The organism is Dyella sp., assembly GCF_035486915.1.
Lineage (GTDB): Bacteria > Pseudomonadota > Gammaproteobacteria > Xanthomonadales > Rhodanobacteraceae > Dyella_B.
Window position 1 is genome coordinate 1 of sequence record NZ_DATHMR010000159.1, and the last position, 54,050, is coordinate 54,050.

39 protein-coding genes are annotated in these 54,050 nt (G+C 58.5%); 17 read left to right on the plus strand and 22 right to left on the minus strand.

Annotation, left to right across the window (positions count from 1 at the left end; all coding sequences use genetic code 11):
- Positions 1-344: 344 nt before the first annotated feature.
- A complete protein-coding gene (locus VK725_RS12495) occupies positions 345-761 on the minus strand; it encodes a GFA family protein (RefSeq protein ID WP_325318383.1) in 417 nt (138 codons plus the stop codon).
- 161 nt (positions 762-922) lie between these two features.
- Here VK725_RS12495 and VK725_RS12500 point away from each other — a divergent pair, with 161 nt between their 5' ends.
- The 3 genes from VK725_RS12500 (at position 923) to VK725_RS12510 (ending at position 3,935) form a co-directional block, all read left to right on the plus strand.
- Positions 923-1,690: a TIGR00266 family protein gene (locus tag VK725_RS12500; RefSeq protein WP_325318384.1), complete on the plus strand. Its 768-nt coding sequence runs from the start codon at positions 923-925 to the stop codon at positions 1,688-1,690.
- A 484-nt stretch (positions 1,691-2,174) separates the two neighbouring features.
- Positions 2,175-3,311 carry an L-lactate dehydrogenase gene (locus VK725_RS12505; protein ID WP_325318385.1) on the plus strand — a complete coding sequence of 379 codons (1,137 nt, stop codon included), beginning with the start codon at positions 2,175-2,177 and terminating at the stop codon, positions 3,309-3,311.
- 225 nt (positions 3,312-3,536) lie between these two features.
- Entirely contained in the window at positions 3,537-3,935 is a 399-nt protein-coding gene (locus tag VK725_RS12510; protein ID WP_325318386.1) for a nuclear transport factor 2 family protein, read from the plus strand.
- Positions 3,936-4,030: 95 nt separating this feature from the next.
- On the opposite strand, the gene VK725_RS12515 is transcribed toward VK725_RS12510, so the two are convergent.
- The 3 genes from VK725_RS12515 to VK725_RS12525 all read right to left on the minus strand — a co-directional run bounded on the left by VK725_RS12515 (position 4,031) and on the right by VK725_RS12525 (position 5,963).
- The gene (locus tag VK725_RS12515) at positions 4,031-4,210 is read right to left on the minus strand and encodes a YodC family protein (RefSeq protein WP_325318387.1); all 180 of its coding nucleotides are present in this window, start codon (positions 4,208-4,210) and stop codon (positions 4,031-4,033) included.
- A 106-nt stretch (positions 4,211-4,316) separates the two neighbouring features.
- Entirely contained in the window at positions 4,317-5,000 is a 684-nt protein-coding gene (locus VK725_RS12520; RefSeq protein WP_325318388.1) for a 4'-phosphopantetheinyl transferase family protein, read from the minus strand.
- Positions 5,001-5,231: 231 nt separating this feature from the next.
- Positions 5,232-5,963 (minus strand): YdcF family protein, encoded by a 732-nt coding sequence (locus VK725_RS12525; RefSeq protein WP_325318389.1) that lies wholly within the window; start codon positions 5,961-5,963, stop codon positions 5,232-5,234.
- Positions 5,964-6,187: 224 nt separating this feature from the next.
- Here VK725_RS12525 and VK725_RS12530 point away from each other — a divergent pair, with 224 nt between their 5' ends.
- The 10 genes from VK725_RS12530 to VK725_RS12575 are packed head-to-tail and all read left to right on the plus strand — an operon-like array spanning position 6,188 to position 17,558.
- Positions 6,188-6,811, plus strand: a complete 624-nt coding sequence (locus VK725_RS12530; protein ID WP_325318390.1) for an XrtA/PEP-CTERM system exopolysaccharide export protein — start codon at positions 6,188-6,190, stop codon at positions 6,809-6,811.
- A 60-nt stretch (positions 6,812-6,871) separates the two neighbouring features.
- The gene (locus tag VK725_RS12535; RefSeq protein ID WP_325318391.1) at positions 6,872-8,416 is read left to right on the plus strand and encodes an XrtA system polysaccharide chain length determinant; all 1,545 of its coding nucleotides are present in this window, start codon (positions 6,872-6,874) and stop codon (positions 8,414-8,416) included.
- Between the two features lie 2 nt (positions 8,417-8,418).
- Positions 8,419-9,198 carry a polysaccharide biosynthesis protein gene (locus VK725_RS12540; RefSeq protein WP_325318392.1) on the plus strand — a complete coding sequence of 260 codons (780 nt, stop codon included), beginning with the start codon at positions 8,419-8,421 and terminating at the stop codon, positions 9,196-9,198.
- A gap of 59 nt (positions 9,199-9,257) precedes the next feature.
- Positions 9,258-10,628: an outer membrane beta-barrel protein gene (locus tag VK725_RS12545; RefSeq protein WP_325318393.1), complete on the plus strand. Its 1,371-nt coding sequence runs from the start codon at positions 9,258-9,260 to the stop codon at positions 10,626-10,628.
- The gene (locus tag VK725_RS12550) at positions 10,625-11,407 is read left to right on the plus strand and encodes a serine aminopeptidase domain-containing protein (RefSeq protein WP_325318394.1); all 783 of its coding nucleotides are present in this window, start codon (positions 10,625-10,627) and stop codon (positions 11,405-11,407) included. Before VK725_RS12545 ends, VK725_RS12550 begins: the two co-directional genes overlap by 4 nt.
- On the plus strand, positions 11,407-12,234 hold the full coding sequence (locus VK725_RS12555; protein WP_325318395.1) for an alpha/beta fold hydrolase: 828 nt from the start codon (positions 11,407-11,409) through the stop codon (positions 12,232-12,234). Before VK725_RS12550 ends, VK725_RS12555 begins: the two co-directional genes overlap by 1 nt.
- Positions 12,231-13,235 (plus strand): UDP-glucose 4-epimerase GalE, encoded by a 1,005-nt coding sequence (gene galE, locus VK725_RS12560; protein ID WP_325318396.1) that lies wholly within the window; start codon positions 12,231-12,233, stop codon positions 13,233-13,235. Before VK725_RS12555 ends, galE begins: the two co-directional genes overlap by 4 nt.
- A 60-nt stretch (positions 13,236-13,295) precedes the next feature.
- Complete coding sequence (locus VK725_RS12565) at positions 13,296-15,017, plus strand: hypothetical protein (protein ID WP_325318397.1); 1,722 nt, start codon at positions 13,296-13,298, stop codon at positions 15,015-15,017.
- Complete coding sequence (locus VK725_RS12570; RefSeq protein ID WP_325318398.1) at positions 15,014-16,561, plus strand: oligosaccharide flippase family protein; 1,548 nt, start codon at positions 15,014-15,016, stop codon at positions 16,559-16,561. The genes VK725_RS12565 and VK725_RS12570 overlap by 4 nt, the downstream gene beginning before the upstream one ends.
- Positions 16,562-16,595: 34 nt before the next feature.
- Complete coding sequence (locus VK725_RS12575; protein ID WP_325318399.1) at positions 16,596-17,558, plus strand: hypothetical protein; 963 nt, start codon at positions 16,596-16,598, stop codon at positions 17,556-17,558.
- A 55-nt stretch (positions 17,559-17,613) separates the two neighbouring features.
- Here VK725_RS12575 and VK725_RS12580 read toward each other — a convergent pair whose 3' ends face one another.
- The 13 genes from VK725_RS12580 to VK725_RS12640 all read right to left on the minus strand — a co-directional run bounded on the left by VK725_RS12580 (position 17,614) and on the right by VK725_RS12640 (position 43,230).
- Entirely contained in the window at positions 17,614-18,375 is a 762-nt protein-coding gene (locus VK725_RS12580) for a glycosyltransferase family 2 protein (protein ID WP_325318400.1), read from the minus strand.
- A gap of 9 nt (positions 18,376-18,384) precedes the next feature.
- A complete protein-coding gene (locus VK725_RS12585) occupies positions 18,385-19,569 on the minus strand; it encodes a hypothetical protein (RefSeq protein ID WP_325318401.1) in 1,185 nt (394 codons plus the stop codon).
- Positions 19,569-20,738, minus strand: a complete 1,170-nt coding sequence (locus VK725_RS12590) for a glycosyltransferase (protein ID WP_325318402.1) — start codon at positions 20,736-20,738, stop codon at positions 19,569-19,571. Before VK725_RS12590 ends, VK725_RS12585 begins: the two co-directional genes overlap by 1 nt.
- Complete coding sequence (locus tag VK725_RS12595; protein ID WP_325318403.1) at positions 20,735-21,373, minus strand: polysaccharide deacetylase family protein; 639 nt, start codon at positions 21,371-21,373, stop codon at positions 20,735-20,737. The genes VK725_RS12590 and VK725_RS12595 overlap by 4 nt, the downstream gene beginning before the upstream one ends.
- On the minus strand, positions 21,370-22,542 hold the full coding sequence (locus VK725_RS12600; protein ID WP_325318404.1) for a glycosyltransferase family 4 protein: 1,173 nt from the start codon (positions 22,540-22,542) through the stop codon (positions 21,370-21,372). The genes VK725_RS12595 and VK725_RS12600 overlap by 4 nt, the downstream gene beginning before the upstream one ends.
- Complete coding sequence (locus VK725_RS12605) at positions 22,539-23,660, minus strand: glycosyltransferase (protein ID WP_325318405.1); 1,122 nt, start codon at positions 23,658-23,660, stop codon at positions 22,539-22,541. The genes VK725_RS12600 and VK725_RS12605 overlap by 4 nt, the downstream gene beginning before the upstream one ends.
- Complete coding sequence (locus tag VK725_RS12610; protein WP_325318406.1) at positions 23,657-25,015, minus strand: phenylacetate--CoA ligase family protein; 1,359 nt, start codon at positions 25,013-25,015, stop codon at positions 23,657-23,659. The genes VK725_RS12605 and VK725_RS12610 overlap by 4 nt, the downstream gene beginning before the upstream one ends.
- Positions 25,016-25,085: 70 nt before the next feature.
- On the minus strand, positions 25,086-26,351 hold the full coding sequence (locus VK725_RS12615) for an O-antigen ligase family protein (protein ID WP_325318407.1): 1,266 nt from the start codon (positions 26,349-26,351) through the stop codon (positions 25,086-25,088).
- The gene (locus tag VK725_RS12620; RefSeq protein ID WP_325318408.1) at positions 26,351-27,451 is read right to left on the minus strand and encodes a polysaccharide deacetylase family protein; all 1,101 of its coding nucleotides are present in this window, start codon (positions 27,449-27,451) and stop codon (positions 26,351-26,353) included. The genes VK725_RS12615 and VK725_RS12620 overlap by 1 nt, the downstream gene beginning before the upstream one ends.
- 174 nt (positions 27,452-27,625) lie before the next feature.
- Entirely contained in the window at positions 27,626-34,060 is a 6,435-nt protein-coding gene (locus VK725_RS12625) for a non-ribosomal peptide synthetase (RefSeq protein ID WP_325318409.1), read from the minus strand.
- Between the two features lie 10 nt (positions 34,061-34,070).
- Positions 34,071-41,390 (minus strand): polyketide synthase, encoded by a 7,320-nt coding sequence (locus tag VK725_RS12630; RefSeq protein WP_325318410.1) that lies wholly within the window; start codon positions 41,388-41,390, stop codon positions 34,071-34,073.
- Between the two features lie 60 nt (positions 41,391-41,450).
- Positions 41,451-42,368 carry a cupin-like domain-containing protein gene (locus VK725_RS12635; protein WP_325318411.1) on the minus strand — a complete coding sequence of 306 codons (918 nt, stop codon included), beginning with the start codon at positions 42,366-42,368 and terminating at the stop codon, positions 41,451-41,453.
- Between the two features lie 232 nt (positions 42,369-42,600).
- A complete protein-coding gene (locus VK725_RS12640) occupies positions 42,601-43,230 on the minus strand; it encodes a hypothetical protein (RefSeq protein ID WP_325318412.1) in 630 nt (209 codons plus the stop codon).
- Between the two features lie 318 nt (positions 43,231-43,548).
- On the opposite strand from VK725_RS12640, the gene VK725_RS12645 reads away from it, so the two are divergent.
- Positions 43,549-44,205: a J domain-containing protein gene (locus VK725_RS12645; RefSeq protein ID WP_325318413.1), complete on the plus strand. Its 657-nt coding sequence runs from the start codon at positions 43,549-43,551 to the stop codon at positions 44,203-44,205.
- On the opposite strand, the gene VK725_RS12650 is transcribed toward VK725_RS12645, so the two are convergent.
- The 5 genes from VK725_RS12650 to VK725_RS12670 all read right to left on the minus strand — a co-directional run bounded on the left by VK725_RS12650 (position 44,206) and on the right by VK725_RS12670 (position 50,868).
- On the minus strand, positions 44,206-45,606 hold the full coding sequence (locus tag VK725_RS12650) for a TIGR03013 family XrtA/PEP-CTERM system glycosyltransferase (RefSeq protein WP_325318414.1): 1,401 nt from the start codon (positions 45,604-45,606) through the stop codon (positions 44,206-44,208).
- A 224-nt stretch (positions 45,607-45,830) separates the two neighbouring features.
- Positions 45,831-47,510 (minus strand): GMC oxidoreductase, encoded by a 1,680-nt coding sequence (locus VK725_RS12655; protein WP_325318415.1) that lies wholly within the window; start codon positions 47,508-47,510, stop codon positions 45,831-45,833.
- Between the two features lie 47 nt (positions 47,511-47,557).
- Positions 47,558-48,568, minus strand: a complete 1,011-nt coding sequence (locus VK725_RS12660; RefSeq protein WP_325318416.1) for an NAD-dependent epimerase — start codon at positions 48,566-48,568, stop codon at positions 47,558-47,560.
- A gap of 15 nt (positions 48,569-48,583) precedes the next feature.
- Positions 48,584-49,861, minus strand: coding sequence for a Vi polysaccharide biosynthesis UDP-N-acetylglucosamine C-6 dehydrogenase TviB (gene tviB, locus VK725_RS12665; RefSeq protein WP_325318417.1), 1,278 nt, complete (start codon positions 49,859-49,861; stop codon positions 48,584-48,586).
- A gap of 320 nt (positions 49,862-50,181) precedes the next feature.
- Positions 50,182-50,868 carry a class I SAM-dependent methyltransferase gene (locus VK725_RS12670; RefSeq protein ID WP_325318418.1) on the minus strand — a complete coding sequence of 229 codons (687 nt, stop codon included), beginning with the start codon at positions 50,866-50,868 and terminating at the stop codon, positions 50,182-50,184.
- Positions 50,869-50,969: 101 nt separating this feature from the next.
- Here VK725_RS12670 and VK725_RS12675 point away from each other — a divergent pair, with 101 nt between their 5' ends.
- The 3 genes from VK725_RS12675 to VK725_RS12685 all read left to right on the plus strand — a co-directional run.
- The gene (locus tag VK725_RS12675) at positions 50,970-51,167 is read left to right on the plus strand and encodes a hypothetical protein (protein ID WP_325318419.1); all 198 of its coding nucleotides are present in this window, start codon (positions 50,970-50,972) and stop codon (positions 51,165-51,167) included.
- A gap of 586 nt (positions 51,168-51,753) precedes the next feature.
- Positions 51,754-52,188, plus strand: coding sequence for a low molecular weight protein-tyrosine-phosphatase (locus VK725_RS12680; protein WP_325318420.1), 435 nt, complete (start codon positions 51,754-51,756; stop codon positions 52,186-52,188).
- A gap of 37 nt (positions 52,189-52,225) precedes the next feature.
- On the plus strand, positions 52,226-54,050 hold a 1,825-nt coding region (locus VK725_RS12685; RefSeq protein WP_325318421.1), incomplete at its 3' end, for a GNVR domain-containing protein.

Here is a 54,050-nt window from a genome sequence, read left to right on the forward strand (position 1 = left end):
GGCGGTGAAGCAGTAGAAAAAACGGCTTGGTGGGAACACGTATGCGCGTGCGTGCCGTATGATCGAGCGTAACCATGATCAACATCCTAGGTTGGTTGCGGCCAGCGTATCGTTTTGGGTTGCCGCCCAGGCGATCCGCGCTACTTCACTCATGTCGGGCGTGTCGGTGTCATCGGGCCGGATGGACACGCCCGACGGTCGCACCACCGCACAACGCAACAGGGTTTCTGTCAGCGGACGCAGATTTAGTGTCGGCGATAAAGCTGATACACCACAGTGCGAGGGATGTGCTGCAACATCGCAGCATGGGGCGCCGAGTATTCGCTAAAGGGTCGAGACTCTGCTCACGGTAACCCTTCGTGTTGAGGAAGATTGTCAGTAATCGTGTACCAGGGCGCTTTGGACCCGACGAAGATATGTGCCGTGGGGCGGATGGTTGGATCTTCCACAAGCGTTCCCATCGTGACGTGGACGAACTCACCATCACGGACTACCGAATACAGCAGCGAGCCGCAAGCCTTGCAGTGAGCATCGTGGCCGTCCTCATTGCCGAAGATCAAAAGGCTCTCTACGCCTTTTGTCACACTCAATTTGCCACGCTCGATACCCGCAAAGGGTTTGAAAGCCGATCCTGTCGTGCGGCGGCATTGGGAGCAGTGACAATTCAAGGCATAGAGAAACTCATCCGGCACTGCGTATTCGACACTGCCGCATAAGCAGCCGCCCGTAAGGGTGCGATGGGGCATCGTCTGATGGCTCACGATGGGGTCTCCTTTAACATCGAAAACGGGCCGGCTTACCCTGACCCATTTTTTTCTCCAGGCGTAATATCCGCAAGCTATTGTCGAACAGCCGATGGTCTCCGGGCATGCTGTCGCCAGGATGACGTATCGGCCACTACTAACCATCAGGAGAACACCTCATGCAGACCCGCATCCAGGGCACGGTAATGCCCGTACTGGAAGTGCAGCTCGATCCCAACGAAAGCGTTTTTGCCGAGAGCGGCGAACTTTCCTGGATGACTGCATCCGTCCAGATGACCACGCACACCCAGATGGGGGGCGGTGGGGGCCTGTTGGGCATGTTCAAGCGCGTAGTCGGCGGTGGCAGCTTCTTCATGACCGAATACCGCGCCATGCAGAGATCGGGGGAGGTTGCCTTTGCCACCAAAGTACCCGGCCACATCGTACCGGTACCGGTAACCCCAAACAGCGAATACTTTGTGCATCGCCACGGCTTTCTATGCGCGACCCCGCAAGTGACCATCGGCGTTGGTTTCCAGCAGTCGTTGGGCGCCGGCATTTTCGGCGGCGACGGTTTCATGCTGCAACGAATCGGCGGCTCGGGCACGGCGTGGCTTGAACTTTCCGGCGAACTCATCCGCAAAGATCTGGCACCCGGCGAAACCCTGCGCGTTCACCCCGGCCACGTCGGTGCGTTCCAGGCATCGGTAAGTTTTCAGATCACCACCGTCCCGGGCATCAAGAACGCCATCTTCGGCGGCGACGGCATCTTCCTCGCTGCACTTACCGGCCCCGGCACAGTGTGGCTGCAGACGCTACCCATCTCGCGCCTCGCGCATCAGATTGCCGAGTATCTACCTAGAAGCGAGGGCAACGGCAGGGCAGTAGTGGGCGGCGGTTTGCTCGGAGGTATCGTAGGGTCGATGTTGAACGGTGATAACAACTGATCTGTAGCAGTAGAAAGTAGGCGAAGGGGTCGCCCTTGGGAAAGGGTTTTGGCCCCTTTTCGCTATCTATTGGCTTGGTGTTCCACGCCCACGCTCGACCCTTGCGGGAAGCACATATAGGAACTGCGCCAGCGCTTTGGCGAACTCGACGCATTACCCTGCAGCGATTGCTTTCATAAGTTGCGACGCGCGCGGATGCCTGCGTATGCGTTTTTGACCTACGTAGCTTTTGTACATATCCGGTCAGTCGCCTACAAGCCAGAAGTGCTGCGCTAAGTTAGCTTTTTCCAACGTAATGGCATGCACTTTTCCAAAAGGTCCGACGGCAACGATTGGTCCGTTTGTACCTTGTGACGTCGACACATTTCATCCTGAAGCCGTTGTAGCGACGACAGCATCTTCACGTCGGGAAGTTTGCGCGCTTCGTTACCTTTGACCGTGAAAAGCAACGCTTGACGACGGCTCAACTACGTAGGGGATAAGCGTGAATATCGCGAACATTGAAGACTATCGCAAACTATGCGAAGCGAGACTTCCGCGATTCCTGTATGACTACATCAGCGGTGGTTCCTATCAGGAGAACACGCTGCGCGCGAATATTGCGGAGCTGCAGGCTACGCTGTTGCGCCAACGTGTGATGGTGGACGAATCGCATCTCAAGTTGTCGATTGACTTGTGGGATCAGGCACTGTCACTGCCAATAGTGCTCGGGCCCGTCGGTATGGCCGGGATGTATTCGAGCCGTGGCGAAGTCAAGGCGGCTAGTGCGGCGAAAGCGGCTGGGATTCCGTTTACGCTATCGACCATGGGCGTGTGCGACGTGCATGAGGTCGCGCAAAAAACCGGCGTTCCTCCTTGGTTCCAGTTGTATATGCTCAAAGACCGCGGTTTCGTAAAGAGCGTGATCGAACGATCCGTTTCCGCGGGCTCGAAGGTCTTGGTATTCACCGTCGATCTTGCCACGCCCGGGCGGCGTTACAGCGAGGTACACGACGGCATGGAGAAGGACCCGACGCTTCTAGGGATGCTGGGATTTGTAGCTCAAGGCGCCACGCACCCCCGATGGGCCCTCGATATCGTCATGAAAGGCAGGCCGCTGAAGTTCGGTACTGTGGCGGAAGCCATGCCCAAAGGCGTGCCGTATGGAAAATTTGTTCACGACAATTTTGATGCATCGGCGACCTGGAAAGACATCGAGTGGATACGATCGATCTTTCCCGGAAAGATTATTTTGAAAGGTATTCTCGACCCCGAGGATGCCAAGCGCGCTGTGCAGACAAATATCGACGGGATTGTGGTGTCAAACCACGGTGGTAGGCAGCTCGATAGCGTGACATCGACCATTCGTGCGTTGCCGAAAGTTGTCGATGCCGTTCAAGGTAGCGTTCCGGTTTTTATGGACGGTGGCATTCGCTCGGGCCTGGACGTGTTGAAAGCGCTGGCGCTTGGTGCGAAGGCCTGTTTCGTAGGACGCGCGTGGGCCTATGCATTGGGAGCAGCAGGCGAATCGGGGGTGCGAGATATGCTGGACATCCTCAGAGAGGAACTCAGGGTCGGCATGACTCTGACCGGATGTAGTGACGTCAATCGCGCTACTGCAGACTTGTTGCTCAAGGATTGATGCACGCCGCAGCGTAGATCGCCACCCTCGTGGTCGCCCCAACGCTGACGAAAAAGGGGACAAGAACCCTTCTTCAGGATTGCGCGAGCACTTGTATGCCAGCTTGGCTAAGCGCAACCTAGGTACTCGTCCAAGCGGACGCACGTATCGCACGCCGCTTGATTCAGGCGTTAGATCCGCACGAGGCGCTGGCGCCGCAACCACACGGACTCAACATGGAGGCCGATGATGGACGTGCAGAATATCCGGATGGCCATCGATCGACATTGGGCTGCATCCGCTGCAGGCGATCTAGTCGCCGAGCATGAGATCTATCACGATGATGCTGTGTGCGAGTACCCACAGTCAGGGGAGATCATTCACGGTCGGCGTAACCTGCAAGCGCTGCGTAGCCATCACCCAGGTAAACCGTCGGGATTTGAGATCCGGCGTATCGTTGGCGAGGGCAATCTCTGGGTTACCGAATATGATATTGACTATCAGGGCAAGCGCGCCTACACCGTGAGCATCATGGAGTTTCGGGATGGCAAGGTGTCGCACGAGGTCCAATACTTTGCCGATCCCTTCGCTGCTCCCGCTTGGCGTGCTCAGTGGGTTGAGCTGGAGGCGCGCAAGCACACGTGAACGAGCTTGGGAGTCATCGTTCTTTATCTTTGCAGTGAGCAAACACAAAATAGCCGCCCAAAGGCGGCTATTTTTTTATGCTTACGAAAAGTTGGTTATTCGTCGCCATTGAGAACCAACGAATGAAGCGGAAACAGCTCACCAGAAACCTTGGAGCCGTCAAACCATTGGCAAGCAGCTTTTGTGACGCCGCCATAATTGCCTATGGCTTCAATTGTCATGAGCGGACTGCCGCTCTTGAGCTTCACCACATCACCGAGTTTCAAGTTGCCCATTGGATTATCCCCGGGGCCAACCGATGACCCATCGCTACACAAATGGGGGCGCTTAGCGACCAATTCAAGTTTGCAGCGAACTAATCGGCATCGGTGTACGTGATCGTCAAAGGCATAGCATCGTAAAGACGTGATCGGGAAAGGAGGCGTACGTCACGACAAGATCGCTACCATCAGGCCACTGTTCGCCTAAGTTCACGCAAAGTCTTAGCGTAAGCGTGCTTTCAGTGACATTAATCGCTTGCACTGCCTTGAAGTCGAAGAACTGTCGTACCAACGGATAAAGTGCCTTGTAGAGAGTTTCTTTGGCGGAAAACAGCAAAGTTAGAGCGTGGTGGGGAGATAGGTCACGAAAGAGGGCGATTTCGCTAAGCAGTCCTATTTCAGATTGGACACTCTTTGCAACGGAAGTATCCATCCATTCTTCGACATCCACCCCGAGCGAAGCATGCAATGATGTCTGAGCCGCAATAGCTATAGTTACGGTTGTGCAGTGACTGATGCTTCCCGTCCACCCTGATGGCCAGTTGGGCAACCTATCTTCGCCGATAGACAGTTCGCCATCTAATTCATGGCCTGCGCACTCTAGCGCGCGTGAAGCGCAATATCGGCCCGCGACAAACTCTCGCTGCCTCTTTGTGCTCGAGCGGCGAATGGAGGGAGGTAACGACATATCATGGTTACTTAGCTCCCTGGTCATTCCGGCGGATAAACCTACCGTGGCGGGGACACCTAAAGCTGCACGCAGATCCCGAACGTCAACGACTCCTGTCTCATGGTCATTAAGCATCGTCGTCGTTCCTGGACTGCAGGATAGTTGGAAGCCGCGCGGGCATATCGCCGGTTCGCTACGTAAAAACGCAACGCGTAAAGTCAGTGGTTACCTGGCTCCAACGCAATCGCGCTGAATCGTCTTCGACGGCGTGAAGAATAAGCCAACTCGCCAAACGAGAAAGCAGAAGTAACATGGGTCATGTTCCCTTCGCATCGTAGCTGCTGAGCAAAGGGTAATCTGCAATGGTCAAGCCCAGCCGCGTATCTGGTACCACCACATCCCGACATATTCGCGCAGGCAGCGGCCGCTCAGTTGTAGAGCGGCACGCTTCGGCCACCAGGGATGAGCTTCCCAGGATGGATAAATGGGATCGTAAGCAGGAGCGGGGATCACTTCGAGTCCTTGCTTCGAGAATGCCGCCGCCGCGCGTGGCATATGGAAGCCGGACGTTACCAACAAGATGCGCAACCGCTTTTCGCGCTTGAGGATGACGGCCGAGAACGCTGCGTTTTCGTGCGTATTCGTGCTCGTGCTTTCGACCTGCATGGCATCGACGGGCAGGCCTTGTCGGCGGAGCCCTCTCGCCATCGGCTCAGCCTGGTCGCCGCCGGAAACCAGCACCAAGTCGGCGCGCGCGTTGCGAAATAGCTGCAGGCCGAAACCGATGCGCGTGGCCGGGCCGTAGGGGTCGTCCGCACCCGCGGCCAGGACGGATTGCGTCAACACGCCGCCGCCCAGAATCACAATCGCGTCGGCTTTGGAATACGCGGAAGCTTCCTGCGCGGGATAGTGGCGCTCCAGCGATTCGCACAAGCGTGTGGCCATGGCGGGAGTGGCACACAACCAAAGCCAGCCAGCGCCAAACGCCAGCAATGCAAGGCCGGATCGATAGCGTTGCCGGCATAAAAAGTAAAAGCCGGCGATGGCAAAAATGGCCGCCTGGTAAATCGGATAAATCAACTTCTCAAGAAGATCCATCAGGTTCCCGGCAAGCGTATGGGGCGAGGGCAGAGGCCTGACGTCACCAATTGGCCGGCCAGCAAGACCTCTCAAATCAGCCTTGGCCAGTCAAAAAGCGTGCCAAAGTTCCGTGTTTTCAAAAATATAGGCGTCCTTTTCGCGATTTCGCCTATTGCTTTGCTCGTTTGTCAAGAGCATATAATGAGACCTAGTTCACACTTTTATCATTGGCCAGGATCGCCATGAAGAAACTCAGCCGTTGTCTCGCACTGTGTCTGCCCTTGTTGCTTGCCGCATGTGCCACGACGGGCGGCTCGGGCGCGCCACCGAAGGTCAATCCCGATGTGCAGGCAGTCACTACCTATCACATTGGTGTGGATGACCAGTTACAAATCACCGTCTGGCATAACCCGGACCTCAGTGTGAGCGTCCCGGTGCGGCCAGACGGCATGATTACCGTTCCGCTGATCGGCGATGTGACCGCTGGCGGAAAGACGCCCGATGAGGTGTCTACCGAGATCAAAGACAAGCTGCAGCCCTATGTTCGTGACCCGCAAGTGGCGGTCATCCTCATCGCGCTGCGCAGTAACGAGTATCTATCGCGGGTGCGCGTCACCGGTGCGGTGCGCACCCCGATCTCCATTCCTTACCGTCAGGGCATGACCGTGCTCGACGCGGTGTTGGCGGCGGGTGGCATCACCGAATTTGCCGCGCCCGACCGTACCGAGCTGTATCGCAAAGGTGACGCCGGAACCGTCACGTCGTACTCGGTGCATCTGGACAATATCCTCCAGAAAGGCGATCTCGCCAACAACTATCCGGTACAGCCAGGGGACGTGATTACGGTGCCACAACGCGCGTTCTGATCACGCGCTCGGCGTTTTTTTTGGAGTGTTTTTTCAGGGAGCGGGGCAAGGGGGAAAGTCATGGGCGGAGAACTTGTACCTTTAGGCGGCATGCTGCCTGCACTGGTGACAGAAGCGCGACGGCGTCGTATGGCTTTGGCCATTGCTTTTGCCGTGATCGCCATCGCGGCCTTGATGGTTGGCATGGTGTGGCCAAAAAAATATGAGGCCTCCACCACCATCTTGGCGCAAGACAGCAGCATCATTACGCCGCTGATGGAAGGTGCGGCCTCGCCGACGGCCAATACCAATCGCGCGGGTATCGCGCACGACGTGATTTTCAGCCGCAAGGTGCTCGATCAGATTCTGGTGGCGGGCGGTTGGATGGCCACGCATCCGACGCCGATCCAGCAAGATCGCATCATCGAGGGGATTCGCGCGCGTACTACGGTGCAGACCTCGCGCGGCAATTTGATCACGATCAGTTATTCCGATTCCGAGCCGCAGCGGGCTTTCGTGGTGACGCAGGAGTTCGCGCGTCTTTTCATCAGCGAAAGCCTCGCCTCGAAGCAGCGCGAGAGTCGCGAGGCTTACGAGTTCATCAATAGTCAGGTCGAAGCTTACCGGCAAAAGTTGACGGACGCCGAAGGCAAACTCAAAAGCTATCGCGACGCGAATGCCGATGCGCGGCCCGGCAGCGATCTCGATACCAATTCACGCATCAGCCAATTGCGCACGCAAATTGAGAATACCCAGTTGGAGCTGATCGAAAAACGTTCGCAGGAAGCCGCGCTGGCGTCGCAGCTCTCGGGTGAGTCGGAAGTCAACGCGGTGCACACCACACAAGGCATCTATGACACCCAGCTTGCCGATTTGCAGCAGCAGCTCGCCACGTTGCTGCTCACCTATACCGATCAATATCCCGATGTAATCCGGGTCCGGCATCAAATCCAGGATCTGCAACAGCAGATCGCTCAGTCGGATCAACGCAAACAGGCAGCGCAAGCGGCCGGCACGCCGATACCGCTGGACAACACGGTGCAAATGAATCCGCTTTATCAGCAGCTGAAGATCCAGCTTGCGGCCGCCGAGGGTGACGCTGCTGCGGCCTCGGCACGGATCAGTGCCAGCCAGTCGATGCTTGCCGGCGAACTTGAGCGTAGCAAACGCATTGGCAATTCGGAAAACGTGACTGCCGAATTGACGCGCGACTACGACGTCAATCGCGATGTATATCAGGACTTGTTGAAGCGTCGCGAGAATGCGCGCGTGTCGATGAACCTTGACGCGGAACAACGCGGTCTGACGTTTCTTATCCAAAATCCCGCCGTGATGCCACTGGAGCCGTCAGGCTTGCGCTTCATGCACTTCGGAGTAGCCGGTCTGTGCTTGTCGCTCGCCATCCCGTTTGGATTGTTGTTCGCGCTAGTGCGTTTCGATCCACGGGTACGCTCCGCCGACCAGCTTGAACGTGCGATTGGTTTCAATGTGCTGGCAACGGTTCCGTTCTATCCGACACCACGCGACCGTCGGCGTGAACGTTTGAACAACATGGTGCTGGTGCTGATCGTGGCCAGCGTCGCCGTGTTTTACCTGATTCTTTTCTGGATCCGGCACAAAGGTTGAGTATGAGTATTCACGACGACAGCATCTTTACTGATCGCCGCGGCGAGGTGATCGATGCCGCTTCGCGCCGCGTCGAGGATCGCCCGTCGACGGGTCATTCGATTGCGCTGATGACCGAAGGCGGCCAAGCACTGGCACCGTTGCAGCTGGAACAGCGGCGTTTGATTCATCGCGAGGATTCGGTGCGTCGCCAATCCGATGCGTTTCGCGAGATTCGCACACGCCTGCTCGGACTCGCGGGCAGCCAGAACTTCATCACGCTAGTGGTATCTGTCAGCCCGCATTCGGGCGGCAGCTTCGTTGCGCGCAATTTGGCGGCGGCATTTGCGTTCGATGAGACCAAGACCAGTCTGCTGATCGACTGCAATTTGCGCTATCCGAATCAGCACAAGGCGCTGGGTGTGGATCCGGCAAAAGGCGGCTTGATCGATTTCCTCGAGCATCCTATTCGTGGCATCAAGTCGGTCATTTATCAAACCGGTATTCCGCGAGTTCGTTTGGTGCCGGCAGGTACCTCGCGCGAAAACGGCGGAGAATTTTTCTCTTCGTTTCGCATGCGCGCCATGCTCGATTCGCTGCGTTGCCGGTATACCGATCGCTATTTGTTTCTTGATGGTCCGGCCATTAAAGGCTCGCCAGACGCACGTATTTTGTCGGACTTGGCGGACTTTGTGGTGGTGGTGGTGGGTTATGGGCGCGATACGCCGACCGCCGTCAATCAGGCCGTAGCCAATTTCGAACCGAGCAAATTGGCAGGGGTAGTTTTCAATCAGTCGGCGTAGAACGAAACGCGGCTGCGCTTCAGGGCGATTCAATGTAATGCATCCACCGGGGAGGGAACATGCCCGTATCCATCACGCTCGCTCGCGCAGTGGGACTTGCGCTTGCCGTTTTGCCGGGTGCGGTATGGGCATCGCAGTTTGAGTACTCGATTTACGGGAGTATCGAGCACAGCGACAACATCACGTTGAGCGACAGCAACCCCATCAGCCAAAACGTATTCAGTCCGGGCATCAACTTCACTTACGCGCAGCAAGGATCGGTTTTCCAGGCTAACGTAACCGGTACGCTGCAATACAACGATTACCTCGGTCATCAATTCTCGGATCAGACGCAGACCGAACTAGCCGCCCAGGCGAATTGGACGGTGCTGCCGAAACGACTGGACTTCACGGTCGAAGATTACGCCGGTGTCGAGCCGGTCGACTCGCTGGCCAGCAATGCACCGAATAATCAGCAACAAACCAATGTGCTGTCGCTGGGTCCGACGTTGCATCTGCAGTTCGGCGACATTATGCGCGCGCAGCTCGAGCTTCATTATCTCAACAGCTACGCATCCAAGGTCCAGGACTTCAATTCAAGCCGGGGCATGGCCGCATTCCGGCTTTATCGCGACCTCAGTCCGACGGATACGCTGTCGCTGAATATCGAATCGCAGCGAGTGAGGTTTAACAATAGTGTCGCCAGCGAGCTGGTCGACGGCGCCGACGACACCTTTGCAACGCCTAATTACACCCGCAACCAGATTTATGGCGAATATGCGAGCACGCTCGCGCATTTCGATGCCGATTTGCTGTTGGGTTGGTCCAGGATTAACTTCAATGGAGCGCCCGACGACTCCAAGCCTCTGGCGAGAGCTACGCTGGGGTGGCAGTTCAACCCGAGCAATGCGCTGTCCGTGACCGGCGAGTACGAATTTTCAGATGCGGCGCAAGACATGCTTTTGCAGCCGGGCCAGAGCATTGTCAACGCGCTGAGCGAAAACCCGACCGACTTCCTGGACAACCCCGGTGGTGGCATCAGCACTGGCAATCTGGTGATCGACTCTGAGGTTTATCTGGAAAAAAGCCTGCAGGCCACCTACACCTATCACACTGAGCGTCTTCAGTTTTCGATTTCGCCGACGTACGACAAGCTGGAATATTTAAATAACTCTACGTTCGATCAGGCGACGCGCGGCGGTACGATCAGTGTTGACTATCATCTGCGACCGCGCACCACGCTTACGGGTTTCGTTAATGTAGAAAGACAGACTTATGAATCGCTCTCTCGCACCGATACGACTTATCGTTACGGCGTCGATCTAGGGCATCAATTAACGCCACATTGGACTTGGCACGTTTCGTATATCCGGCAACTGCGCAGTAGCACCGCGATTGCCCAGAGCTACCACGAGAACGAAATTTATTTCAGCGTGGTGTTCAAGCGATGAGCACGCGTGCCGAAGCGGAGATGCCGTTCTACTTCGGGCCGGATCGGGCGTTGTTCGGACTGTTCCATGCGTCCGGTACGTTGGCACGAAAGGCTGTGCTGTTATGTCCGCCGCTGGGCCAGGACCAGATACGTTGCCACCGCCTGTACCGGCAGTTGGCGCAAGCACTTGTGGCGGAAGGGATGGCCGTGCTGCGTTTCGACTACTACGGCACAGGTGACTCCGCTGGCGACAGCGTGGAAGTGGACTGGGAGCGCTGCGTAGCCGATACCGCTGTCGCGGCCGGTGAATTGCGGACACGTGCCGGTGTCGACCGCGTGTTCGCATTTGGTGCGCGACTGGGCGGCAGCATGGCATTGGCCTCGGCCACGCAAGCGCGCTTTGCCGGTGTCGTGGCATGGGATCCCGTCCTTGACGGGCAACCATACGTAGCGCAGCTCGATGCGATGCAATCGGCACTATGTGCTGACGGGCAACGCTTCATGGTACCGCGCAAGCCTGCGGACGTCGCTGCACAATGGCTCGGTTTTGCGATCAGCGCACGCCTTCGCCAGCAGATCGCAGACCTGCATATCGACCGCCCTCCCACAACGACCCTGCTGATCGACTCGCTTTCGTCCGATGCGCCACGACACTTGAATGGATTCGAGGTGGATGCGGCCATGATCAAGTCGTTGCAGCCGCTTACGCCGTGGGATGACCTGCGCCGGCTTGAAGTGGCGGTGCTTTCGCATCCGCTGATCCAGGCCGTCACTCATCATGTGCGGGAGGCAGCGTGATGCAGGAGCAGGCCTTCCGTTTTGGACGCGCGCGGCACTTGGTGGGGGTCGCGGGATTGCCAGCGTCGCCGGCGCAAGACGTAGTTGGCGTGATCGTACTCAATGCCGGATTGGTGCATCGAATCGGGCCGTTCCGCTTGCACGTCGAGATGACCCGCCGGTTGAACGCGCAGGGCTATCCGACCTTGCGCTTCGATCTTTCTACCATTGGCGACAGCGCTTCCAGCGGTGAATCACAAACGCGCAAGCAACAGATTTGCGCCGATGTGGCCGACGCGATGCAGCTTCTCAGCGAACAGGCTGCGTGCAAACGCTTCGTGTTGATCGGTCTATGTTCGGGTTCGCAAAGCGCACATATGGTGGCATGCAGCGACGCCAAAGTGGCCGGCGCCGTGTTCCTGGATGGTTACGCGTACCGGACTCTGGGTTATCGCCTTCGCTACTACGTTCCACGTCTACTGGATGCACGTCGCTGGATGCGTGTCTTTTCACGTAATCGCAAGGCGAATCAAGGTGGCAGCAGCGAGCCTACCTTCACCGTGGCGCCGTTGCCGCAGACCGTCGTGCGCGCCGATTTCGCGGGGATGCTCGATCGTGGCATCAAGCTGTGCCTGATCTATAGCGGCGGCATCAGTCAATATTTCAATCACGCGCGCCAGTTCCGCGAATGCTTTGGTCGGGTCATGGCTCATCCCGACGTTTCCACCAGCTTTCTTAAGGAAGCCGATCACACCTACATCCTCACCGGCGACCGCAACCGTCTGCTCGACGGTATCGAGCGCTGGCTATCCCACAATTTTTCAGTCGCGTCAGGTACGTCCTCATGAATACAGTTCTGGTTACCGGCGGGGCCGGCTACATCGGCAGTCATGTCGTCCAGCAATTGTTGGCGCGAGGCGAGCGTGTGGTGGTAGTCGACAATCTCAGTACCGGCTTTCGTGAGGCCGTGCGGGGTGCGGAGTTGGTCGTCGGTAACGTTGGCGATCTGGATCTGGTCGGGCACGTGATGGCCGACCATCACGTGGATGCGGTACTACACTTCGCGGCGCACACCATCGTGCCCGAGTCGGTATGCGACCCGCTTAAGTATTACGGCAACAACACCTGCAATACACGCAACTTGCTTGCCTGTTGCGCCGAGTACGGCGTAGGGAAATTCATTTTCTCGTCCACTGCGGCGGTTTACGGCATGACGGACAACGGCATTGCCGATGAAGACACGCCGACCAAGCCGATCAATCCGTATGGGACATCCAAACTGATGTCCGAAACCATGTTGCGCGATCACAGCGCCACTGGCGCGATGCGACATGTGATTCTCCGCTACTTCAACGTTGCCGGCTGCGACCCGCAGGGACGTATCGGTCATTCCACACCCAATGCAACGCTGCTGATCAAAGTGTGTTGTGAGCATGCGGTGGGGATTCGAGAGAGCCTGTCGATTTTCGGCACGGATTACGACACGCCCGACGGCACCGGTATTCGCGATTACATCCATGTCGATGATCTGGCCGCAGCGCATTTGCGCGCGCTCGATCATCTGCGCGACGGCGGCGATTCGCAGACGCTCAATTGCGGCTATGGCCATGGTTACAGCGTGCGCGAGGTCATCGACGCGGTGGCGCGGGCAGGTGGCAAACCGCTGAATGTGATCGAATTGCCGCGCCGCCCCGGTGACTTGCCCATGCTTATCGCGTGCAGCGACCGGCTCAAGCGCGTACTCGATTGGCAGCCGCATTACGACGACCTGGATTTCATCGTCGGCACCGCGCTACGCTGGGAACAACAGCTTTTGTGCAAACGTGTTCCGCTCTCATCGGTGGCTTGAGTGGATACTCGCCGGCCCGCGCCGATGACTTCGTGGTTGACCACGGCAATCCTGGCTCGAATGACTAAAGGACTGCTGGCCGTGTCGGCATGGTGCGGGCTTGCACTGATTCTGGGTGGGATGGCCGTCATTCCGGCAGGCAGTGCGTTGGCAACGGCTAAGCATGCTGCATTAACCAAGCATGCCGCATCAAACAGTAGCGCGACGCCCGCGGATACTACAGCGGATCAACGCATCGTCGTGCATCGCAATGCCGGCAAGGATGCGGACGTGCTGGTTTCCGTCGGCATTCCGTTTTCACCCGGCACGTTGCGCGATCCACACCTGGTGCGCATTCTCGATGAAAGCGGCGCGGAAGTTCCCGCCGCCGTCCACACGACTTTACTGTGGTACGCCAAGGACGGCAGCGTGCGCGCGGTTCGGGCGCAATTTCATGTGCACCTGGATAGCGACACCCAGACATTCTATTTTTCGATCGGCAAGCCCCGCCAACGGGATCTGCCTGGATGGCCCTACATCAACGGCCTGGTGACTGGCGAGCAAGGGCTGAAAGTGGCCGCAGCCTTGGCGACGTTGAGTCCCGTATGGCTCTGCAATTCGCTGATCGCCGGTCCGCAGGTTCCGGCAGCGCCCCATGAGGCTTACGCAGACTATGTCGCGGCGCAGTTCCAGTGGGCGCGACCATTGCCGGTGAACGACCCGACCGCATGGCTGTTCGACCGGCCTTCCACGTTGTTCAAGGCCTACATTCGCACCGGGCGTTTCGATTACCTGCAAGCGGCTGACCTCAGCTACCACTTCTATATGAAATACATCCGTCGCGACGGCTGGCCGATGAGTCCGTTTTGCGCCGGCGGATGGACTTACAACCAAAAGCCCTGCGACGTGAAGTATGTCTATGTCGAACCGATCCTGCTTTCTCTCGCGCTGACTGGCGACGACAGCGAGCACAATCTGGATACCGTCGACAAGATGATGACGCTGTGGGAGAACGGTGGCTGGGGCAATCGACCGGGACCGTATACAAGTCCGTCGCAGCATTTCACCGAACGCATGACCGGCTTGGGTCTGCTTGAAACCGTCAGCGCTTATGAATTAACCGGCGATCACCGTTATCTGGACCGCGTCAACGACCGTATTGGCTGGCTATACGATCATCAGCGCAACAATCCCGATGGTCTCGGCAACGATGGTTCATGGCGCAATAGTTGGAACCTGCACGAAGACGATTCGTGGAATCCGTCGACCGACGTGCGCGGAACATCGCCGTGGATGTCGGAAAATATCATCGACGGACTGTGGCATGCGTGGCTGGTCACCGGCGATCCGCGTATTCCGACCATGATCACCGGGTTCGGCCGTTACCTCGAACAATATGGCTGGATCAAACCCGATCTGCTGCATTTCGAACACGATTGGCGCAACCCTTGTTCCGGCCCCGACGGTCAAATTGCGTGGTATTGGTCATCGTCGCATGCCGATACGAAGACGCTTTCGCATATCGAGGAATCGGACGGCTGGTACAGCGATGCGCATACGGTAGAGATTGCGCTACCGGTAGCTGCAGCCTATTACTTTGAGCAAGACCCAAAACAAAGTGCCGCGCTGAAGCACCGGCTGGATGCATTGACCTCGTCCTACAACATCGAGTGCGCAAAAACTGCCGACACGCTACGGCGATTCAACTGGAACAATCGCGGCGCTGGTGTCGTTGCCTGGCTGATCCGTCAACCGGCCGGCAGTGGTGCAACCTCATCGCTGGCCAGGAGTGCAACGCCATGAAGCAACGCATGGCCGTATTGCGCAGTGTCACCCTGGTTTCGGCGGCCACCTATGTCGAGTACGCGTTGGGTTTGGTCGTCAGCATCTGGATCGCGCGCACCTTGGGCCCAGCCGACTTCGGCCGCTACGCGTTCACGGTGTGGCTGTGCAGCTGGTTAATGACGTGCAGCAATCATGCATTGACGACATCGTCGACCAAATTCATCGCCGAGGCGGATGGAGCAGGGCGGCCCGATATCGCCTCGCATATCGCCCATCGCCTGAGCCGTTACCAGAATTTGAGTTCGTTTATCGTCGTCGTGCTGTTTGTTACCGCGACTCTGATTATCCGGCCGGTCGAATGGCGGCAATCGTTATTGCCGGTAACCGTGTTGGTGATTGTCGCCGTGGTCGCCAAGGCCAACTACGCCATGCTAGTGGCGATCGAAAAAGGGCAGGAGAGTTTCGAACCGGTATCCATTGCGACGGTGCTTGCCGGTGTCATAGGTGTAGGGTTCATTAGCGCGGCTACCGCGGTGCACGCCGGCATGGTGTCGTTTTTCGCGCTATTCGCGGTCGCCTGCTTGATGTTGAACCTGTTCAACCGACTTGCGTTTCATCGGTATTGCCGGCCGTTTGCGGCTGGGCCGATTCCCGAAGACATCAGCAAACGGCTCTCTCGCCATCTGCGCCTGACCGCAGCCCTTGTGCTGTTGATTGCGATGAAGTCGAGCACGATCGAGGTGTTCCTGCTCAACACTTATGCCTCGTCGACAGCAGTGGGCTTCTTCGCGATTGCCGCCACACTCACGCGTGGCGCTGTCGAACTGCTCTCGGTCGGACTGACCACCACGTTGCTGCCGTACATGGCCAAGTCGTTTGGCAAGAACGGAACCGGGCAGGCGGCACGTCTGCTCACTGAAGCGACGCGCTTCTATTGGGCTACTGGCCTGATCATCGCCGGGGTCGGGTTGGTAACGACGCCGGAGATCGTCACGTTGATGTATGGCAACCGCTACGTCAACGCGATTCCGGCGATCGAAGCCACGCTGGTTCTCGCCGGATTGCTGCTGATCGGAAACAGCATCGCGGCATTTCAGATCGTGGTCGATCGCCAAGATGATCGCGTGCGTATCAACGTCATCGCGCTGATCGTCAATGCTGTGCTCGGCATTGCCTTGGTACCGTTTTTTGGGTTGGCGGGTGCGGTCATTACCTACGCGGGAACGCGATTCACGGAGTTGGGTCTTGCTATTTTCTACCTGCGGCGCGCAACAAGCGGGAGCTTGCCCATCGTGCCCATGGCGCGTCTGTTCGGCGCCGCAACGGTGGCGACAGCGGTGGCGTGGCTGTGCGTCGCGATCATTCCCAGTCGTTTCGGCTTCATTGTCGGCGGCTTGGTTTTCATGGGAATTTTTGTGCCCGCCAGTTTCCTGGTGCGCTACTGGACTGACGACGACTATCGGTTTATGACGGTAATTACCGATCGTCTAGGCCCCCTGGGACGCGCGCTGATGCGCGTTTTGAACACCCTGCATGGCCCGGTGGCCAAGGCGCCGTTGTGATGTCATCGAACACCACTCGCACGGGGGCCTTTTGATGCATTGGAAGACCAAAGCTACGCTGCAGAATGCAGTCTCCCGATTGCCGTCGGAGTCGTCCTACGCGACCTACTATTGGCTCCAACGCCATTTCGGTGGTCTGCGTCGTATCAATCCGGTGGAGCGACTGCAGGCAGGCATCGAAACATGGAAACAGATCGAGCAGTTGGACCACGACCCGATCAATAAGATCTTTTTCGAGGTCGGGACAGGGCGTGTTCCCATGACGCCGCTGGCCTATTGGTTGATGGGTGCCAAAGGTGTCATCACCATCGATCTGAATCCTTACTTGAAGGCCGAATTGACCAAGGAATGCCTGCAGTACATGGCGGACCACGTGGAAGAAATCCAGGCGTTGTTCGGGCCGCGGTTAAATCAGAAACGATTCGATGCTTTGCGCTATCTGCAACGCCAGAATGATTTCAACCTGCAAAGTCTGCTTGATCTATGTCAAATCACATATATCGCGCCGGGTGATGCGGCGCGAACGGGCCTGAGCCCCGCGAGCATCGACTTCCATACCTCTTTCAATGTATTCGAACATATTCCGCGCGATGTATTGATGACCATTCTTGCGGAAGGAAACCGCATCATTAGCGATGCCGGATTGTTCGTCCATCGTGTGGACTACTCCGATCACTTTTCGCACTCGGATACGCATATATCGCCCATCAATTTTCTGCAGTACTCCGATGCGAAGTGGAATCGTTATGCCGACAACCGCTACATGTATATGAACCGCTTGCGTCATGATGACTTCCTGGCGCTGTTTGGTTCGAATGGGCACAAGATACTGGCGACGGAACCGGCCATCGACAAAGCGTCGCTTGAGCTGCTGAGCGAGGGTCGGTTGAATGTGGACGCGCGGTTTGGCGACAAGGCGGTGGAAGTATTGGCGACGACGGCGTCGTGGATTATTTCTTCCAAGAATGCTGAGGCGTCGGAAGCGTTACCGACTTGATTGTCAGCCCCGCAAGACGGGGAGCGTCACGCGACAGCCAGCGCGTCACCCAGACTCAAACGCCAACTCGTCGCCGTTTGATCAACGCATGCCGCACATACCGCGCCATGCAAACCATCGACTGCATCACTCCCAGCTTTTCGACGTTGCGATAAATGTCCCATTGCCAGGATGCTGCCCGCAACTTATTGGCCGATAGCGATCGCTCTCGCACCAAATACCAACCTAGTGGTTCGGCCGATTCCACCCGCACAGCTTTGCCGGCGCGTCGCACCTGTTCCAGCCAGAACACATAGTCCTCGTGACCGATGCGCTGAAATGGGACATCGCCGAGACGTCGCGCATACATGCCGGTCAGTGTGCCGATGAAATTGCTGGCAAGCATGTCGTGCCAATCGACCTGCAGCGGAGGCGTCACTTTCCCCAATATGCGGCCGTCTTCGGCCACACGCCAGTACGAGGCATAGCTGACCAAGGCGTCATTGTCGCGCATGCTGGTCAATTGGCGTTCGAGCTTGGCCGGATGCCACCAGTCGTCAGCGTCGAGAAATGAGATGTAATCGCCGCGCGCGGCCGTGATACCTGCGTTGCGGGCGGCTGCGACACCCCCGTTGGCCGGTTGCTTCACGACACGCACCCGCGCGTCGGCTGCTGCATAAGCGTCGAGCATGCTGGGTGAGCGGTCACGCGAGCCATCGTCCACGGCGATCAATTCCAGATGGGCGTGGCTTTGTACAAGCACCGAATCGATAGCTCGCTGCAACCATGCCTCGGCGTTGTAGACCGGCATGATGACGCTGACCAGGTCGCCGCTCATGCCGTCACCTCACGCTGTCTGTACTTCAGTGGCGACCCGCACGCCGGGCCGTGGCAGCTCGTAGTCGCGGTAATCGTGCGGATTGCCCGTCAACCCTGCCTCGGCGGCCTTGATGATGTTGTAGACCTCTCGCGCCGTGACATAGTGCAGCACGTAGCGCTTGCCGTCGTTGTAGTTCTGCTCCAGATGCCGATGCATGCGGTCGGCGGCATCGCCGAGCAGCGTATCCATGTCGCGCTCTTGTGTGCCGTGTGTATGGATTTTGACGAACACCCATTCGGGTCGTCCTTCGACATGTACGCCAATGTCGATCCATGCATCGACACGGTCCGGTGTAGGAGGGCAGGCGTGACGTACGTCGGCATTCTCGATGCGCGGCACGATACCGAAGCGACGATTGCGCCAATTCAGTCCAAGCGGGCCTTGCACAATCAACAGATCGCCACTGGCTTTGCCGCCGACGCGTACCAGCTCGCCGGTATCGTGCGACTTGGGTTTGACAGGATCGTCTGTCGCGTAATAAATCGCGTTGATCATGCGCGTTTGCGTCTCGCTCGGCGCCGAGGGCAGGGTGAAGTCCGCGTAGCAGCCCAGTTCGCGCAGCAGGATGAGTTCGTTATTGATGCCGCACCAACGCCCGTCCGCGCGGGAATTGTCCAGGCACCAGTTGCCGTGGATAAAACCGAAGCGCAATTGGCCGGTCTGCGGATCGCGTGGCAACGCGTTGTGCCGTTCGTGCAGTAGTTTGTTGAAACGGTCGATGGTGGCCGTGAAATTCTCGGGCGTGTCGTTGTCATGATGCAGGTGAATTTCGATTTCGCCATAACCATCCGCGCACAATGACGCCAACTTTTTCAGGTGCTCTTCGAGATACTCCTCTTCGGGATAGAAGAAGGTGTGCTGCGGCGGCCGTCCGTCGGCATCCCGATGCGCATCGGCGAGTTTGCGGTAATCGAGGCACCAGCGGTCGACCCGCGCCCGCTGCGTCGCCAAGTCGACCTTGCCCCAGGCCGGCTCAAAGTGATCGACAAAGCAGAACATCACGTGGACCGGTTTATCGGTGACACGTGGTGGCCGGCGCCGGAAATAGCTGCCCAGCCAAATCTGCATGTTGCGTGCGCGAATCGCCAACGTGACGGCAACTGCCACCATCAGCAACAAGGCAAATGCAGCCAGAAACATGATCGTCCACATCAGAGTGATTCTCCGGTGGGCAGGAGGGTGAGCAATTGCTCCGCGTTATTGCGCCATTGGCGTTCGCGCTCGATATAGCGGCGTGCGGCGGCGCCCACGCGGCGGCGTTCGTCCTCCTGCATCGCCAGATCCAGCACCCGCTGCACGCATGCGGCGGTCTCGCCGCGCGGGAACAGCCAGCCGGTATCGCCATCGCCGATCACCTCGGCAACCGGCGCGTAATCGGGCGCAACCACGGCCACGCCCATGCCCATCAGTTCGAACAACTTCATCGGCGAGCCGTAATGATTGGAGTTGGGTAGTACGGCGTAATCCATGCACGCAATCCAACTGGCGATGTCGTCGTGCGCGACGCGACCAGGCAGCAAGACGCGATCGGACAAGCCGCGTTCGGCGACAAGGGCACGCACTGCCGGCAGCGTTACGCCATCCCCGACAAAGACCAGCGCGAGTTGTGGCACCTCGGCCAAGCGCGCAGCGATGGCTTCGACAAATCCGTCGACGCCGTGCCAATGCGCGAACACGCCGATATGGCCGCAGACAATGCGACCGACCAACCCCCGCTCGGCGCGTAGCTTGGCGATGTCGAAACGCGACGGGTCGAAACGCGCCAGATCGACGGCGTTGGGTGAGATCACCGACGGTGCGATCTGGCCATAGGCGGCTTGCGCCTCGTCACGGAAATAGCTCGATATGAACACCAGGCCGGTGCAGTGACGCAGACACCAGCCCTCGATGCGCCGCGCCAGACTCTTCAAACGCAAGGGGCGCACTCGTTCGACCAACGCCGAATCGTTGATCTCCAGCACCAACGGAATGCGATGGCGCCGCGCCAACCAGACCGTTGCAAAGAGAAAGAGCGAATAACGTTCGTAAATCAACTGTGGCTTTTGCCGGCGGATCGCGACGCTGGCGCGAAAAAGAGTGACCGCGTTGTAGCCCAGTTCGAAGCATTCGAACAACACGCCGGGCAATCGGGTGATAGCCCGTGCGAGCCAGCTGCGCTTCGAATTCGCGTGTATCGTCGACTCATGCTCCGGGTCGGCGCCGGGGAAGGACATGATCGATACGTCGTGTCCCAAGCCCCGCAAGGCATGCACGATACCGCGAATATGCACGCCTTCAACCTGGCGACCGCGAGTGCGATGGTGATAGAGGATCCTCATCATGCCCCCTGCGGCAATGCGCGAAAGATATGTCCTTCAAGCAACCACTCCGGCAGCATCACACTGAGTGCGTCGTGAGCGCGAGAGCTGTCATCGTGCATCAGCACGATGTCGCCGGGCAGCGGTGGATCGGCACGCAGCCGGCCGATCATTTCCTGGGTGGGCCGATCCTGATAATCGAGGCTGTCGTAAGACCAATAGACAAAGCTGCGTCGTTGCATGGCGAAGTAACACAACAGATCCGCACCCACGTATCCGTGTGGCGGCCGCATTCGATGTTGCAGGCGCCCGTCGAAGGCGCTGAGCAGCGCGTCGGTGCTGTGAATTTCGCTCAGCTTTTTGCGGGTCGTCATGCGTTTGAACGACCAATGGCTATACGAATGATTACCCAGCATATGACCTTCAGCCAGGATGCGCTCCACCAGCTTCGGCTGACGCTCGACCTTTTGTCCCACCAGGAAAAAGCTGGCCTTCACATTGTGCTTGGCCAGCAGGTCCAACAACGGTGGCGTGTATGTTGGATCCGGTCCGTCGTCGAAGGTGAGATAGCGTGTATGGCCGTCACGCAAGCCGGTGGTCTGCACCAAGGCGTCGGGCAGCAGATTCAACAACTGATATTTTCGGGGTCTCATATTCATGCTGATGCGCCTACCGATACGGCCTGGCCCGCAGCTGCGGCGCATAAAATGGCATCCAATTGGCGAACGTTGTCTTCCCAGCGAAAATCGCGCGCATGCGCGGCAATCCGCCGGTGGCTCCAGCTTCGTGCGCTTGCATCGATAAGCGCGGCGGATAGCGCTTGCGGTTGGTGCGGTGGTACCAGGATACCGGCGTAGTCGGGCACGACTTCCGGAATGCCGCCGACATGGCTGGCCACCACCGGCGTGCCGCAGGCCATCGCCTCAAGCACCACATTCGGTACACCTTCGTTATGGCTTGGCAGGCACAACAAATCGGCAGCGCGAAACCACTCGCCCAGTTCGGCGTGTGCGACGGCACCGGCCATTTCGATCCGGTCCAGGCAGCCAAGTGCTTCGGCGCGCGCAACCAGGGCGGCACGCGCGGCGCCCGTGCCGACATAGACCAGCCGTGCCAGCGGTTGCGCAGCCAGCAATGCCGGAAAGGCTTCGAGCAAATCGAGGCATCCCTTGGAGGCCTTCAGGTTGCCCACGAATAGCAGCAATGGCGCATACGGGGACAAACCTAATCTCGCGCGCGATTCGGCGCGCGATTCGGGCGAAAATATCGACGTGTCGACACCGTTATAAAGCACATGCACATGCGATGGATGCGCGCCCAATGCGATGGCTTTCGCCGCCAACGCGCGACTGACCGCGACCACACCGGCTGCGCCCGTCAGCGCCGAGCGGATCTGAGGCCGGCGCAGCATATGGTCGGCCTGCACGTTGAGATCGCTGCCATGAACTTTGACCACATAGGGGATACCGAGCCGGCGCGCCAGCCAACCCGCGGCGGCGGCGTCGGGATAAGCCCAGCTGACGAGTATGCAATCGTAATGAGCTTTGCGTATCTGACGTCCGCGTTGCCACCACAGCGACAACAGCCAGCAGATCGCGTGAAGTGAGCGGCCGACGCCGGGCAGAAACACGAAGACAAAATGGTCGGTATGTAAGTGGCTGACTTTCACCCCGCCGAGCCGTTCGCCGAACCGTTCGCGAAAATCGACGGCGGTCATCACATCCACATCGTGCAATTGCCCCAGGCGTTCGAATTGCTGGCGATTGAACGCGCCACGCAAAGGATCCCAGGGCGTTGGAAACAAGTTCGTCAGAATCAGCACTTTCATGGCTTTTGCCATTCCTTTGATCCGCCATAAAGTTGGGCGTAACGCATCGCCATTGCTTCCAGTGAGCCGTGTTGTTCGACCCATGCGCGTGCTGTCTGACCAAGTCCCATGGCGTGCTTTGGATTCCGTAGCAGCGCTAGCATGGCTTCGGCCAGCATTCCTGGATTTCCCGCCGGCACCAGATATCCGGTGATATCGTCTCGCACAATCTCGCCATTGCCGCCAACGTTGGTGGCGACGATGGGAAGCGCCGCGGCGCTCGCCTCCAGCAAGGCCATCGAATAGCCCTCGCTCAACGACGAAAGCACGAACATATCCAGCCCTTGCAATAATTGCTGCACATCGTTGCGGTCGCCGAGGAAATGCACGCTTTCGGCCACCCCTTCGTCAAGGGCGCTTTGTTGCAACGATGCGCGAAGTTCACCGTCGCCGATCAACACTAGGGCGGTATCGGCATGGTGTTCGTGCACCAGCTTAAAGGCGCGCAGGAGACCAAGCTGATCTTTGGTCCAGTTCAGCCGTCCCACCGTACCGATGATTCGGGTCTGCTCAGGCAGATTAAGCAGACGCGCGAGTTGCTTGTGCATCGCCTGCGAGGCGGGTTGAAACGCGTCCACGTGAATACCGTTCGGCACCACACGCGTTTTTGCGGATGGAACGATACCGCGCTTGATCGCATCGCTGCGTGCAGCTTCGCAGACGGCAACCACCGTATCGGTGCGTACCAATGCGCGGCGATACAGCCATTCCCGCCGGCGCGCGCGGCGATTGACGCCCATGCCGTGCCGCGTATTGATCACCTGTCGCATCGGGATGCCGCACGTGGCCAGCACCGCCTGGTAGTGCGCAACGGCATTGTGGGTATGCAATACGTCGGTCGCATGCGTGCGTACCATGCGGCGCGCGAACGCCAGCGCCGACAGGTCGAAGCCTTGGCGCTTTCCGCATACCTTCACCGAAATACCCAGATCATCCAGCTCATGCGCCAACGCACCGGACGTATACAAACACACCACCTGGCAATGATGGCCTTGTCGGTGCTGATATTTCACCAACTCCAGCACCATGCGCTCGAGGCCGCCGCGATCCAGGCTTTCGACGAAGTGGGTGATGTTCACGGCGTGAGCTCCGATACCGTGACACGCAACTTTCCGCTCGATGTAAGCGGAATATCGTCGACGAAATGACAATCCAGCTGCACGCTATCGCCGAGTACTTTATTGACTTCGCGGCGGATGTAATCCAGTGACGCGTCGTCGAAGTCGGTGCCACGCACGATGGAAAGATCCAGCCTGTCGAGGCGGCGCTGTACCAATTGGAAGCGTTGCAGGCCGGCTACATCCTTGAGCATGTGCGGAAAGAACTCGCCGGGCAGCACATGTCCGGCCGGTGTGCGAATCGCATCGAGTACGCGGCCGTCGACACGCGTCAGCAATGGCAGCCCGCGTCCACAAGCACAACGGTCGCCAGACGCTGTTGCCATGTCGCCATTGGCGTAGCGCACGAACGGCATGCCGTAATTGAAAAGGTCGGTGATGACGACATCGCCGGGACGGCCTGCGCTGGCCGCCCCATGCGGTGTGCGCAATTCCACCACCAGATGATCGGCGTTTACATGCAAGCCGTGGCGTTGTTCGCACTCAGCGGCAATCAACATGAATTCGCGGCATCCGTACGTGTTGAACGCCGGCGCTCTGAAGGCTTCCTGGATCAGGTCACGTTGGAATTCATGCAGCGCCTCCGCGCCGCCGATGATGCCTTGTGGCCGCCAGATTTTGCGGCCGCTAGCAATAAGCCACTGTGCCAACTTCACCAGCGGCCCTACGTAGCCGACGATGATGTCCGGACGATAGCGATCGATCGCATCGGCGTATTCGGACATGTTTGCTTCGGTCATCTTGAAGCTGTTGAGCACGCGGCGCGCGAAGACGGCGTTGTACAGGCGATCCTTCCATTGGTGCGCGCGCGTGGGATCGCCGACCGCGCCGCCCCACAAGAATAGGGTGCGACGCCCCATGCGCGAGCCGGCCCATTCGTAGCCGCGCCACATCACAGCCGCGCGGCGATCATTGCTTTCACGTGTATAGCCAAAGCGCATCGGCTCGCCCGTCGAGCCGCCGGTGGCTTTGTATAACAGACGGTCCCGCCAGGAATCGGCTTTGAGTTTGTCGAAATGCGCGCGGATGTCCGTTTTGGTCAGTACCGGCAGCTTTGCGTAGTCGTCGAGATTGCGGATGTCTTGGGGTGCGATATCCAGCTTGCGCCATTGCTCGCGGTAGTAAGGCACCTCGCGGTAGCAATGATCGAGCAAGCGTTGCAGCCGCTGCCATTGCAATGTTGCGATCTGCTCCGGGTCTAGCCATTGGTCGCGCTGGTAATCGTCGAGATAGGTCAGTGTGCGACGACGCCTCAAGCCCGTTTCATAAGCTGGAAACAGTACGCGCCGGAACGCTGCTTCATAGAAAGCGTTCATACCGTACGCTCCATGTGCAGCAGTCGATGCATAGCGGCGGCAGGGTGGTAAAAGATGGGCTGGCTTGTATTCATGTGGAAGTGTGTAACAACACGGCAACCAGCACGAAAAACCCGGCAATGCTTCCTACCGCTGCCGGAAACCAGCGCCATCCGCTGTCTGCCAGCGTGAAAAGGCGCAGTCCGGGAAAACGTTGCCGCGCACTGACGTAGAAGCCCACCACCATGGCGGTCACCAGGTACATCACCACCATATAGCTGCGGCTGAGAAAAAACGCCGCCGAAAACAACCCGCATAGCGATAACAGCAGAGTCAGCGCCATGCGCTGTTCGCTTTGCCATGCTTTGGCGCGCTCCGGATCGTCGATGCCCTCGGGCTTGTAGCGCAGTACGGTCAGCATCATCCAAAAGCTGTAGCCGACAAATGCCAACCACAGTATGTAGCCGATAAAGCCTGTTTCGGCCAAGACCAGCACGAACGAATTGTGCGCGGTGAGATCGTTGTACTCGGTGAAGTTACCGGCACCCACGCCGAATACCGGATGAGACAGAAACATGTGCAAGCCTTCGTACCACGCATCCACGCGACCGAATGCCGATTCTTCGTCCGGGTCCAATTGCTGCATGCGGGACGACAACAGTTTCATGCATGCCAGGCCGACGACTCCCAGCGTACCGGCGGTGAGAAAGCCACGCCGATGCCAGACGTACACACCAGCCACCACCAGCACGGCAAGCAATGCACCGCGAGAGTTGGTGAGATAGGTTCCGTAGAACAGGGCTGCCGCGCAGCCCAGCCAGAACACGCGCAACAAAAACCCGCGCAATGTACTGAGAAATACCGCCATCGGGATCGTGGAGGCAAACAAGAGTCCGAGGTCGTTTGGGTCGTTGAAAATACCCAGGTATTGAATGCGTCCGTCTTCGGAAAGCGGTACGCCCGTCCAGCCCACGCCGTCTCTCACCTGGCCAACGCCGTGAGCGACCAACACCACCGAACAGAGCACGAACACCGCCATCGCGATCATCACGCGCCGCTGCGTGTTGCAGGCGGCGGCGAAGACAAAGAAGGCGATCACTATTGGGCCGAATTTCTTCAGCTGATCCAGCGCGCCACCGGTCCAACCGTTGACCACCACGGAGATCATCAGGATCAGCAGGAAGATCGGCAGTATCACAAACTGCGGTGCCTTGAATGTTTTGGCATTCGAGATCATCCAGCTCAGAAAAGCCAGGATCAGGACGACGGGCAAAACCGGGACGGCGGCAAGAGCCGGGATGTATTCCTGGGGCCGGATGATGGTCAGGATCAAATAGATAATGATCAACGGAAACATCAGGCGTGCGCCTGTTCGTGAGCGGGCTCGCGGTTGACGGTGGGATAGCTGACCAATTGCGGCAGCGCCAGCATGGCGGCAAACCAGCCGGCGCCCATCATGCGTTCGACCGGCAGGCGATAAAGCGCATAGCGATTGGACGCCGGTTGTGGGTTGGTGCCGCAGATATAACAAACCGCCAACTGGAAACCGGCGTCGCGCGTGGCGTTCATCACCTCTTCGTCGAAAGCGCGATCGCCGCCGACCGGATAGGACATCAAGGAAGCGGGCGCATCGAGTTCGCGTTCCAGTGTCGCTTTGGATTGCCACACTTCTTCTCTCATCCGGTCGCGTGGCAGCTTGGCCAACATGCGATGGTGTACGCCATGCGAACCGATCTCGAAGCCCGCGGCATGCATTTCGCGCAACTGCGACCAGGTCATCGGGCGGCAATCTTCCGGTTCTGTGTTGCTAGGTAACTGCCACTCGTGCTCCAACCGCTTGATCATGGTTTCCTGCACAATCGCATCGACACTCTTCATGTTTTGCAACACCGTAGCGGCGAGCGCGCGCCGAAGATCGCGATCGCTCGGCACCGGTACGTCCATACCTAATTCCGGCAGAACCAACCGCGAGGCGGTAGTAAGTAGAATCATATGCACAAGCCAGTCGTAACCGAACGGCTTGCCGGTATCGATATGGCCGGTCGAGACAAAAAACGTGGCGGGAATACCCAGTTCGCGCAGGATGGGATAAGCGATGCGGTAGTTGTCGTCGTAACCGTCATCGAAGGTAACGACCACAGCATCGGGTGGTAATGAGTCACCCGCGTCCAACGCGGCGGCGACATCGCTCAAGCGTAACGGCAAAAAGTGTTGTTTCAGGCGCAGCATTTGCGCGCGGAATCGTTCTGGAGTGGTGCTGATCAATTCCAGGTCAAAGTCGTACGCGGCCGGATCGGGCAGCGGCATAACCCGGTGATAAGCCAGGATGCGCAAATCTTTTTGCCACCAAGAACGCACCCGCTGCAGCGGGTGCAAGGCGCCGGTGCTGTAGCACAGTTCCGCCACTCGTCCGCGGATGCCGGATGCCCGGCCGTGACCTTCTTCCGGAATCAACATGCGAGCAGTCCTCGTTGGTGGAAGTGGTTGGCAAGTGCGGATGTGGAGAAGCGGTGATGGAAAAGTGCGTATCGACCGCCGCAGCAAGGCTGGACGCGCTCGGCGTATCGCGACGCACCAGCAAGCGTCTCTACGTTGGCCGATATCGGTTTCCCCCAGACCGATGTATTCATGTCAGTGGCGCCCGAACAAGTTGCGTAAAAGTGAGCCACGTTTCGCGGGTTGCGAACCCTGAGGGGTGCCTTCTGACAGCCCCGCCGCCAGCGTGCCCAGCGTGCCGTTGGCGATGTCCAGCAAGTTCATCGACATGCCGGTCTGGCGTTGGACGCGCGCGGCCATATCGACGGCCATTAACGAATGACCGCCGATATCGAAGAAGTTGTCGCTGGTGCGAATGCGTGCGAGGCCCAGCAGTTCCTTCCACAGCGCGGCGAGCAATTGCTCGTTGGCGGTTTTGGGCTGGGTGGCGCTGTCGATTTCATCCTCGCCGGATGACTCGGTCGGCAATGGCAATGCAGCGAGATCCACCGCACCGTTCGCCATCAGGGGCAATGCATCGAGCAATACCAGCCGTTGCGGTACTTCATGCGCTGGTAGTACCTCGGCGAGTGCGGCCACCAGTCGATCGGTGTCCAGCGTATGATCGGGCGCTGCAACGATATAGGCGTCGATGCGCGTACCTGCGGCATGATTCAAACGCGGTACCGCAACGGCGCGCATGACGCCCGGCTGGCTGAGCAATTCCGCTTCGATGGTCGTCAGATCGACCTCCCGGCCGTCAATCCGTTCGCGGCGGTCGGTGCGGCCCATTTCCTGAATATTGCCGCTCACCAGCCAACGCCCGCGAGTGTGCGTGCGTTGCAAAGGCATATCCTGCGAGTCGGCTGACGCCATCGACACGTGCCCATGATGCGCCGCTTCGGCACGCATGCCGAACGCTTCACTGAGCGATGCGCCACCGACGTAAATCTCGCCGATGGCGCCAATCGGGCAGGGCTGCCAATGATTGTCGAGTATCCACACTGATGTATTGCCGAGAGGCCGCCCGCTGTGCAGGCTTTCTGCCGGCCGTTCGATACGCCCGCATGTTGCAACCGCCGCCCCGTCGGCGCAGCCCGATACGTTCCACATGCCTGCACAACGTTCGGCTAATTTCTCGGCCAGTTCGGGCGAGGGCAGGCCGCCGATACAAATGGCCTGCATGTCCGTGCGACCCATCCAGTTTGCGGAAAACATCGACTGCCATGCATCGGGCTCTGCCCACATCACGCTGGCTTGATGATTCTGCGTTAATTTGATCAACGCTTCGCCATCGCGTGTCTCGCGCTGGCTGGCGAGAATCAATTCGGCACCGATTGCCATCGGCAACAGGGTTTCGATCATCGCGTTGCTCGTCGCTGGCGAGGCTGTTACCAGCATGCGATCGTCCGTCGTCAAACCAAGCGAATCTCGCAACCCCTGCAGCACGTTGGCGATGGCGCGGTGTGTAAACGCCGCGCCGGTGGGTCTTCCGCTGGAATCGGGTGTGTAGACGACGATGGCTGCGTTGTCGCCGATTTCTTCAGTCACAAATGTGCCGCGATCGCTCGGTGCGGCAATGATTTCGGCGGTATCGGCATCGAGCCACAAACCTTGTGCGCGCGGCCATTGGAGCGGAATTTCCAGTGCGCTGTCACCGATCAGCAGGGTGATGCGTGCATCGGCGATGATCTCTTTTAGATGTGCAGGCGGATCGCTGGGATCGAGCAATACGCATACGCTACCGGTCTTAAGAATGCCAAGCATGCCAGCCATCCGGTTTATGCCGGGCTCCGTGGCAAGTCCTATGACGGTGCCTACGCCCGCGCCACGTTTACGTAAACTATGCGCGATACGGTTAGCGCGTTGTTCGATTTCGATGTAGCGCGTTCCCCAACTGCCGAATGTCAGCGCGGTCTTGTCAGGCGCACGGTCAACCTGCTGTTCGAACATCGCGGACACATCGTTTGGCAACTGGATCGCTGTAGCCGTTGCGTTCCAGTCACGCTCCTGCATCAACTCAACCGCACTGATCGCAGTTAGCGACGTGATGAGTTGCGCTGGATCGTCGCAGACACGGGTCATCATTGCGAGGTAGCGATCGCGCAGCAAACGGGCCGTCTCGGCTTGCAGAATGTCGGCGTTATACGTGACACCGCCGACCATCCCCTTATTGCTCTCAAGGAACCACAGGCCCAGGTCTTCGGTGGCACCGCTCTGGAACAGCAGGATTTGCTCGTGCGCCAGGCCGCCCCAGTCGACGATGCGCTGACGCGCATCCTGGAACGAGAACAGCGCCTGATAGAGCACTGCGCCGCTACCGGCGCCAACCCGCAACTCGCGTTGGAGATATTCGAGCGGCACGTCGGGATGGCCGAAGCTTTCGATCGCTGCACATTTGACGTAACGAACGAAATCGATGAATGAAAGTTTGTTGTCGACCGTTATATGCAAGGGCAGCAAATTGTTGAAATAACCCATCACCGATTCGACTTCGGTTTGATTGCGTGCACGTACCGGCGTGCCGACAACCAGATCGCTTTCGCCGGCCATGCTGCTGAGCAATACGTAATACAGCGCCAACAAGGTCATGTTGAGCGTGGCATCGGCGATCCGCGCGACTTCGTGCATGGCATCGGTCGCTTCCTTGGGTACACGAATCCATTCGGTGCGGCCTACGCCTGACATGCCCGGGCGCCGGGGTTGATCGGTGGGCAGCGCGCGAATATCCGCCATCTTCGCCAGGCGCTCGCGCCAGAACGCGAGCTGTGTCTGAAACTGCGGTCCCTCCAGCCATTGCGTATGCCAGGCTGCGAAGTCGCCATAGCTCACCGGCAGCGGCGGCAGTGGCGATGGCGCTCCTTGGCTAAACGCCCGGTACAGCGATGATAGTTCGGCATACAGAATGTCGAACGACCAGCCATCCCAGATGATGTGATGGGGCATGAAGAAAAAGGCATGATCGTTCTCGCCCAGGCGGAACATGCGGGCGCTGAACAACGGTGCCTGAGTGAGATCGAATGGGGTATCGGTGAGGGCCTGCAGGCGCTCCATCAACACGGCCTCCCGCTGATTTTCCGCAAGCCCGGAAAGATCCTCGGCGGGGAACAGATTTACCTCGACATGCGGCGCGACGATCTGCTCGACGCTGTTGCCATCGCGGCGAAACGCCGTACGCAGAATCGGCTGGCGTTGCATCAAGGCTTGTAGTGCGAGCTGGAACGCGGATTCATCGAGGTGACCGCGCAATCGGTGCGCTGAAGGAGCGTTGTAGGTAACCCGTCCAGGTTGCAGTTCTTCGAGCGACCACAGGCGGCTCTGCATCAACGAAAGCGGAGCGCGACTTTGATCCGCGCGTGGCACGATGGGCTGCGCGGCAGGCGCAGTACCACTGGCTACTTGCGCGCCGATCGCCGCGGCGAGATCGGCAATCGTCGGTGCATCGAACAAGGTACGGAACGACAAGGTTATGCCGAACTCGCGATTCAGGCGTGCGGTAAGTTGTGCAGCCAGCAATGAGTGACCGCCCAAGGCAAAGAAGTCGTCGCGCACGTCGAGGTCAGGTAGCGACAAAACGCTTTCCATGGCCGCCGCCACTCGGCGTTCGTCGTCATTGCGCGGCGCAATGCGCGCGGTGTCTGACGCAATGGAATGCACTTGCGGTGCGGGAAGTGCTTTGCGATCGATCTTGCCGTTCGGCAGCAACGGAATCGCATCGAGCTGGATGACATGCTGCGGCAGCATGTAATCTGGAAGGCGCTGCTTGAGCTGATCGCGCAGGGTCGCTTCGTCGAATGTGGCGTGTTCGCGCACCACGACGTAAGCGGCCAGACGGACATCGCCGGGGCGATCTTCACGCGCTATCACTACCGCTCGCTCGACATCGGGCGCGTCGGCAAGCACGCATTCGATTTCGCCCAATTCGATGCGAAAGCCACGCACCTTCACCTGAAAATCCAGTCTCCCCAAATGTTCGAGCATGCCGTTGGCGAGCCAACGACCGCGATCGCCGGTGCGATACATCCGCGCCTTCTCCCGCACGCTGATCGGATCGGGCAGAAAGCGTTCGGCATTGAGCTCCGGGCGATTCAGATAACCCACGGTGACGCCGGCGCCACCGATGTAGATTTCGCCCGGCACGCCTAGTGGGCACGGCGCGAGATGCTCGTCCAGAATATGGACGAGAGTGTTGGCGATCGGATGTCCAATATAAATACCGGAGCGCGGATCGGCGACGCGCCAAAACGTGGAATACACCGTGGTTTCGGTCGGGCCGTATCCATTCCACACCTCGGCGCAGCGTTGTAGCAGCGCTTCAGCAAGGTCGACCGCCAAAGGTTCGCCGCCGGAAATGGCGCGGAAGTTTTCGCACCCATTCCAGCCCGCTTCGATCAGAATGCGCCAACCGGCGGGAGTGGCCTGCATGACGGTTGCATGGCTTTGTTCCACCAGCCGGCGCAACGCGGCACCGTCGCGAACGTCGTCGCGATCGGCAATGACGATTTCGGCGCCGACGCTCAACGGCAGCATCAGTTCCAGGAAGGCGATATCGAACGACAGCGTGGTTACGGCGACCCATCGATCGTTCTCGGCGATACCTGGCATGCGTTGCGAACTGGTCAGAAGATTCGAGGTGGTGCGGTGAGGGACGCACACACCCTTTGGCCGACCCGTCGAACCGGAGGTGAAGATCACATAGGCCAGAGAGTCGGGCGTCGCTGCCGCTTCGTCGCGTGGTAAACGCGCGGAGGATGCCGATTCAATGGCATCGGCGTCGCGCTTCAATGACAGCACGTGTGTTGACGGAAATTCGAAGGCCGGCGGTGTCTCCTCGTCGACGATCAGTGCAGCCAGCCCCGCATCGTCGGCCATAAAAGCCAAGCGCTCGGCGGGAAATTGTGGATCAAGCGGCACATACGCCGCGCCGGTTTTGAGTACGCCGAGCACAGCCGCCAGCATATCGATGCTACGTGCCAGGGCGATGCCAACAAGGCTGCCTTGATGGATGCCGCGTCCGCGCAACGTATGTGCCAGTCGATTGGCACGCGTCTCAAGCTCGGCATAACTCAGATGCTTGCCGCCGTGCTGCACCGCGACGCGGTTGGGTACCCGGTCGGCCTGTTCTTCAAAATATTCGTGTGCGAGTTTTTGCTCCGGATAAGGCGTGCTTTCCGGCTGCAGCGAGGCCATTTGACGTTGTGCCGTTTCCGACAGAAGACCGAGTGCCCGCACCGCGATGTCTGGCGTGGCGACGGCGCTGCGAAGCAGCGTTTCGTAGGCGTCGAGCCAGTAGCGAATCGTTTCGCCACGAAACAGATCGCTGTTGTATTGGCATTCCAGCCGCAAGCCGCCGTCGGTTTGCACAGCGTTGATGAACAGCTCGAAATTCTCGAATGCGCGTGCGTTGCCGGAAAATTCGAAATGCAGGCCGGGGAAAGATACCGTCCGCTCGTCCAGCGCTTGATCCAGATTGAATAGCAGGCTGACCAGGGGCAATCGGCCAGGGTCGCGCGGCATGGCCAGTCGTGCAAGCAGGCTGCCCAGCGTGTACTGTCGGTGATCGAACGCGTCGAGCAGATCGCCGCGCAGCTGCTTGAGCATCGTGGTGAACGGAGCTTGCGGATCGATGGTGCTGCGCAATGGCAATACGTTGACGCAATGTCCGACCAGACTGTCGTGACCATCCACGGCTTGTCCGGCACTGGGAATACCGATCACCACATCGTCCTGACCGGTCAGCCGGTATAGCAGGGCGCCGAATGCAGTGAGCAATGTTGCATAGAAGCTCGCGCCTTGCCGCGCTCCCATGCGCTTGATGTCCGCGACCAGCGTGGCGTCGAGGACACGATCCTCTCGTTGGGAAGCAAATGTGCGGCGGCGCTTTCGCGCACTATCGATAGGAAGATCCAGCGACGGCAACGCGCCACTGAATCGGCTCAACCAATACTCTTCGTCGGCGCGGCCGGTATCGGTCTGGGTGCGCGTCGCTTCCGCGATGGCATAGTCCGTAAAGGCGCCCGCTGGGACAGGGCCCTCTCCCTGATTGGTTCGTTGCGCGTACAGCGCTGCGAGATCGCGCACGATCACGCCAAACGACCAGCCGTCGCAAACGATGTGATGCGCGGTGAAGATTAGCAAATGTTCTTGTGCATCGAGGCACAGCAATTGGGCGCGTACCAGCGGTCCGCGTTCCAGGTCGAACGGTGTGCCAACAGCCAGCGCGAGCGCCGAGGAAATTTCTGCTTCGCGTGTGCGTTTGTCCAATCCGGACAGATCGCGCAGTACGCAGTCCAATTTCACATCGGCAGCAATGCACAGATCGTTACCGTCCGCGCTCAGCGTTGCGCGCAGCGCTTCATGCTGATCGATCACACCTTGGATTGCTGACTGCAGCGCGGCTACGTTGAGCTCGCCAGAAAACCTTATTGACACCGATTCGTTATAGGCGAGCGATGCTTCCGGCTCGAGTTTCGCAGCCAGCCATATTTCGCGCTGCGATTCGGTCGCTGGCACGACACGCGCGAGTGCGGCGTCGGCAAACGGATCGTAATCGACCGCCGTAGAGACGATGCTCACATCAGTGGCATTCATGGACTGATCCTCATGCGCTCACCATCATGAATTTGCCTGGTGCATCGGGATTGGGCACGAACCAGGTCGGCTTGCCTTCCGCGTCCTTGCCCAGGCGCGCGCCGGCGACGGGTGGCCTGTTCGCATCGAGCGAACGGGTTTCGGTGTTCTTGCGACGGGGTAGAAACTCGGCTTCCTGCAGTTCGAGCACCGATTCCTTGAACGCCTTGGCGATCGCCACGAAGTCTTCTTCGCGATGCGCCGTGGTAAAGAAGCAAGGGAAATTGTCGAGGATATGGATGCCGCGGCTGCGCATCATCGCAAACAGCAAATCTTGCAGCGGATGGTCTTCCTGGAAGTTGGTCTTCCATACCGACGCAAAGTGCGTCACCTTGATCGGCGCGCCCACGCCGGTGCAGAACGTATTGAGCTCTTCGGCTAGCGAGGTCGTGCGTGCATTGAGCTGTTCCTGCAGCGATGCACCCGCTGTCTTCAGGTGATCGAGCACGGCATGCGCGGCTGCCAACGCCAGCGGGTGACGCACGAAGGTACCGGCGAAGTAAGTGACGCCGACGGTTGGAATCGAGTCGTCGCCGAATTGCCAGCCACCGCCATCGAGCGCGTCCATGAACTTGCGTTTGCCTGCAATGACGCCGATCGGGAAGCCGCCGCCGACCACCTTGCCATAAGAAGCCAGGTCGGCGTCGATGCCGAGCACAGCCTGAGCCCCACGCGGATGCGAGCGGAAGCCGGTGACCACTTCGTCGAAGATGAGCAGGGCGCCGGCATCGGCAGTGATCGCCCGCAATTCCTGCAGGAATTCTCGCGGCTGGAAATCGGGCCGACGACTCTGTACCGGCTCGACCAGCACTGCGGCAATCGTCGAAGCGCGCTCGCGGATAATGGCGAGCGATTCGGGTGTGCCGTAGTCGAGCACGAGCACATTCTCGGAGGTGTTGCGCAGAATGCCGGGTGCGGCCGGTACCGAGCGTAATTTCTTCGTGCCGCGCACGATCACTTCATCGAAGATGCCGTGATACGAGCCGGTAAAGATCACCAGCGTATCGCGGCCGGTGACAGTGCGCGCCACACGAACGGTTCCCATCACCGCTTCGGAACCGGTATTGCACAATGCCGCGCGATCGAATCCGGTGAGCTCGCAGATCTGCTTGGCGACGACGCCGGCCAGCGGATGCTGCGGGCCGATCTCGTAGCCGGCATCGAGTTGTTTGCGTACCGCATCCAAGACGAAGTCCGGCTGCCAGCCGAACAAGTTCATGCCGAAGCCGTTCAGCGCATCGACGTATTCGTTGCCATCCAGGTCCCACACTTTCGAGCCCTTGGAACGATCGACCACGATCTGGTAGATCATTTCTTTCAGCAGCGGACGGAATCCGTTGACAACCCGCGGATCGGCCAAGTGCGGACGATGTTCCTGGGTATATTCCTTCGACCGCCGCGTGCGCTCGATGTAGCGGCGCATAAATGCATCGAGGCGGACGCGTTGGCGCCCGGTCAGCTCGGTTGCGCTGGAATGGATGCGTGCGATCGCACCGAACGCCTTTTTTACGTCGTAAGTCGTATGCGCAAGCGCGGCTTCCTCGTCGGGCGGCGTATCGGCTGAGGATACGGTCGTCTGTGCCACGACGGGCGGGAGCGGTGCGGTAGCCGGTGTTGCGACCGGCGGTGGCGCCGCGACCATCGCTGCCGGCGTGCCCGCCTGCGCGAGCAATGCCAATTGCTGCTGCATGATCAGCATTTGTTGCTGGATCACGTCCTGTATCAATCCACCGTTCGCGGGCTGGGACATAAGCGGTACCTGACTTATTGCGGCGACGGAAGTAGTCGGCGTCGTCGCCACGGCTACATCGCTGGTTGCAGCGGCGGCCACCGTTTCCGGCGGCAGCAATCGATCGATGTGCTGCGCAAGACTTTCGAAGGAGGAGCACGATTCCATCAACTCGCGGAAGGTGATCTTCAATGCGAAGGTCTTTTGCAGTTGCAGAGCCACCTGGGTGAGCGACAGCGAATCGAGGCCGAGTTCGACGAAATGCGTGGCCGGATCCACACCCTCGAACTCGGTGCCGGCCACGTCTTCGAATAACGCACTGAGTTGAGTGATCAGACGCGTGGCGCGCCCGGACGTAGCAGGTGAGGCAGCGGCCATGGCGGCCTCCGGAATAAGGGTGGATGGTGTAATCGTTGTAGCGATGAGATCCGTGCGCACCGGAAGCGTGACAACGTTCGATACCGCTGCAACCGGTACTGAGGCGATCGCTGATGGTGCGTCGATCCAATGGCGCTTGCGCTCAAAGGGGTAGGTCGGCAGGCGCACGCGATGTTTACGTTGCCGTTGATCCAACTGATCGACGGCCAGATCGACACCGTTAGACCACAATTGTCCAACAGCATCGAGCCACGCCGCACGTTCGTTCGACGGCATATCCGCCAGCGAGGCCAGCACAAGCCTGCCGCGACTCTGCGGATGCTGCCGCGTCAACAGGCTGAGCGTTGTACGGGGTCCTGCTTCGAGGAATGCGTATTGCGAATTCGCAAGCAGGCTTTGCAGCGCAGTGGAAAAACGTACAGTGCCGCGCAGATGCCGTGTCCAATAGTCGACCGAGGTCGCCTCCTTGTCGCTCAGCATGTCGCCGGTCAACGTCGAGGCAATCGGTATACGTGGCGCTGACAATGCGATGTGGCTGACTTCCTGCTGGAATGCCTCCAACGCAGGATCCATCATGGAAGAATGGAAAGCGTGCGACGTGTGCAGCATCCGGCAAGCGATACCGGCTTGCTCAAGCTCGGCCTGAAATGCCTGTATAAGCGGTGTCTCGCCCGACACGACACACGCGTTCGGAGCGTTTTCTGCAGCGAGCGATAACGTGGCCGGAAGACGGGCCGTCAATTGCGCGGCATCCAGGCGCACCGACAGCATCGAGCCACTCGGAAGCGCCTGCATCAAGCGGCCGCGGCGGGCTACCAGGCGTGCGCCATCGGCAACGCTCATTACGCCGGCGATCACCGCCGCGACGAATTCGCCCACGCTATGGCCAATCATGGCGACGGGTGCGACGCCGTAGCTCATCCATAGACGTGCAAGTGCATATTCCATGGCAAAGATGGCCGGCTGGGTCAGTCCGGTTGCGCGCAGTGCATCCGCATCGTCGGCAAATAACCGCTCGCGCAAATCGAAGCCGAGTTCATCGCGCAGGATCAGCGCGCATTCGTCGAGCGCCGCGCCGAACGCCGGTTCCGTTTGATAGAGCTCACGCCCCATGCCTGCGTATTGCGAGCCTTGACCGGGAAACATGAAGACGATGCCCGGTGCAGGATTGAGCGCAGTCTTCGAGGTCAGCGATTGCGCCAAGTCACGTAGTCGTTTCGCCGCATCTTCTGCGCCATCGGCAACAATATGAATGCGTTGCACGAAAACTTTTCGTCCTTTGCATAGCGTCCAGGCGACGTCGGCAAGCCGGATATCGGGTTGTGCTGCGAGATGCTCGCCCAGTTGTGCAACGGAATGGCTGAGTGCCGCATCGCTGCGCGCAGAAAGCAATAGCAACTGAGGACCGCTGACGGCATCGGAGGGTTCGCGCAGCGGCGGCTCTTCGAGAATGATGTGCGCATTGGTGCCGCCAACACCGAACGAGCTTACGCCAGCGCGCAGCGGACCGCCTTCGAACGTCCACGCGCGCAAGGTATCGTTGACGAAGAACGGCGAGTTAACGAGGTCGAGTTTCGGGTTGTTGGCGCGAAAGTGCAGCGATGGCGGCAAGCGCCGTTCGGTCAAGGAGAGCGCTGTCTTGATCACGCCAGCCGCACCGGCCGCCATGACTAAGTGCCCCACGTTACTTTTGACGGAGCCGATCGCGCAGACGCCACGCTCGCTGGTGTTTTGTTGAAACGCCTGCGTCAAACCTTCAATCTCGATGGGATCGCCCAGCGGTGTGGCCGTGCCGTGGGTTTCCACATAGGAAATCGTGCTCGCTTCCACCCCGGCGTTCTCCAACGCCATCGTGATCACGGCAGCTTGTCCAGCACTGCTTGGCGCAGTGAAGCTCGCTTTGACTCCGCCATCATTATTAATCGCACCGCCGCGTATGACCGAGTAGATCGGGTCTCCGTCGCGCAAGGCATCGGGAAGTCGCTTCAATAAAACAACGGCGGCGCCATCGCTGAATACAGTGCCTCGTGCGTCGATATCGAAACTGCGCGTGTGCCCATCCGGGGACAACATCGAGCCTTCCTGCGACACATACCCGCTACGCGGCGGACAGGTAATCGACGAACCGCCGGCAAGCGCCATGTCGCAGTGACCCGCGCGCAAGGCATCGAAGGCTTGGCAGATGGCGACCAGCGATGTGGAGCATGCGGTATTCATGCTGATCGCCGGGCCGGTGAGGTTGAGTTTGTGCGCTATGCGTGTGGCGAGATAGTCCTTTTCATTGCTTAGCATCACCTGGAATGCGCCGAGCTTTTCGACCAGGTCCGGCCGGGTGCTGATATGGCGCTGGAAATACGTCGCGTTATGCATCCCGCCAAAGACGCCCACCGGCAGCTCCTGCTCGTCCGGAACATAACCGCCGCGCTCCAGGCATTCCCAGCACAGTTCGAGGAAGATTCGCTGCTGCGGATCCATCAGTTCCGCTTCGCGTGGCGACATGCCGAAAAACGCAGCGTCGAAATCTTCCACGCCATCGACAATGCCGCGTGCAGCGACGTAGGCCGGATCGTTGCGCTGTTCGGCCGGAATGCTGGGGTCGAGCTGGTCAGCGCCAAAAAAGGTAATCGACTCGCGACCGGCGCAGAGATTGTCCCAGAACGCCTCGACATCCTTCGCACCAGGGAAGCGGCCGGCCATCGCAATGATGGCAACCGGTTCGGCCGCACTTGAAGCGTGATGACGCGAGAGGCGTGAAGCAAGCGCGGTGCGTGCGACACCGTGCTCGATCATCGCAGCGAGTGCCGCGGGCGTCGGCGTGCCGAAAAAGGCCGCTATCGTGGGTACCGTCGACGCCAGCTCGCTATGAATGCGTGCCACTGTACGTACGGCGAGCAGCGAGTTGCCGCCGAGGTCGAAGAAATGATCGTTGCGGCCGACTTGGTCCAGGCCGAGTACATCGGCGAACAGTTCGCAAAGTCGCTGCTCGGTCTTTCCGATCGCCGGTACATAAACATCGGCGAGTTCGGGCCGACTGTTGTCCGGAGCGGGCAGGGCGCGGCGATCGAGCTTGCCGTTAGTGGTGACCGGTAGCGCATCCATCGCGATATAGATGGATGGCACCATGAAATCGGGCAACGTATGCGCGAGTTGATCGTGCAATGCGCGCGCGGTCACCGATGCGTCATCGGCAACGTAATACGCCACCAGGCGCTTGTGCCCGGGGCGGTCTTCGCGAACCAGCACGGCGCATGCGCGCATGCCGGGTTGACGCTGCAGAGACGCCTCGATTTCGCCGATTTCGATCCGGTAGCCGCGCATCTTGATCTGGCCATCGGCCCGGCCGACGAACTCGATGACGCCCTGCGGCAACCAGCGCACAAGGTCGCCCGTGCGATACAGGCGCTCGTCGCCCTCGCCCAACCGAAGGGTGACGAAACGCTCGGCGGTCAAGTCGGCGCGCGCCAGATAACCACGCGCCACGCCCGCGCCACCGATATACAGCTCGCCGATGACGCCCATCGGCACCGGTTCACCACAGCTGTTCAGCACATAGAGCGTGGTATTGGCGATCGGGCTACCGATGGGGATCGAGCGGCTATCAGCGCTGATATCGCGCGGTATGCGATACGTCGTGGCGAACGTGGTGCATTCAGTCGGGCCGTAGCCGTTGAAGATGGTGACGTCGGGCAATGCTGCATAAGCCTTGCGCACATGTGCGACAGACAACGCTTCGCCGCCGATCAGCAGTTGCCTGAGGCCACGCAATTTGTGCGCATTTTCTTCGACGATGGCGTTGAACAGCGCGGCCGTGAGCCATGCAATGCGCGCACCGTGGCGTTCGATAGTGTCTTCAAGGCCGCAACCAGTGGGAATTCGTTCGTCGTGCACAATGCAGGTGCCGCCGTTGAGCAGGGCTCCCCATATCTCCAGCGTCGAAGCATCGAAACCAAGTGGCGCGGCGTGCAATACGCGGGGGTGGTCACCGAGATCGATATAGGTCACATCGCGTACCAATCGAATGATCGATTGATGAGTGATCTCGACACCTTTGGGCGTACCGGTCGAGCCGGACGTATACATCACATAGGCGAGCGCGTCGCCATCGATAGAACGTGGCTGATATACCGACGTCTCCCCTTGCAGCTGTTCGAGTTGCACGACGGGTATCTGGACGCCGGGTAACGCCGGCGCATCGGCGCCGACAATGATCAAAGCCGCATGCGCGTCGTTGATGAGGAAGGCGAGGCGCTCTGCGGGATAGCTACGGTCGAGTGGGAGATAGGCCGCACCTGCTTTGAGAATGCCCAGGATGGCAATCAGCGCTTCGACGGAACGATCGAGCAATAACGCGACCGGTGCTCCGATGTCGACCCCGGCTGCGATCAAGCCTGCCGCGACGCAATCGGAGCGCGCATCGAGTTCGGCATACGAAAGCGTGAGATGAAGCGACTCGATCGCTGGCGAGTCGGTATGCCGACCGGCTTGCTGTGCGAACAGACCATGGACGGTATCGGCACGACGGCGCGATATAGCCGTGGCATTCCATTCGAACAACATGCGGCGACGTTCGTCGGGATCGACTACATCGATCAACGACAAATCACCGTCGGAGGGGCTGCACAGCTCGGTGAGCGCGCGCGCGACCGCGGCGTAAAGCAAGTCAATCGCGACGGCATTGAGCGGCGCCCGGAACGTGACTTCGAGCTTGGTAGCAGATGTATCCACATTCCAGCGACTGTTGATGGTGCCGATCACGTCGTCGCATGGAAGCTCTGCATTGGCCGGATGAGGATCGTCGCTGACCATCCACGCGGCGCTGCCATGAATTGGCGATGCGGTATCTAGCGACAAACAGAACGCTTGAAGCCACGCGTTACGTGCACCCGCACGAGGCACGTCGATCGGAAGCTGTTTCGACCCATTCGCATCGACACGGCTGGCGAGAATGGTCTGCGCACCGGTGAACCGCGATTCGACCAGCGCCAATGCCGCACACAAGATCGTCGCTCCGCTCACCGCGTGTCGCTGCGCTGTTTCGTTGACTGCCGCGGCGAGGGATTCAGCAAGTGCGTATTCACCGCGCATCCAGCCGGGCGGGCAAATGCTCGCCTGGGACGGCAATACGTCGAATAACGAGCTGCCTTCAGCCACACCATCCTGGGATTTGGCTACGCATGTGTTCATGAGGCTTTCGCGATCTCCATGTCGGTGATAGCCGCCGTAGATTCTGTTACGTGATATCGATCAATCGGCCACCGCATAGGCACTTGGATGCGCCAGCGATGGACAGGCAGGTGGACGGCTGCCGACCCCGCGCGCGGCGACTAGAGCGGATGCAGTGGCATAGGTCAGCGTGTCGACCAGGGGGCGTTTGCCCACCGGAACCGGTTTGATGCCTTTGCGGTAGAGAAAGTCGTTCATCACGTGCCGCATGGCATTGCGTCGCGTCGCTGCGGTGCTATAGGTCAAGCTGATGGTGATCGACGGCTCATCGGTGGTTTCAACCATATGAGGGCACGTGATCGGCATGTAGACGCCCATGCCAGGACCGAGGGTGAAGACGCGCGCGCGTTCGCGGAACGATTCGTTCCACTTCACCAATTCGAGATCGTGGCGCGCATGGAACACGTCGCGTGCACGCTCGCTGCATACTTCGGTGTCGCTGGCGTCCCAGACGTAAACTCTCTTGGTACCGCGAACCTGCAGCAAAATGCCGTGATTGCGATCGATATGAAACGGCGTGACGGTGCGCGGCGACGCCACGAAAATCCAACCGGCCCGGTAATGCATGCCCGGGTCTTTGCGCTCGATCAATGGCTGGATCGGATCCATCGCCAGGTTGACCAGGCCGCGGTAGGTCGGATCGTCCTGCACGTGACGCAGCAGCATCCACGCCTTCGCGTCGTTGATGCCTTGCAGCGTGTCGGCGGCAGATTTGCGATTGGGATACAAGCGGCCGACATCATCGAAGTTGGCATCGGCCCCAGCTTCGTTATTGAACGTAAACAGCCGCGTGCTGCCCTGGAAGCGCTTGCCCAGCGCCACCAATTGATCGGGCTGCAACAGAGGATGATCGGATAGCCGATGGCGCACATCCTGGATGCGCCATGGATCGAAGTTGTCCCAATCGAAATCGATAAGTGCCGCTGCACTGGTGTTCATGATTTCAAACCTCCCCGTCATACGAAAAGTTGGCGCAGCAAGTAACTATTCTTTGCGCCGACACATCGCGTATGTCGTCCGCAACGTCGCTGTTTTAATGGACGCAGCGGTCTTTCGATGCCAATGCTGACGTTGCTACGTCAGTCCCTAACGGATTCCCCGTTTGTGTTTTCCATGTTGTTCAACTTGCCGGCGCACCAAAAATTGAAAGACGCAGAGCCAGCACACCAATTCATTTGGACTGAAACGCTAACAACCACAAAATGGCGCCTTGCGCAGGCGCACCTGCCCAGCTGACGTTATAGGTACCTGCGGCAGCGACCTGTTTGTACGCCACTGCACATTGCACGCCGCTGTTATCGGGAAGCATTAGATAGCTGTCGATGACGGCGAACCCGTTATTGGGCACGGCCGTCATGCGTTTGACTCCACCATCGCCCCACCAGACAGCGATCAGCGTGGCCGGACCCGTTGTGGTCACGTTCCCGCTGGTCAACCGAAGACCGGTGGGTGCGTAGTTCTGACTTACATCCTGCAAGACGCCCGCGTGCCTGATTTCGATAAACGGAATGGAGATTTCGCCCTCTGCGTTGCCGTCCTTGACGAAGTGGATGGTGTGATCCGGACCGCCTTTGGCATCGAGCACCACATAGGCTTTGACGTTGAAGCGGTCGCCGTAGCCATTGCCAAACGGCACCGCATTGCCCAGCTGTTTCCAGCGATTGCCGTAGCTGTCTTTGGGGGCGGAGGCGTTACTCAAGTAACCGCCATTGAAAACGATCAACGAGCTGTCACGGGGCTGTGTTGTGATCGGATCGGTGACGACCGGGCTGACTCCGAGTCCTTCGGACTGGGTCTGCAAGGTATGGGCCCCGAGCGAAGACGATAGGGCGGGCAGGTTTGAGACGCCGGGCACTGACTGAGCCAGGGCCGCTCCGGGACCTGCAATCAGAAGCGCGGCAACAGTGGTTCCGCGGCAATAAGCAGCAACGTACTCGCGATAGCCCGGCATGGGGCACCCCCTACCACAGGATTTAGATTCTGAGAACTACGTCACACTAAGTCAAGTGCAAAATGTGCTTGCGATACCTCCGGTCCTGCGCGAGGCTAGGGCGGGGGCCGCCGCGGTCGCCCCAGTCGTCAGGCGTGTGCGGAACCACCATGCAACAGGGGAAAAGGCGTGGTTAACGAGATCGATTTTCTCGACCTGTACCGGCAGCTGCGGGTAAGCCCCGACTGCGGCCTGCAGGAATTCAAGCAGGCTTATCGCCGCCAGGTATCCACGCTGCATCCAGACGGCAAACCACAGGGCTATCCCCGTACGCGCATACAGCGGCTGCAACAGCTCAATGCCCAATATGAAGCGGCGATGGAGTTTCAGCGACTTCATGGTCGCCTGCCCGGAGCAGCGCCACCGGCACGAGCCGTCACGCCACGCAGGGAGAATCCGCCGCCGCACGCATCATCGCCGGCACCTTCCAACGCGCGACCACGTCCGAATCTGAAATGGCTGATACCGATTGCACTGGTCGCGATCGGGATTTTGTTTTGGGGCGTATCCGCCGTGGTTCCGCAGCCGGACGGGACTGCCGACAACGCCACTAACGACAATGATGCCGGCCCTGCCGATGTGTCGGTTGCGCCGATGCTGGCAGTGGGCATGTCGAAGGAAAATGTGCGTGCCATCGAGGGCGATCCCGTCGCGATGCATGATGATCTGTGGGAGTACGGACCATCGTGGGTGCGTTTCGATCACGGTTCGCTGGTCGATTGGTACAGCTCGCCGTTGCACGCGCTGAAAACGACTCGCACACGCCCCTCTGCTGCGCGCAATTGATCAGCGCGCACCGCGATTGAACAAGACGACTTCCACAGTCTCGATCAGGATCAGCATGTCCAACAGCAAATTGTGATTTTTTACATAAAAAAGGTCGTATTTGAGCTTTTCGGCGGCGTCTTCTTCTGACGCGCCATACGGGTAGCTCAATTGCGCCCAGCCAGCGAGGCCCGGTTTCAGGCAGTGGCGCAGGCTGTAGAAAGGAATCTTTGCGGCCAGATCGGCAACAAACTGCGGCCGCTCGGGACGTGGACCGACGATGCTCATTTCGCTCTTGAGTACGTTCCATAGCTGGGGCAGTTCGTCGAAGCGCAACTTGCGGCAAATACGACCGACGCGTGTCACTCGATCATCGTGCTTACTGGCCCAGCGCGCTACGCCATCGCGTTCGGCATCGGTGCGCATGCTGCGGAATTTCAACAGCCAAAAGGTTTTACCGTCTTCGCCGACACGTTCCTGCCGATAAAAGATGGGTTGACCGGGACCCGACTCCAGCCGAATCGCCAGCGCCACCGCCAGCATTATCGGCCAGCACAGCAACAGCAGCGTTATGGCGGCCATCACGTCGAAACAGCGTTTGCTCAGTCTATGCAGCGGCGTGGCATTGAAACCGCTGGAGAAAACCAGCCACGAGGGCTCCAGCCACGACAATTGCACGCGTCCGGATTCACGCTCAAAGAATGTAGTGAGGTCGGTAATCATCACGCCCGCTTGCCGGCATTGCAGCAAGCCGTCCATCGGCAGTCTGCCGCGGCGATCGTCCACGCCCACCACAATTTCGTTGATTTGTTCGCGCTTGACCAGGGCAACCAGTGGAACGTCCATGGCAAGCACATGCTCTGCGGGAACGGCAGATTCCTCGCCGTGGGTGGGTACATAGCCAACGATGGTAAAACCGCGGCGATCCGAGCGCCGGCGCATGCGATTGTGAATTTGCGCGGCGCGCTGGCCAGTACCGAGAATCAATACGCGCGGTTTGAGCGATTCGATCCCCACCAAGCGCATAAAAAGCAGGCGAAAGGCTATGACCGCCAGAAAGCCGATGACTAGCGCAATACCCAGCACGCCGCGACCGACATACGCTTGCGGCACGATGTAATAGCCGATGATCAGCAATAAACCGCCGATGACGAACGCAACGGCTTGTCGTGCCACAGCACCCAGCCAGGTCGTACGCAGATGCATGCGGTATTCGCCGAGCGCGGCCATGCCAAGCAGAATGACGGACGCAAAGATAAAAGATCGCAGCGGCAAGTGATGCGAAAACTCGGCCAGTTCGTCCGCGTCACGGAAATAACGAAGATACATAGCCAAATGCAGTGACGCTGCAAGCAAAAGCAATTCGGTGACACCGAATAGCAGTAACCAGCGCACCGTTTGACGGCGCAGAAAGCGAAGCATTTGGATCCCCCTTCACGCCATGTCCTTATAAGCGGACTCCGAAACTACGCTCTTTTTATGACGGTGTCGACGTCCATTTAGGCTGCCATTTTTTAATCGGGGGAGGCATGTATACAGGTTGTTACATGCTTGATACACATCGGCGATATCGCGTCGGATGATGTGCATGTGAAATCGCCATCGCCCTGCTTTTGGTCCGGATCAATCCCTTCCGAGATGCGCTTTTATATTGCTTCGGACAGAGCGCTCGTACGCAATTGTGTACGCAGTTGATCGGCGAGTCGCAAGCTCAAGGCGATGATCGTGAAGGTCGGGAACGCCCAGCCACCCGTTGGAAACACGGAGCTTCCGGCAATATGCAGATTGTCTAAGCCGTGCACGCGACATTGCTGGTCGACGACACCTTGTTGCGGATCGTCGGACATGCGCGTCGTGCCCAGATGATGAGCAGTCGTATGAACCTGGGCGGTTGCGCTGTCATCCTCGCTCAACCACGCTGCGGGCTGGTAGGTTCCGCCGCATGCACCGGCAAGCTCTGCGCCGAAAAGCGCCGCCGCAGTGCGGTAGGTATAGCGATCCAGTGCGGTTAGCCGCCAGTCGACGCAGACCTTGGGCAAGCCCAGCACGTCGCGTTCTTCGGCGAGCGCGACACGGCTATCGGGATTGGGCGCCTGTTCAAAATATCCGATCAGTTCGACCCGGTTGCTGCGCACGGTAGGCTTGCTGCCAAGTTTTTGCAGCATGGCTTTGGCGATATCCACAGATCCCAGTCCAACGCGTAACGCCAGCAACGCCTTGTTGTCGCTGCGTACGCGTGTATCGTCATCATTGGACGGCGCGTTTTTCAGCGCAGCACATAAGCGCGCTTCCAATAACGCATTTTCATCCTGCACGGTTGGCCGCAACGCGGCACGGAAATCGCGCAAAGATCGAATACCTTGCGGCACGGCGCCTTCCACTGCAAAAGGATGCACGCGTCCATTCAAGATGCGGTGCGCTTGTTGAAATGCAGGCGACAAGGCGATTTCAGGAAATGCGGGTGCGGGGCCTTTGCCTAGATTTCGATCGTAAGGTCGCGTAAGCCGTTCCGGTGTATCGGTGATGATCGCGCCCATGCTTCCGCAGGGATGATCCATGAAATAACGGCCTACGAGATCGTATTCGTTACCTAGACCGCGTGGCAAAACAGAATTGGATAGCAGCAGCATGCGCGCATTTTCAATGCCGCCGCAGGCAAGCACATAGTGCCGTGCCCGGACGACACCTTTGCGTCCATCGACAGTGCCGATGCGTGCATAGCGAATCGCAGCGCCACTGGCCGACGCGTGGAGTTCAAGCAAGTTGGCGTGCAATAAAACCGTGATATTCAGCGCGCTTTTCAGCTCAGATCGATACGCGTTACCGAACAGAATCGGGCTGCGTGCAAACACCGGGTTGATCAGCTTATCGGCGTCGAACGAGATCGGACTGCGCGCGACTTCGGTCAGAAAAGAGCCGTCGGTAAACGGGTGCGCTTCAATCTGACAATACTCGCGCGCGCGTTCGTAATAAGGTTTCAGCTCGTCGTAGGCGATGGGCCAGCCGCTATGCGGCACCCATTGGCGTTCGTCCAAATCGTGTTTGCCCAGTGGAATGCAGCCGCCGCCCCACAGATTGCAACTACCGCCAAATACGCGCATGCGCGAGGTGCCTGCATCAAAGGGCACCGGGCCGATCGACGTGCCTTCATACAGGGTTTGGCTTTGTTCTTCGCCGGTGGCGCCTCCGCCTTCGACCAAGCACACGGTTATCGATGTGCCGATGAAATGCCGCGCGATGGCAATGCCGGCGGCGCCAGCGCCGACGACGCATACGTCTACGTCGAAGTCGGTTTTGGCCGAGCTATCCAGATAATCGATGATCACTACGCCCCCAGATGCTCACGTTAGCGTGCTACTGCGAGCTGCTTAAACTACTCGCGGTAGTAGTCCCGATACCAGCTTACGAAGTTGGCGATACCCGTGGCTACGGAAATTTTCGGCGCATAGCCCACTGACTGTATCAGTTCTGTTACATCCGCTTCGGTATCGGGCACATCGCCGGCTTGTAGCGGAAGCATCTCCATCCGCGCTTTGCATCCCAGGCATTGCTCCAGCACCTCGATGTAATGAAGCAACTCCACCGGTTGTTCGTTGCCGATGTTGTACAGCCGATACGGTGCCACGCCGCTGCTGGCTGGATCGGGTGCGTCACCATTCCAGTCAGCGTTTTTACCCGGCACCTTATCCAAAGTGCGCACGACGCCTTCGGCGATATCGTCGATATAAGTAAAGCTGCGCTTGTGTTTGCCGTGGTTGAAAACCTTGATCGGTTCCCCGGCTAGCATGGCTTTGGTGAACAGAAATAGCGCCATGTCCGGGCGCCCCCATGGCCCGTAAACCGTAAAGAATCGCAGGCCCGTGCTGGGAATGCCATACAAGTGCGCATAACTATGCGCCATCTGTTCGTTGGCTTTTTTGGTCGCGGCGTAGAGCGTGAGCGGGTGTTCAGTCGATTGGTGCTCGGAGAAGGGCATGGCCGTGTTGGCGCCATAGACCGAACTTGTCGAGGCAAACACCAGGTGTTCCACAGAATGTTGTCGGCAGCCTTCGAGAATATGCAAAAAACCCGTGACATTGCTGGCAACGTAAATATGTGGATTTTCTGCGGCATAACGCACACCCGCCTGCGCGGCGAGGTTGATCACGCGTTGCGGCTTATGCGTGGCGAAAGCGCTTTCCACGGCGGCGCGATCGGCGAGATCGGCATGAATGTGCGTATAGCGCGGATGTTCGATAAATCGCGCAAGGCGCGCTTTTTTCAAACCGACATCATAGTAATCGTTGAGGCTATCGAAGCCGATGACGTGGTCGCCGCGTTCAAGCAGCTTGAGCGCGACATGCGAACCGATAAAACCGGCGGTGCCGGTAACGAGCACTTTCATGGCATGACATCCTATTCAAAGGCGTCCATCGACTGCTTCGCGCGGAAGCACGTATTTCACGTCATAGATCACCGATGACGGCTTGCCAAAGGCGCGTATGCCTTCCACGCCCATCGCGACAAATTCCCGATGCCCGACCGCGATGATGACCGCGTCATAGTCGCCAGCCCGCGGTTGGGCCACCGGTGTGATCGCGTACTCGTGTTCGGCTTCGGCAGCGTTGACCCATGGATCATGGATATCGACCTGCGCGTTGTAACCACAAAGCGCTTTCAAAATATCGACCACACGGGTGTTGCGCAGGTCGGGGCAGTTTTCCTTGAATGCGAGACCCAACATCAGAATACGGGCGTTCACCGGGTTGATACCTTTGCACACCATCAAGCGGATCACTTCGCCGGCGATATAAGGGCCCATGCTGTCGTTGGTGCGTCGCCCGGCAAGAATGACATCCGGGTGATGCCCGACTTCTTGCGCCTTGTGCGTGAGGTAATACGGATCGACACTGATGCAATGGCCGCCGACGAGGCCGGGCCGAAAGGGCAGGAAGTTCCACTTTGTGCCGGCTGCCTGCAGTACTTCAAGCGTATCGATACCCAGCTTATTGAACAGAATCGCCAGATCGTTGATTAGCGCAATATTGAGATCGCGCTGAGTGTTCTCGATCACCTTGGCCGCCTCAGCTACCTTCAGTGAACTGGCTTTATGCGTGCCAGCGGTGATCACCGACCCATACAGACGATCGACGAAATCCGCCGTTTCCGGGGTCGAGCCGGAGGTAACTTTGAGAATGTTGGTGACGCGATGGTGTTTGTCGCCCGGATTGATGCGTTCGGGGCTATAGCCGGCGAAGAAGTCACGGTTGTAAACAAGTCCGGACACCTTTTCGAGGATCGGAATACAGACCTCCTCGGTGCAGCCTGGGTACACGGTCGATTCGTAGACCACCACATCGCCGACCGTCAGTACCTTGCCAAGCGTTTCGCTAGCCTTGATCAACGGCGTGAGGTCAGGGCGCTTGGCGTTGTCGATCGGTGTCGGTACGGTAACGATATAAGTATTGCGATCGGCCAGATCGGCCAGATCGGCACTGAAGCGCAATCGCGTGGCGGAGGCCAGCTCATTGGCGTCGACCTCCAGCGTGCTGTCGCGACCGGCACGCAGTTCCTCGATACGCGTTCTATTGATGTCGAAACCGACAGTGTCGTAATGCTTGCCAAACTCCGCGGCCAGCGGCAGGCCTACATAACCGAGTCCGATGATGGCGAGCTTGGTGTTTTCCAGATTCCGCATACGAACTTCCTGGTGGTTGGTACTTTCCGGGACGGAATGAGTCGGCCCCCAGCCCGCGCAGTTGACACTAGTATCGGACCGCCTGCAACTCCGCTATGGGTCGTTGCCCTGGTCGCGCTTATACGTTCTTGCAGATCCGGGCGTTCGAACACTACCGCAGCGAGAACGCCCTAGCTATGGCTTCTTCAGGTCGAGGGGTATCCATGAAGGCATAAGGTGTTGGCTTACCGAGCGCAGTGACACGCATGATCAAGGCACGGCGCATCACCATAGCCCGTCACCGCATGGTTTTTATTGTAGAACTCGCATGCGAGAGCCGCTCAGACCAGGCTCCCTCTGCCATAGATATAGAAATCGGCGAGTGAGCCCGTGTCGTTGTCCCCGGTGTAGGGATAACGATTGGGTATATGCCGGAGCAGTCGCCAGCCCGGCGCATTCGCACGCACCCATCGACTGAACTGGCGGTGGCGCACATGCGCGATCTGCGCCTGCGCTTCGTCTTTATCGGACGAATAGATCACAACATAATCCCGCGCTGCGCCAAACAAGGTACGCATGTACGTTTCGTACACCTCGTCCTCGGTCAGGTGATAGATCACATCCAGCGATAGCGCGAGCTGGGCCGTCTGCCCCGTGTAGTCGTGCACCAGCATGAACGACTTGCTGGCATCGCTGGCGAAACGTTCGGTGCAGCCTTCGATCGCATGCGGGCTAACGTCCAAGCCGAGATAGGACGGATATCTGGCCAGCGCCAATTGGTTGCCATCGCCGCAGCCAAACTCGATAACGTCACGAATATCGTGAGTGGCGACGAAGTCGTTCAGCACTTCCGCCTTGAATTCAGCGAGGCGGCTATACGAACCTGCGCCGGAGTTACCGCCTTCGCGATATCGCGCGATCCAATAATCCTCCGAACCGTGGAAGGGTTTGGGGGGATTGAGCCATCGCCGGTATACGCTGCGTGCAACGGGACCGATGACGGGAATTCGCTTGATGAGGTCTTTCATGGCAGCGCTCCTGCAACGTGAAGTTTCGTTTTGTCGTCTAGCTAGTTGCCTGAGCCCAGGCTTCGGCGCTGAACATCAGTTGCTTCTTTTGAATGGTGTGCGTGTCAAATAGTTGCACAACGGCGGACGCACAGCACATCGATGAGAACACTGCACGCGGCTGCATTCTGTGCATCGACGCAGGTGGTGAATGCATCGAACCCGCCGTTTTCACTGTGCCGCCACAATTGCTTTCATACCACGTCGCCGTGCTGCGCGGCACCGATATCGATCAACCATGCAATCCGCGTAGTCTGTGACGATGGAGTGATCGATCTAGTTTGTGCATGAGATTTTGATAAATATAAATCCATCGTAAATCGTAATTGCTTGCATTCATCTGACGACATATCTGTCGAATAGATATGTCTATACCTAGTGCGGAACCTACGTGTAGAGCGCGTGGAAAGCGCTTTATGTCGCACCGATGTCACGCGCACATGTGTGATGTTGCTACATCGTGTCAATGGCTAATCGTTTCACTAAGGTTCACTGACTGGCAATTCGATCATGCAATGATTGATGAGGCTTCGATATCTTGCATTGGCGACACTGTCCCTGTTTGAGATGACGTGCATCACAGTTGTCGTGTGAGTACCCAGACACAATGCGGGCGGTATTCAAGTCGGTGTGTTTTAAGTCGATGTGTCCCAAGTCGATGTGTTCGGTTCATCCTCGTGTGGTAACAATCCTTTCAGTTTTTGGAGATCGTCCAGCCAAGCATTGCTAGTAGCGCGATTCTGGAATCCATTCAGGCATGTGATTTCCAGATCGGACAGGGGGGCTTTAATCACCGGCGTCTTCAAATGGCGTCGATTAGCCTACGTCCGGGAGTTTGCCAGCATCGTGTTCAAGCAAGTATTGGTCGTCTGTATGGGCAACATCTGCCGCAGTCCCGCGGCCGAATACCTTTTCCAGGATCGGATGCGCGCGCGCGGCATTCAGTCATGCAGTGCGGGGCTCGACGCGCTGGTCGGCACTCCGATGGACGCAACCGTCCTGCAGCTTCTCAATGAAAGCGGTGTCGATGGTACGTCGCATCGCGCCCATCAACTCACGTCTTCCATGTTGCTTCAGGCCGATCTCGTACTTGGCATGGAAAAGAAGCATGTCGACGCGATGGTTCAGCTTGCGCCCGAGGCGCGTGGCAAGGTTTATCTGCTCGACAAATGGTTGGGTGGGCGCGACGTTCCTGATCCCTACGGTCAATCACGATCCGTATTCGAGCGCGTGTACGAAATGATCATGGGCGGCGTCGATAGTTGGGCGGCTTACTTGTGATTCCTTTTTTCCTCCATGTGTTGGAGTGATCGCTCGCATGTTCACTACTCAAATACCTTTGCAGCGTGATGGTGGTGAGATTGATCTGAGCGACATGCTCGGCACGCTGAAAGACAACAAGTGGCGAATCATCATCATCATCGCGGTATTCGTCGCACTTAGCGTGATCTACGCATTGATGGCAACGCCGATCTATCAGGCTAGCGCGATGGTGCAGGTCGAGCAGAAGGTGCCGGATCTGCCGGGGTTGAGCGCGCTCAGCCAGACATTGAGCGCTGAAAGCCCAGTCGCGACGACGGAATCGGATCTGATCACGTCACGCATGGTCGTCGGCGCCGCGGTGAACAAGCTCAACCTCACGATTCAAGCCAGTCCGCACCGGTTTCCGTTGCTTGGTAATTTCTTCGCCCATTATTACGCTGCAAAAAATCCCGGCAAGGTCGCGCCTGCTCTATTCGGCTTGGCCGGCTATGACTGGGGCGGTTCAAAGCTGGATATCTTTCAGTTGGATGTTCCCGACGACCTGCTGGATAAACCACTGCAATTGACCGCCGGTGAAGGCGGTGTCTATGTTTTGCAGGATGACGACGACAACGTCCTCGTTATCGGTCGGACAGGGCAATCGTCCAGCGGCCACGGTGTGACCATGCAGGTCAAAACGTTGGCTGCCAATCAAGGCACGCGCTTCCGCGTCTTTCGCCACCGCGACTTGACGGTGATTAATAGCCTGCAGAAAAAAATCGACGTCAAGGAAGAGGGCAAAGACTCCGGCATCCTCCGGATGACCTATAACAATCCGGACCCGAAGCTCGCTGCCAATCTACTCGAACAAGTGGGCGAGCTTTACGTTCGGCAAGATGTCGATCGCAATTCCGCAGAAGCGACGAACAGTCTGAAGTTTGTGAAGGAGCAGCTTCCGAATGTACGTATGGAATTGGAGAAAGCGACGGAAGCGCTCAATGCTTTTCAGAACCAGGCACATTCTGTCGATGTGAATCTGCAGACGCAGAGCTTGCTGAATCAGAACGTTTCCATCGAAACAAACCTCGAGCAATTGCGTCTGCAACAGGCGGATATGCAACGCCAATTTACGCCTGAGCATCCAGCGTATAGATCGTTGATGAAGCAGATAGGCGAATTGGAAGGTCAAAAAGCGTCGATCGACAAGCAAATCGGTGGCTTGCCGGATACGCAGAAGACGCTATTGAAGCTCAACAGCGATGTGCAGGTGAGCAATCAAACCTATCAAAATTTGCTGAACCAGGCTCAGCAGTTGGATATCGCTCGGGCGGGCACCGTTGGCAATGTACGTATCGTCGATAACGCGGCGGTGGATATTACCGATCCGGCTTGGCCGAAAAAACTTATCGTGGTGCTTGGAGGCGCCGTACTCGGTGGCGTCGTCGCCATCATGTATGTCTTCATCCGGCAGGTGCTCAATCGCGGCATCGAGGACCCCGCTGTCATCGAGAATCTTGGCTTGCCGGTGTATGCCACCATCCCAGTCAGTTCACGTGAAGTTGCGCTCGAAGGCAAGCGAAGTCGTGGAGATACCAGGCAACACTTGCTTGTTACAGATGCACCTGCAGATCTCGCTGCCGAAGCTTTGCGAAGTTTGCGAACCAGTCTGCATTTCGCGCGCCTGGAAGCAAAAAACAATGTGCTGATGATCTCCGGCGCAAGCCCGGGTACGGGAAAAACCTTCGTCTCTGCCAATCTTGCTGCAGTGGTGGCGCAAAGCGGGCAAAGGGTTTTGCTGATCGATGGCGATCTACGTATGGGTTCGCTGCACTCGGTTTTGGGTGGCAAGGCCGATGTCGGTCTTTCGGAATTGATTTCCGGTCAGGCCGAGTTGGTAGATG

What these genes read in the sequence shown, in the direction of transcription:
- VK725_RS12555 (WP_325318395.1), top strand. Translation starts at nt 11,407, where the DNA reads ATGCAGGAGCAGGCCTTCCGTTTTGGACGCGCGCGGCACTTGGTGGGG.
- VK725_RS12600 (WP_325318404.1), bottom strand. Translation starts at nt 22,542, where the DNA reads ATGAAAGTGCTGATTCTGACGAACTTGTTTCCAACGCCCTGGGATCCT.
- VK725_RS12545 (WP_325318393.1), top strand. Translation starts at nt 9,258, where the DNA reads ATGCCCGTATCCATCACGCTCGCTCGCGCAGTGGGACTTGCGCTTGCC.
- VK725_RS12590 (WP_325318402.1), bottom strand. Translation starts at nt 20,738, where the DNA reads ATGATGAGGATCCTCTATCACCATCGCACTCGCGGTCGCCAGGTTGAA.
- tviB (WP_325318417.1), bottom strand. Translation starts at nt 49,861, where the DNA reads ATGCGGAATCTGGAAAACACCAAGCTCGCCATCATCGGACTCGGTTAT.
- VK725_RS12510 (WP_325318386.1), top strand. Translation starts at nt 3,537, where the DNA reads ATGATGGACGTGCAGAATATCCGGATGGCCATCGATCGACATTGGGCT.
- VK725_RS12530 (WP_325318390.1), top strand. Translation starts at nt 6,188, where the DNA reads ATGAAGAAACTCAGCCGTTGTCTCGCACTGTGTCTGCCCTTGTTGCTT.
- VK725_RS12610 (WP_325318406.1), bottom strand. Translation starts at nt 25,015, where the DNA reads ATGAACGCTTTCTATGAAGCAGCGTTCCGGCGCGTACTGTTTCCAGCT.
- VK725_RS12595 (WP_325318403.1), bottom strand. Translation starts at nt 21,373, where the DNA reads ATGAATATGAGACCCCGAAAATATCAGTTGTTGAATCTGCTGCCCGAC.
- VK725_RS12565 (WP_325318397.1), top strand. Translation starts at nt 13,296, where the DNA reads ATGACTAAAGGACTGCTGGCCGTGTCGGCATGGTGCGGGCTTGCACTG.
- VK725_RS12575 (WP_325318399.1), top strand. Translation starts at nt 16,596, where the DNA reads ATGCATTGGAAGACCAAAGCTACGCTGCAGAATGCAGTCTCCCGATTG.
- VK725_RS12580 (WP_325318400.1), bottom strand. Translation starts at nt 18,375, where the DNA reads ATGAGCGGCGACCTGGTCAGCGTCATCATGCCGGTCTACAACGCCGAG.
- VK725_RS12540 (WP_325318392.1), top strand. Translation starts at nt 8,419, where the DNA reads ATGAGTATTCACGACGACAGCATCTTTACTGATCGCCGCGGCGAGGTG.
- VK725_RS12625 (WP_325318409.1), bottom strand. Translation starts at nt 34,060, where the DNA reads ATGAATGCCACTGATGTGAGCATCGTCTCTACGGCGGTCGATTACGAT.
- VK725_RS12635 (WP_325318411.1), bottom strand. Translation starts at nt 42,368, where the DNA reads ATGAACACCAGTGCAGCGGCACTTATCGATTTCGATTGGGACAACTTC.
- VK725_RS12500 (WP_325318384.1), top strand. Translation starts at nt 923, where the DNA reads ATGCAGACCCGCATCCAGGGCACGGTAATGCCCGTACTGGAAGTGCAG.
- VK725_RS12525 (WP_325318389.1), bottom strand. Translation starts at nt 5,963, where the DNA reads ATGGATCTTCTTGAGAAGTTGATTTATCCGATTTACCAGGCGGCCATT.
- VK725_RS12550 (WP_325318394.1), top strand. Translation starts at nt 10,625, where the DNA reads ATGAGCACGCGTGCCGAAGCGGAGATGCCGTTCTACTTCGGGCCGGAT.
- VK725_RS12620 (WP_325318408.1), bottom strand. Translation starts at nt 27,451, where the DNA reads ATGTTGATTCCGGAAGAAGGTCACGGCCGGGCATCCGGCATCCGCGGA.
- VK725_RS12630 (WP_325318410.1), bottom strand. Translation starts at nt 41,390, where the DNA reads ATGAACACATGCGTAGCCAAATCCCAGGATGGTGTGGCTGAAGGCAGC.
- VK725_RS12520 (WP_325318388.1), bottom strand. Translation starts at nt 5,000, where the DNA reads ATGCTTAATGACCATGAGACAGGAGTCGTTGACGTTCGGGATCTGCGT.
- VK725_RS12515 (WP_325318387.1), bottom strand. Translation starts at nt 4,210, where the DNA reads ATGGGCAACTTGAAACTCGGTGATGTGGTGAAGCTCAAGAGCGGCAGT.
- VK725_RS12535 (WP_325318391.1), top strand. Translation starts at nt 6,872, where the DNA reads ATGGGCGGAGAACTTGTACCTTTAGGCGGCATGCTGCCTGCACTGGTG.
- VK725_RS12660 (WP_325318416.1), bottom strand. Translation starts at nt 48,568, where the DNA reads ATGAAAGTGCTCGTTACCGGCACCGCCGGTTTTATCGGTTCGCATGTC.
- VK725_RS12570 (WP_325318398.1), top strand. Translation starts at nt 15,014, where the DNA reads ATGAAGCAACGCATGGCCGTATTGCGCAGTGTCACCCTGGTTTCGGCG.
- galE (WP_325318396.1), top strand. Translation starts at nt 12,231, where the DNA reads ATGAATACAGTTCTGGTTACCGGCGGGGCCGGCTACATCGGCAGTCAT.
- VK725_RS12670 (WP_325318418.1), bottom strand. Translation starts at nt 50,868, where the DNA reads ATGAAAGACCTCATCAAGCGAATTCCCGTCATCGGTCCCGTTGCACGC.
- VK725_RS12585 (WP_325318401.1), bottom strand. Translation starts at nt 19,569, where the DNA reads ATGTGGACGATCATGTTTCTGGCTGCATTTGCCTTGTTGCTGATGGTG.
- VK725_RS12650 (WP_325318414.1), bottom strand. Translation starts at nt 45,606, where the DNA reads ATGCTTCGCTTTCTGCGCCGTCAAACGGTGCGCTGGTTACTGCTATTC.
- VK725_RS12615 (WP_325318407.1), bottom strand. Translation starts at nt 26,351, where the DNA reads ATGTTTCCGTTGATCATTATCTATTTGATCCTGACCATCATCCGGCCC.